The sequence below is a fragment of the Streptomyces sp. MZ04 genome (assembly GCF_004684775.1).
GTDB lineage: Bacteria > Actinomycetota > Actinomycetes > Streptomycetales > Streptomycetaceae > Streptomyces.
Genome location: NZ_SRIC01000013.1, coordinates 1 through 57483 on the forward strand (window position 1 = coordinate 1; position 57483 = coordinate 57483).

The window sequence follows — 57483 nt, forward strand, 5'->3', positions numbered from 1 at the left end:
CCCTCACCCTCTCCCTCCCCCTCAGTCCGCTCGGCTCTGCCGACCGGACCCACGTGCCCTTGCGCCGCCCTCGCCCGCCCCTGCACGGTTTCCGTGCGTGCGGCTCGGCACTCCAGGTGTCACACAGGGGAAGGGCAGTACGTCACGACACCTGGCGGATCACGGAGTAACGCGAGGAGCCACCCCGGCGAGGTGCCGGGTGTCAGCGGTGGCAGGTCACGCAGCCTACGGAGCGGCACCGGGAAGCTGAGCCGGTATGACGGTCTTGCGGTCGCCTGATCGTGCGGGTTTGGACGGTTCGGGCCGGTCTGGCTGCTTGGCCCTGTTGGGCTGTCTGGGTGAGTGACCGCAATCCTTACAAGAGCGACCTGTCCGATGAGCGGTGGGCGCTGATCGAGCCGGTGATCTTGGCGTGGAAGGCCGACCACCCGTCCCCGACGGGGTATCAGGGTCGGTACGAGATGTGGGAGATGTCAACGCGAACCTGTACCAGGGCAGGACCGGCTGCCAGTGGGACTACCTCCCGCACGACCTGCCGCCGAAGTCGGCCGTCTACTATTACTTCGCGGCCTGGCGCGACGACGGCACGGAAGTGAAGATCAACGAACTGCTGCGCTGGCGTCCGCGAGAAGGTCGGGCGGTCGGAGGACCCGAGCCTGGTCGTGATCGACACGCAGAGCGTCCACGCGGCGGTGAACGTGCCCGCCACCACGACCGGGAAGGACGCGGCCAAGAAGGTGCCGGGCCGCAAGCGCGGGCTGGCGGTGGACGTCCTCGGCCTGGTCATCGCCGTGACGGTGCCGGCCGCCGGCGCCCACGACAACGCGTTCGGCATCGCACTCCTCGGCCAGGTCGCCCCCATCGGCACTATCAAGAAAGGGCTGGTGGACCAGGGCTTAAAGGCGACGCGCTCGCCAAGACGACCGTCGTCGAGCACGGCACCACGGTTGGCATCGACGTCGAGATCGTCGAACGCAACCCAACCGACGGGGACATCGGCTTCGTCCCGCAGGCCAAGAGGTAGCCGCTGGCCAATGATCGACGTGATAGCGCGCCGCCTCACTGGCCAGACCACGCCCACCTGGCGCGGGTGACCGCATGGATGACCAGGTCACGCCGCTTCTGGAGCGGATCGACGCACGCGAACGCGAGCTCGTCGGCGATGCAGCGCAGACCCATGCGCAGATGGACGAGCTCACCGCGCGCCTGCGTGAACTCGACGAGGAGATCGAGGGCCTGGCGGTGACCCGTAAGACGCTCCTCGCTCTCCCGCCGGCGACCCCGGAGCCAACCGAGGAGCCGACTGTCCTGCCGGCCTGCCCGGCCTGCCCGGCCTGCCCCGCCTACCCGCAGATCCTCGACGTCTTCGCCGACGCTGCTGGACCGATGCGTGCCCGCGACCTGCGCCAGGCCCTGGACCTCCCGCTCAAGCCGAAGAACATCGAGAGTACCCGGCACAAGCTCAAGCGCCTGGTCAGCCTGGGCGTCCTCGCCGAGACCGAACCGGGCGGAAGCCGCACGAGAACCTCCGACATGAAAAGGCGTTCGCCTTGCGACAGTCAGAGCTCGGGGGCGGTGTGGCGTCCCCACGCCAGGTCTGTGTCTCCGGGTCCCAGGACAGCGCTCCCCCGCGGATGCCATCGGCGGTCAAGTCCAGGTCGATGAGGGCGAGTTCGGCTTCGTCGGTGAGCTCGCCCTCAGGTAGCACGATCACGGTGGCAGCTTGGTCGACCGTGATCGTCAGAGTGCTGGACCGGCCCCGTCGGCGAAGCCACATGCGTCTGAGGCACTCGCGCTCGACTCGCCCAGCAGCTCGCCGAGCAGGGCGACCGTGACGGTGGCGCCAGGAGCATCCCAAGGCAGCCATGCCGTATCGCGGCCGCGGAGGTCGATCCGCAGTTGCTCGGGGTGGCTTCTTCCGCCCCTCGCCTCAACTCTGCTGGTGGTGCTGCTCGGCCCGGCCTCGGAGTCGGTGGCCGCGCTCATGTCCGGGCGCCTGGATCTGGCAGAGGAACTGGCCGTGCCATGGCGGAGGAGCGCGGGGGCGGGGCTGCGGCTGGAGGCCGTCCATCTGGGGCGCACCGGGACGGGTGCGGGATCGCTGCCGCTGGCCGCGCGGACCGTACCGCTCGGCGACCAGCTGCAGGTTCCGGTCGTGCTCAGCGCGGCGGCGACGCGATGGACCGGATCATCAACGGCCGGCGAAGGTGGCTCCCCGTTCGTGATGGCTGGAGCTCCGTACGCGCGTGGCCGATACGACACCACGCAGTGCCATGACGCGGCAAAAACGCGGCGTCGGGTATCTGGCATGTACACATTTATGGCCTGAGATGGCGAGGGGAACATGCCCCAGTTGTCGGAGGCAATGCGCCAACATGCTCTGTACCCGTGCTGCCTGAGGCCACTGCAAGTTAGCGTTGCGTCTGTTCTTCCATGCGTGCGGCACGAGTAAGCGGGGGGTGTTGCCGCCTTGGGCGGCGTTGTGCTGGAAGAAGCCATCCCTCCTTTCCCGTCCGCTGGACCTGCGACCGCACGGTCGCCTGCCAGAGACAAGGATGGAAAACGGTGCGAAACCTTCGGATGTCTATAGCCGCGACGGCTGCCTGTGCCCTTCTCGGTGCGGTGGGCCCGCAGGCGGTGGCCGACCCCGCCCCCAACTCCACGGAGGGCCAGTCGGTCACGCCGAACATCAAGGTGAGAGACGACGGCTGGATCGAGTACAAGCCGCTGCTCGACAAGGTGGGTGCGGAGGGGACGAAGTTCCGCGCCAAGGGGACTCGTAACGCCGGAGGCGACTGCAAGGTCTCCCGTACCTCCAGTGCGTCAGCCGGCGCCAAACAGGCCACGTACACAGAGGAAGTCGCCTACAACCCGGCGAAATGCGAGTTCGAGTTCCTGGCTGCGAAACTGACACCGGAGCAACTCTCCACCTTACGTTCACTCAAGAAGTCGGCCGGGGGAGACGAGTTCAAGTCGTCTTCCGACTCCAAGACCAAGTCCGCCGCCCTGGACGCCACCTATGCCCGCCACCTCAAGACCTCCTGGATCGATCCGATCAACATCACCATCTCGTCACAGGACGTCGGGCTTGAGTGGACGAATTCGGATTGGTCCCGGTGGGCCTACAAGCGTGACTCCTTCAAGGGGTGCATCGGCGGTGTCTGTCTCGACGAGACGTACATCGTGAGTGGATCGGACGGCCTGGAAACGCTGTCCGACGGCTGGCGGAAGACCGCCAATGTGCACTTCAGGAATGACTCCTTCGCTCTCTGGGTAGTCGCGATCGTGGGCCCCGCAGGGTGGGCGGCCTGCGGGTTCCCGACAGACAACACGGCCGACTTCCACCACCAGGACAAAGTGACCGGGTTCAAGTCGGGTGCTTCGGAATGGAGTTGGGATGATTCCAAGAGCGGCGCGTGCACGAATCTGGTCCACCACGGCGAGCAGACCGGCGCCTCCTACCCGTTCTGACGCCGCCGTGGCTTCGAACCACGGGTCGCGGTCTCGCATGCTGCGGGCGCTGGGCTTCGGGCTGTTGGTGGCGCTCCTGGCAGTCGGCGTGACGGCCTGTGGCGACAGCTCGAACGGCAACCCGAAGGGCAACGGGAACCCGAAGGGCAGCAGCCCTCCCGCTGGAGCCAAGCCGGGCCCCGTGGCTCTGAAATACATACGGGCCGTTTTTCGCGGTGACTACGATGCGGCGATACCGTTGGTCGCGCCAAATCAACGCGAAGTCCTCAAGGCGATAGCGCTTGGGGATGGCTCCGGTGTTCGCCCTAAGGCGACCGCTGACGTGTCACTCGGAAAAGAGACAGCATCGGGTAATACCGCCAAGGTGTCCATCCTTGGAAAGATGTGCCGAACCGAGAAGGGCCGGAAAGGGTCCACTCCGGCCACCAAGTGCGTCAAGAACGCCGACCCTGACACGAAGTCGCCACTCTTCCTCGTTCGCCTGACCCGGGAGGAAGAGGACGCCGGCTGGAAAGTGGTGTTCAACTTCGCTGCCCCGAACGGAAAGTAGGCAGGCAAGATGGGGGCTGAAAACGTCGCAAAACCCACCTCGGAGCCTCGTCCAGCTATCTGGAAGTATGCCTATTGGCTACTCATCGGGGCACTCGCAGGTCTGGGTATCGAATCACTGCTCACGATCGGGCTGTTGTTTCTGCTTGCGGCGGGCGGCCTCGCGCTGGTCGGTATCCGGGCGCCGTCGCTGCGCAATCGCGCGGCGACGGCGATTCCGGCGGGTGCCGGACTGGCGGTCCTCTACCTGGCCTGGGTGAACCGCGGCGGCCCAGGAAGGGTCTGCGAGACCACCGGCACGGAGACTTCGTGCCACGAAGCGTGGAGCCCGTGGCCATTCGTCGCTGTCGCCGTGATTTTCATCGCCGCCTCGGTATTCCTGGCGCTTCGCCGGCAGCGGCGACGTCACTGATCGTAGTGACGGGCAAGTTCGTTGGCGTATCTCAGGCCCAGGGAGTCGCCGTTCCCATGCAGCCACTCGCTCAGGGCGGTGGTGCCTGTCGCCGGGCCGTCGGTGTCGGCGAGACCGTCGGCCATGGCCCCGTATTCGTCGGCTGTCAACAACTTGTCGCGCAAGAGCAGGCCGAGCCCGGCGGAGAGGGGCGGGATAGCCCGGGCGGGGACGTGCAGGATGCGGGCCCTGCTGCCGACCGTATCGGCGATCGAACGCACCAGCTCGTCGAAGGTCGGGCGTTCAGGCCCGACCGCATCGAGGGTCGCATTCTCGGATCGGGTGGCTTCCTCGATGCACAGTCGTGCGAGGTCGTCGACGTGGATGCCGCGGATGCGGTAACCGCCGTCTCCGCCGATGGCGAAGACGGGCAGGCGCCTCAGGAGCCAGGCGATGTTGTTCAGCAGGACCCCCCGGCCGCCGAACAAGATGGCCGGACGCAGGATCGAATGGGGCAGACCGACTTCGGCCAGGGCCTGTTCGGTGCGTGCCTTCTCACGGAAGTACGGATAGGGCGAGTCCGCACTGGGATGGGTGATCGACAGGTGCACCACGCGCCTGACTCCGGCGTCGGCGGCGGCCCGGAAGAGGGTGCGGGAGCGGGCGGTTGCCGTTGCGTGGTCGAGTCCGCCGCGGCCGAAGCGCACCCAGTAGGTGTTGTAGAGGGTGTCGACGCCCTGCAGCGCGTCGGCGAGCCGCGCCGGATCCTCGAAGTCCAGGGGCCGCACTTCGATCTCGGTTCCCGCCGGTGCCAGGTGCGGATGGCCGGTCACTGTGCGCACACGCCGTCCGGCGTCCTGCAGGTGCCTCGCGATCGCGGCGCCGGAGTAGCCGAAGGCGCCGGTCACGGCATCGAGAGGGGTTCTCTGCGGGCTGCTTGTGGCGGGAGTTGGCAAGGGGCGTGTCACGGAACCTCCCTGTCCGATGGAGTCAGGCCGTGCGCTGCCGCATCACCCCCTTGATTACCACCATAGGTTAGGAGCGCTTTGCCTCCGAGGTCGACGGCGCGACGACGACCGTGGTCAAGGACGACGCAGTCCACCCGTACTTGGCCTTCCGGCGGGAGCAAGACTGGCGTGGCAGGTGAAATGAAGGTGTCGGTCCAGATCCCCATGAGATCGTTGCAACAACGACCCGCAGCCACGTCATCCTCAGCGGATCCAGACGCGGGACTCAGCCACAGGCGAGTCACCGTGCAGTGCTCGCACTCCCCGGGTCAGGTGATGGTGTACATGCTGCGGGCTACAAGAGGGGCAGGGCAGCAAGGCACCGTACGGGGGCGCCGAGTTGAGGTGACTACGGAGAGCCTGCGTGTGCTTCGAGTTCGGCTTGTCCGGCGGCATCCTGCGCTACGGCATCCAGATCAGCGAGATGCAGGAGAAGTCGCAGAGCTCACGCTGCTCGACAGCTTCACCGTCAAGCACCTCACCACAGCGGGCCACGGACGCCGCAGCACACGGCGAGGGCGGCGGACCAGAACGCCTCGCCCAAGCACGCCAGGAATTCGGCATATCCGCCTGGAGCGCCCGCCCGCTCATCGACAGGATCCGCACAGTCTGCTCGCTGCCCCTCGTCAATCCGGAACCCACCGCATCCCCAGGCCCAGGCCCAGCGCATGCAACCCTCACGGCGCGCGGGCCTGGCCGTGCTACGTGATCTGAGGCGGTGTAGTGGGGCCGTGTTGTCGACCCAGTGCCACGGAGCATCAGTGAAGTGCTTGAGCAGTTTGTACCGCTTGTCTTCCAGGTCCAGCCGTTGGGCGCGGACTCCGGTGGCCGTCCAGGCGAACAGCCCGTACCGGTTGAGGTGGTAGACGCGTCGAGCCGGGAGTCGTTCCAGTCCCGCTGTTGCGCGGTCAGCTCGAGCTGGGTGAGGTGCTCGGTCAGCGAGGGCCGCGGCCGGTGGTCCATGCCGACCGGTCTGCCGTCGAGCAGGAGGTCCGGCCGCAGGTCGGCCTCGGTGTGCTTGACGGGGTCTGCCTCCATGGAGGCCAAGGCCCGCAGTGTCGGTTTCGAGGTCGGAGTGAGGGGCTGGTCGGTGATCGCCACGATGTTCCCGATCAGGCTGCCGTAGTTGTAGACCCCGAACTCGCCGGTCGTGCACAGCAGGCGGCCTGCGGGAGTCGTGCTGATCCAGGTGGCGAACGGGGCGCGCGGGCCGTCGTCGTATGGGCCGCGGCGCACACCATGGTGGGCGGTCACCGCCGTGAGGTCTGCGGCGATCAGATGGGTCTGGTCTCCCGGTCCGGTGGCCGCGCGTGTCCCGTCGGGCAGGACGCATAGCCCCTTGGCCCCCCACAGGTCCCTGCCCAGCCCTGCCTCGGGGCCACCGAAGGCCGTGCCCTGGCGCACGAGGCCGTTCTGCCCGGAGACGCGGTGGCGAGCAGAGTGCCGTCCGGGGCGTGCCGGGACAGCAGCGAGTAGCCGAAGTTGGCCTTCGCCGGGTCGGCTTCGTCGTCAGCCACGCCGTAGGTGTACGGGGAAACGCTGTAGAGGGCGTAGATCGCGCCGGAGGGCGCGGTGGCGACGTCGTTGACGTTCATGCCCAAGGCTCCGGCGTTCTTGCGTTCCAAGTCGACAGCATGGTGATCGACGAGCGCGGACGGCAGCGGCACGGGTAGGGCGTGAGTCATCACGCCATTCTCACCGGGTGTCCGGCGCCGTTGTCGCCTTCGGCCAAGCAGAGTTCGCCCACGGCACCGTCGACTTCTCGACCGCGGAAGGCACCGTGCCGACCCACCTGTTACCGGCGCATGAGTGGGCGACGCCGACCCACACGATGTCGGTGCCGGCGGACGAAGGCGACGGTTCGGTTCGCCGGCGTGGGGCCGCGACCGGCCAGGGCGTGCCGCTCCGTCCGGCGACAGGCGGGCGGGGGCTCGTGCGGGGAGCGGCCGCCCTCACTGTGTCGCGTGCGTGCGTGGTCACGGGTGGCACGGGAGGGCGCGTGTCCTGTGGCCTGGTCGGCTACAGCCGCGCCGCATGCGACAGGATCCGTATATCGCTCCCCGCCGGCCGGCCCCAAAGACTGGACGGCCACCGAGCGCCAGGCCTATGCCAACGACCTCGGCGACGACCGGGCCTTGATCACCGTCACGGCTCCCCCGGGCCGTCCGGCAACTGCACGATCAGGGGGTTGACCGGGACGGCGCGCCTTCCTTCTGGAAGGACGTGCGCGTAGGTGCCCGGGCTTGCGCTCCCCGGCTCTCAGGGCTTGATCGTGACGCCCACCCCTGTCCCACGACTCCGTCATGGGACGCGGCATCCCAGCAGGTCAGCGCGTAGGACGTCCCGCGTTGCACCGCTTCGGGCGGCGACTGTGGCCCGCCGCGGACCCGACCGGGCAGTGTCGGTGACGCAACCACCGAGGGATACGGGGTGGGGCGCGACACCCACCCTCAGTCCTCACAAACGGGGAAGGAAGTCACATCATGATCGCAACGAAACGTCTGGCGCTCGGGGTCGCCTCGATCGCCCTCGGCGGCGGGGTCACCCTCGCCGGGGTGCCGGCGGCCACCGCCGCGCCCGCCGCACCGGCCCGGACCGCACAGAGCCAGACCGCGCAGGGCGATGTGTCCGCCCATGCGAAGTGCTCGAAGTGGCTCGACTACGCCTACGGTCGCGGCCGGGCCCACGCCAAGTGCCCTGGGTACTACGTGCAGGTCACGGTGAAGTGCGGCAACGGCAAGAAGTACAACAGCAAGCCGTACTGGCGGGACGGCTACAACAAGGCCGAGTGCCCGAAGGGTGTCGGTGCGATCGGCATGAGCGGCAAGCTCTACTGATCCCGGCCAACCGAAGCGGTGACCCGCTCTCCTCTCAAAGGAGGTGAGCGGGTCAGCTGCTGGTCGTCGTGAACCTGGTCGTGAACCTGGGAGGCCAGGCGCTGCACAGCGCTTCGACGCCGAAGGACGGCTCGCCCGGGTCGCTCAGTCCCTGAGCCAGATCGGCGGCGAGGGTTTCGCAATCGGCATGTCTGTCGAGGTCAGCGGGACAAATCGAGTGTCGGCCAGGCACCCGCCTGTGGGGTCCTGCCGACGAGGGACTCCATGTGGCACGTCCGCCAACGATCTGTGGCTGCTCAACATCGGCAACGCCTACGCCGCGCTCGCCTGCCTGTTCGGGGTACGCAACACCTACGGCGAAGTCGGGAGCAGGTGGCCGGCCATGCCTCGCATGGGGGCCCTGCCTGGAGCGTGATGCGCACGCTGAGCGGCCTGCACGGCGCGTCCAACGTACGGCTCGTCGTCTGGTTCCACTGAACACTGTGGCCCTCAACACCGGACCGAACGGGATCAGGCCGGGCTGCTCCCTGCCTTCTCAGGTGTCCATCAGGCCGATGAGCACGCTACGCCGGCGCTCTTGGCGCGGGCGGTCCAGTCGTAGCCTTGTGGCTCCTCTACGTGCAGGGTTCCCGCTGCTCGCATCGACCGGACGGCACCCAGGAAAAGGCAGGCGGACATGTCGACCACCCACCGCGTTGATCAGCGCGAGGCCGTGCAGCGAGAAGCCGTTGACGCGGTCCTGCGTGCCCTCGAACTGCCTGCGACATCACTTGTGCCCGAGCGAGGACTCCGCACCCAGGTGATCATGGCGACCGGGTCCGGGAAGACCCGGGTCGCGGTCCACAGCGCGAAGGAACTCCACGCGGGCCGTGTGCTGGTGCTCGTCCCCTCGCTGGACCTCCTGACACAGACCCAGGCCGCATGGCGCGCGGGAGGCCGCCGGGGCCCGGTGATCGGCGTCTCCTCCCTGCGGGGTGAGGAAGCGTCCTTCCCCAACACCACGGACGCCGACGAGCTGGTGGAGTGGACCCGGGGCCTGGACAAGGTCACCGTGTACGCCACATACGCCTCCCTCGGGCGCGGCACGCTCGAGCGGGCCCACGCCGCCGGCCTTGCGGCCTGGGACCTGATCGTGGTGGACGAGGCACACCGGACGTCCGGCCGGATCGGGAAACCCTGGGCAGTCGTGCACGACAACACCCGTATCCCCTCCCTGCGTCGGCTGTACATGACAGCCACTCCCCGAGTGTGGCAATTCGGGGACGAGGACCAGGAGCAGCAGGGTGCGCCGGGTGAGCTGGTGGCGAGCATGGAGGACGACCCGGAGGGCCCGTTTGGCAGCAGGGCGTTCACTTTGACGCTCTCGGAGGCCATCGACCGGGGCATTTGTGCCCCGTACCAGGTCGTATGCGTGGACGTCACCGACACGGCGCTCCAGGCCGCGCAGCTCCTGGGCGTCGAAAGCCGCTCCGAGCAAGTGCGCGGGGCGCGGCTCGCGGCCCTGCAGACGGCCCTGGTCAAGGCGTCGGCCGAGGAGGACTTCCGGCGCACGCTCGTCTTTCACCATGCCGTCAAGGAGGCCGAGGCGTTCGCGGCCGGCCTGCCGGACGTCGCGGGGCAGCTGCATGCCGGCGACCCCGAGCTGTATCCGGCCACGATCTGGGCCGGCTGGCTGTGCGGCGATCACAAACCGCTCCACCGGCGCCGCGTGCTCGGGGAATTCGCCGACGGGATCGCCACGGACGGCACTGTCGTGGAGAAGGGCTACCTCAGCTCGGCCAAGGTTCTCGGGGAGGGCGTGGACACCAAGAACTGCGACTCCGTCTACTGGGCAGACGTACGCGGCTCCATGCCCGATCTCGTCCAGGCTGTGGGGCGGGCGCTGCGGATGCAGCCCGGGGAGGGGAAAGTCGCCTCCCTGGTCGTGCCGGTCCTGCTCGGGCCCGGCGAGACGGCGGACAACATGCTCACCTCGCGGGCGTTCGGCGGGTTGGCCAAGCTCTTGGAAGCCCTCCGCGCCCATGACACCCGCGTCGTGGAACAGTTGGCGCAGCAGCAGGCCCCCAGCCGCTACAAACCCGTCGGCGAGGACGAGAGCGGCAAGAGCACGAGCGGGATCGACGACGGCATCAGGGGCGTCAGCGCCCCCGCCCAGGCCCTGCTGAAGTTCTCCGCACCCCGCGACCCAGCCGTCCTCGCCGCCTTCATCAACCTCCGCGTCCTCAACCCCGAACACCAGCACTGGCGACGCGGCATGGAAGCCGCCACCATCTACACCCGCGAACACGGTGACCTGAAAGTCCCCTTCACCTACCGCGTCCCCGAGAGCGAGGACCAGGAGGAGGCAGCCGAGGGCCGGCCGACCTCACTCGCCGCGTTCCCCCTGGGGCAGTGGATCGCCGACGCCAGGCGGTTCTACGCCCGCGGGGACATGGACGAGGACCGCGTGGCGCAGCTGGAGAAGCTCGGCATGGTCTGGTCCCACTTCGATGTCGCCTGGGAGGAAGGCCTCGCGGCAGCCCGCGGATGGGCCGCCGAAGCAGGCCACCTGCTGGCACCGTCGGACGCGACATTCCAGGGCTACCGGGTGGGGATCTGGTTGAAGAACGCGCGTGCCGCCGCCCGGCGGGCGCAGGAAAACGAGCAGCGGCATGCCCAGGGGCTGCCGGTTCAGTCGGCGGCCGGAGCCCTGACGCAGGAGCGGCGCGAGCAACTAGAGGACATCGACCCCTCGTGGTGCCCCACCTGGCCGGTGGAATGGCAACGCGCCTTCCATCTCACCCGACAACACCTCGAAGAGACCGACGGGGAACTGCCGACCCAGCCAGGCGACGTTGTGCACCAGGGTGAAGACCTCGGGCGATGGGTCCGCACGCAGCGCCTCGGCTGGGACAAACTCACCGGCGTCCAACAATGGATGTGCGAAAACATTCTCGGAATCACACCCACAACCGAAGACGAGAAGCCAAAACCACGTCGTACGCAGGCCGACAAATGGGCGATGAACCTGGCTGCCGCCACCCAGTACTACACCCGTGAAGGACACCTCCAGGTACCGAGGAAACACGTTGAGCGAATCCTCGGAGAAGACCAAGAAGAGCACGAGCTCCATCTGGGGGCCTGGATCAGTAACCAACGCAGCCGAGCCACCGCACTCACACCGGAACGCATCAATCAACTCACTGCCATCGGCATGCGCTGGACCCGATAAAACACCACCACCTGACCTTTCCGATCTCATCCTCGTCTGGCTCTTTCTGGATGATCCAGGTCCGGATCGCGGTGTGGGCGCGCGGCCGAGCGTCCGAGCGTCCGACGAACATCGAGGCACGAGGCGCACTCCGGCAGCCTGACAGCGCCGCCATGCCGTCTCTCCACCAAGCCTTAAGCGTGGCATGACACCTTCAAGAAAAATAGCCGGAGATTTGATCCATACGAGGAGTCAAGATCCATGCGTATCTACGGACAGGTCGCTCGATTCCTCGAGGGTATCGGTGCCGCATTCGGGGTCGCGGCACTTCGGATCTCCATAGGAATCATCTTCCTGTGGTTCGGAGTGCCCAAATTTATCCCGGGGACAAGCCCGGCTGAATCGCTGGCAGCGGAAACCGTAGAGAGACTGACATTAGGGGTCATCGAGGGGACGACTGCTTCCGTTCTGACTGGCGCGCTGGAAACCCTAATCGGGATACTCTTGATCAGCGAGAAAGCGGTTCGCCTGACGATCATGATACTCCTCGGACATATGGCTGGAACGTTCATCCCGCTCTTTATATTCCCGAAAGAGACCTGGAAATCTTTCTTTATTGGAACCCTTGAAGGGCAGTACATTCTCAAGAACCTGGTGATCGTGGCGGCTGCCCTTGTGATTGTTGGCCACTCGAAGGCACGCAATCGGCCTGCACCTTCCGAGAACCCCGCCCGCGTACGTCAAGCGGCAGACTGGCCTTCCTGAAGGGCTCCACCACCAGTGAGCCCCGGACACATGGCGTGCCGGGGCTCACTGCGGGCGAGAGGGGGGGTGGGGTCTAGTACGGGCCGTTCACGTTGTCGATCGAGCCGTACCGGTCGGCCGCGTAGTTGCAGGCGGCGGTGATGTTGGCGACCGGGTCGAAGCTGTCCGTCGACGTGCCGGGCACGTGGTAGGCGTCGAACGTGGGGGCGATGACCTGCAGGAGCCCCTTGGACGGGGTTCCTGCGACAGCGTTGGAGTCCCAGTTGTTGGTGGCCAGCGGGTTGCCGGAGGACTCGCGCAGGATGTTGCGGTGGATGCCCTCGTAGGAGCCGGGGATGCCGTGCTGGGCCATGATGTCGAGCGATTCCTTGATCCAGCCGTCGAGGTCGTTGGTGTACGACTTCTTCGCCGGGGCAGCGGCGGGTTCGGCTGCGAGCGTGTCCTTGCGCTCGGATCGGTTCGCCCGCTCGGTGGACGCCTTCTCGCCGAGGGTGAGCTTGAGACCGGGGTGGATCAGCCTCGGGTCGTCGCCGAGGGCGCTGCGGTTGTCCTGGTACAGCTTCTTCCAGCCGCCGCTCAGGGAGTGCTCTCGGGCGATCTTGGAGAGGGAGTCGCCCGCGACGACGACGTAGGCCTTCGGGGCCGCGGCGGGCTTGGCGGCCGTGTCGGCCTGTGCCGCGCCGGCGGTGGTCGCGCCGAGCACCGGGAGAACGAGCACGGCCCCGCCCGTGCCTGCGGCGGCGATGCCCCGGGTGAGCGAGTTGGACTTGGGACGGCGGTGCTTTCCCTTTGCAGGCATGACGAATTCCTCTCCGTCGCCTACGAGGTGAGCTGTCGGGTTCGGACGGGAGATGTCCGGTCGCACTGCGCATGCGACTTCACCCCGAGCCGTTCCGGAATCCGGATCGGCGGCTTACCTGGGTCCCCCGCTCCTGCCGTGCGTAAGTGAGTAGATGGGTGGAGGGTTTCCGGACAGCGGCAGGATTCGGCGTTCCATCCGGATTGCGGGCACGCTAAGCGAGAAAGCCCGGACGGAACAAGACCAGAATTGGAATAGGGAATGCGCGAGGCCCGCCCTTGGCGGCCAGGCCCTCTCGCCCTCTTTGATCGAAAAGCCCAACTTGCTTTGCACAGAACGGAAGTGCCGCTCAGCGGCGCCGGGAGCCACGGTCGTCAGTGTGACCCATTTCACCGAATTGGATGCGGGCCGGAATGCGACTCGCCGACGTTCCGGAATGTGTCATTCCGCATGAGTGCCACGCAATGCAGTCAGCGGTTTATATACACTACCAATGGTTTGAACAAGTAGTTTTTGCCCGCAAAAACGGACATCTCGCCATACTTGAGTCGTTAGGCGTCAGAGGAGTTCCGTCTGGTCGGCCGACTGGCGGGTGATCAGTTCAAGGCCTGCAATGGCCTGCCTGGCCAGGTCCAGGGCCTCCTCCGCCGTGGCGGCGTGAGCTCGCGCGCGGGCCAGTCGGGAGAAGCTGTTCTGGAGGCCGCTCAGCTGGGTGCCGGGCTTGCCGAGGACTTCCAGCGTTACGCCTTGCGGGCGCTCGGCGTCGGCGCCGGTCACTTCGATCAAGGTGCCGGACGAGGGGGCGCCTGCGAACCAGATCGCCTCGCAGCGCGTCACGCGGTCCGTGTCCGAGAGGGTGGCGTGCACGCCGGGCAGCACGGTCTCGCCGAGTATCTGTCGCAGCTGGCATTCGATCATGTCTACACCGGTGGCGTCGGTGACCAAATTCCAGAGCTCGTCTCCCCCTGTGCGCAGATGGGTCTCGATGACCCGGGGGCCGGAGGGAGTCAGGATGATCTCGGTGTGGGTCGGGCCGAATTCCACCTCGAGTGCGTTCAGCGTCGCCACTACGTGACGTTCGATCGCCGATTGCTGGGCCGGGTTCAGCGGGGCCGGCAGCACATGTCCCAGTTCCACCAGTGAGCCGGGATCGGAGTACTTGCGCGTGATGGCGATGATCACGTGCTCGCCCTTCTCCGAAATACCCTCAACGCTGTACTGGTTGCCGGTCAGGAATTCCTCGACCGCGACTTGAGAGCCCGTACCGATTCCGTTCGCCCGCTGGAAGGCCGACTCGGCGCCGTCCGGTGCCTCGAGCACGGAGACCCCCTTGCTTGCCGCGCCGTCGACCGGCTTCACCACGCAGGGATAGCCGTGTTCGGCGGCGAACTCCTTCAGCGCCTCTACGCTGTGGACGATCGCGGAAGCGGTCTCCTCGACGCCGGTCTCGGCGAGCCGTCGGCGCATCGCGTGCTTGTTCTGGATGAGCTCGACGATCTCCGGACTGTGCGCCGTCAGGCCCAAGTCCCGTGCGACCAAGGCAGCTTGGGGGCGGCAGTCGTCGTAGAAGGAGCCGATCCGGGTCACGGGGTGCGCCGCGTGGAGAGCGCGGGCCAGTGTCAGCCACTCGCTGTCAGGTGCGTCGGGGCGCAGCACGATGATGCGGGCGTGCTTCTCCGTGTCCTCTATCTTGTCGAGCTGCTCCGGCTGGCACATCACCGAAGTGACCACCTCGTCGCCCGACTCCTCGCCGAACGCCCGCATGCGTTCCGGGATGTCGTATCCGACACCGAAGACGAGGACGTGCTCAGCCACGATGGACTCCTCCTTGGAGACGCGGGTGCGAGGGCGGGGGGACGAAATGGGTGGGGTGCTCAGAAAGGCAGCGTGCTCTTGCGCGTTTGTTGAGATGTCTCACCTGGTTCACACGCTTCGTGAAACCGCGACCAGGATTTGTGTCTGCGCTGCCGAAACGCCGTACGGTCCAACGGGGTTGGGTAGCGCCGCGCCTGTATCGGCATTGCTGAGATCTTGGCCAGCTACGAGCGGCGCTGTCAAGAAAACGCCTAGCCGACGACGCAGGGGAGCACATACGCTGGCGCTCGGCCAGAGGATCTTGGGACGCATGCCGGACCGCCACCTCTGGGCGTCGGGGGGCGGGGCTTGGATGGCTCCATGGCGAGCGGGTTCTGCTGCTCCCCCGCCGAGTGGCGATCGCACCACGTACCTGCCATCCCCCACTTCTCAACCGATCCCATATCCCGTTTCTACCGGGGCTCGAGACGTCGTGACCGAGCGAGCGCCGAGGAACGACCCTTCCGCGGTGTCGTGACGACGGTCCGCGGAGGCCCGTAAGGAGCACAGTGATCAAAGACCTGATTCCGCCGCCCGGTCCGCCTCGTGGCCTCGCGCTCGCTCAGCTGGTCTGCCGGACCGGCGACGGCGCGTACTACATATGTGCCGCGCTGTTCTTCACGCGGATCGTCGGAATCTCGCCGGTGCAGATGGGGCTCGGGCTGACCGTCGCCTGGTCGGTGGCGCTGGCGCTGAGTGTGCCGCTGGGGCATCTCGCGGACCGCACGGGGCCGCGCGGCGCCGCGGTCGTCCTGTTCATCTGTGCGGGCCTGGGCGTTGCCTCCTATCTTTTCGTGTCCTCGTTCACCATGTTCCTCGTCGGGGCCTGTGTGTACGCGGTCGCCCAACGCGGCGGATCGGCAGCCCAGCAGGCGGTGTTGGCCGGACTGGTCTCCGGCGAGGAGGTCACCAAAGTACGGGCCTACGTGCAGTCCAGTTACAACGCCGGACTCGCGGTGGGGGCTGGGCTCGGCGGACTCGCGCTGTTGGTGGACCGGCGCGAGGCCTACTACGCGGTCTTCGCGCTCAACGCCCTGGCCTTCTTCGCGGCATCGCTGGTGCTCAGCCGGCTGCCCGTCGTGCCGCCCGTCCCGAAGCAGCAGGCCGCCGAGGGCGGCGCGGGGAAGTCCGTGTTCAAGGACCGCCCCTATGTCGTGGTGAGTCTCCTGAACGCGCTGTTGTTGCTGCACATTCCGCTGGTGGACATCGCCCTGCCGCTGTGGATCAGCCAGCACACGGCGGCACCCATCTGGTTGTTGTCCGTGATGTTCATGCTCAACACCGTTGCCGTGGTGCTCTTCCAGGTCCGCGTCTCGCGCGCGGTGACCGGGCTGCACAGCGCGACGCGCCACATCTTCCTGGGGAGCGTCCTGCTGGGTGTGGGGTGTTTCGTCTTCGCGCTGACGAGTGCGGGCGATTCCGCATGGCTGGCCGGCGGATTCCTGCTCGTCGCCGTGGCCGTCCAGGCGCTGGGCGAGATGATGCAGGCCGCGGGTGCGTGGGAAGTGAGCTTCGGTCTGGCGCCTGCCGGGAAGCACGGCCAGTACCAGGCGTTCTTCGGAAACGGCACGACAGTTGCCGAGATGGCGGGCCCTTTGGTGCTCACCGGCCTGATCGTCTACTGGGGCGTGCCGGGCTGGATCCTGCTCGGTGTCCTGTTCGTCGTCGTGGCTGCGTTGATGGGGCCCGCGGTGCGGTGGGGAGAGCGCGTCCGTGCCGCCGCCAGTCCGGTCCCGCCGGACTCGACCGACAACATCGGTGAAACCGTGGCCAGTTGAGGATCCCTCAAGCACGGCTCACCGCGACGTTGGTCACGGTGACGCAACGTGCATGGAACACGCCCCAGGTCTGCGGGAGTGTCCGAAATTGGACGTCACTCCGCGTCAGAGGAACGTAAGAACCAGCCACGTGGCGCGATATCGCGCCTAACGTCCCTTCACCTCACGACCGCGGGTGTGCCAGTATCCGATCACTGGCAGGGCTTATTGGCCGACCGGAGGTTGGTCGTCATCTTCGGTCCATGCACCGTTCACCCATAACAAAGTCTGTCGCCCGCAGCTGAATTCGAGGGGGAAGGCAAAATGAGGACGATCGAGTATCAGGTCGTTGTCAATCAGGAAGACCAGTACTCCATCTGGCCCGTCAGCACGGAAGCGCCGGAAGGCTGGAGCTCCACCGACTTCGAGGGAACTCGCCAAGAATGCCTGGCGCAGATCGATCGGGTGTGGACGGACATGCGACCGCTTTCGGTCCGCAATGCGATGAACTCCGCCTGATCGAGACCTGACGTAGCGCCAACATTCTGGAGTGACAGACAATGAACGCTGGTGCGGTACGGCACCTCATATCCACGCACGACCTCTCCGACGCCGAGCTGACAGCGCTCGTGGAACGAGGGGCCGAGTTCTCGGCCGGGTCCCTGAGCAAGGGCGACCAACTTTCCGGCCTGGTGGCGGGGATCTACTTCTTGAAGACCTCGACCCGCACCCGTACGTCGTTCTCGACGGCGGCGCTGCGGCTGGGGGCGCAGATCCTGTCCTTCGGGCCGGACGATCTGCAGACGAATACGGGCGAGACCCTGGAGGACACGGGCGAGGTCCTGTCCAGGATGCTGGACCTCCTTGTGGTGCGAACCTCCGGAGACCCCGCCGACCTGCGGGCTCTGGCCCGTCAGCGGCGGATGGCCGTGGTCAACGCGATGACGGCCGACGAGCACCCGACCCAGGCCGTCGCGGATCTGGTCACCCTGCTGCGCCAATTCGGGCGCATCGAGGGGCTGAGCGTGTGCTACGTGGGCGAGGGCAACAACTCCGCGGCCGCGCTCGCGCTGACGCTGAGCAGGTTCAAAGGCGTTCGCCTGGAACTGCGCACCCCTCCCGGCTACGGCCTCGATCCCGCGGTGCTGCGGCACGCGGTCGACAACGCCTCGCGAAGCGAGGCGACCGTCACCGAAGTCCATTCGATGGACGGCGCCACCGGCGGTTTCGACGCCATCTATACGACCCGGTGGCAGACGACGGGAACGAGTAAGCCGGACCCCCATTGGCGCGATGTCTTCGCGCCCTTCCAGGTCACGTCCGCGCTCTGGGACAAGAGCCCGAATGCCGTCTTCCTGCACGACCTTCCCGCCCATCGGGGCGATGACGTGACCGCGGAAGTCCTGGACGGACCGCACAGTCTGGCCTTTGATCAGGCCGGCAACAAGATGTACGCCGCGATGGCCGTTCTGGAGTGGTGCGCCGGACGGCGCTGACCCTCCTCGAAGGTTCTCCTTTCCTTGAGTCGGCAGGACATCGTGAACCTGCCGACAGCTTTCCTCTGCATCACAGAGTTCGGGCGGAAACCCATGAGCTCCGCAGTGCGGCACATCACTGCGGAGCCCGTGAGGTGCGGAAAAATACACGGGGGAATTCCAGGTGACATTGCAGTCTGCCGCCGTTCGCGACGGCATATCGCACGACGGGAACGACACGGCCCGCGACGGCCTTGCGTTGACGCTTCCTCGGATGTTCGAGGCGCAGGCCTTGCGTACTCCGGACGCCACCGCGGTCGTATACGACACGACGGCGTTCACCTACCGAGAACTCAACGAGCGCTCCAATCAGTTGGCGCGCCTGCTCATCGCACGCGGCGCGGGGCCCGAGGAGCGGGTGGCGCTCGTTCTGCCACGGTCGGCCGAGACGCTCATCGCGATCCTGGGGGTCTCCAAGGCGGGAGCCGCCTGGGTTCCGGTCGATCCGGGGTACCCAGAGGTCCGCATCGCCGGCCTCCTGGACTCCTCGCGGCCGCTGCTGGCCCTCGCCACCCGGGACACCGCCGCCGCTCTGCCGGCCGGAACGGACGTCGTCGTGCTCGACGGCGACGAGACCTCCCGGGCACTGGCCGGGCAGGCCGCCGACGACGTGGCCGACACGGAGCGCAGGGCACCCCTGATTCCGGATCACGCCGCGTACATCATCCACACCTCGGGATCGACGGGGGCGCCCAAGGGCGTCGTCGTGTCGCACCGCGGTCTGGCCAGCCTTGCCGTCGACCACATCGAGCGGTTCGGGATCGTCGCCGGTGACGGTGTCCTGCAGTTCGCCTCGTTCAACTTCGACTGCTCGGTCGGCGACATGGTCATGGCCTTCGCCTCCGGGGCGTCCCTGATCGTGCGGCCCGAAGAGTGCCTGTCCGGGCACCAGTTGGGGGACCTCATCGAGCGGACGGGCGCCACCCACGTGACGATTCCGCCCCAGGTCCTCGCCGCGCTGCCACCCGCCGCGTACCCGACCCTGAAGTCGATCGCCACCGCGGGCGACGTGCTCACCGCGGAACTCGTCTCCCTATGGGCCCCTGGGCGCCGCATGTTCAACGCCTACGGTCCCACCGAGGCCACCGTCGACGCCCTGGCCACGGAGGTGACCGCCGGGCCGTCCGTCCCGCCGATCGGCCGACCGACCGTGAACAACCGTGCGTACGTCCTCGATGACGAGCTGCGGCCGGTGCCGGACGGCGAGTCGGGCGAGCTGTTCATCGCCGGGGCCGGCCTTGCGCGCGGCTACCGGGGACAGCCGGGGCTGACCGCCGAGCGGTTCCTGCCCTGCCCCTTCGGCGGACCGGGCGAGCGCATGTACCGCACGGGCGACGTCGTACGCCGCCGCCCGGACGGCAACCTCGAGTTCCTCGGACGGGTGGACGAGCAGGTCAAGATCCGTGGCTTCCGCATCGAGCCGGGTGAGATCGAGACCGTGCTCAGCAGGCATGCCGCCGTCTCCGCGAGCGTGGTGGTGGCCCGGGATGACGGGCCGGGCGGCAAACGCCTGGTCGCCTACGCCGTCGCGGCACCGGGCGCGGCCCCCGACCACGCGGAACTCCGCGGCCATCTGGCCGCGGAGCTCCCCGACTATCTGGTGCCCTCCGCCGTGGTCGTGCTCGACGCGTTCCCCTTGAACACCAACGGGAAGCTCGACCGCCGGGCCCTGCCGAGCCCCGAGCTGTCCGCGCGAACGTCCGGCCGAGCTCCGTCGACGCCTCGGGAGGAACTGCTCTGCTCGCTGTTCACCCAGGTGCTTGGCCTTGACCGCGTCGGCATCGACGACCGGTTCTTCGATCTGGGCGGGGACAGCATCCTGGCCATCCAGCTCTCCGCCAGGGCCCGTCAGGCGGGCTGGGTCCTGGAGCCCGCGGATGTCTTCGCCCACCAGAGCGTGGTGGATCTGGCGCCGCTCGTGGAACCCGTCGCCCGGCCGGCGAGCTCGGGCGCCGAGGAGCCCGAGGACGCACTGGGGCCGGTGCCCGTGACGCCACCCGTGATCAGGGCAGGCACCTTCGCCAACCGGCCCGCTCTCTCCTGGCAGTCCGCGGTCATCGACCTGCCCGCCGATCGGGACCCTCGCTGGTTCGCCCCCGCCTTGCGGGCGGTGATCGACCATCACGGCGCGCTGCGACTGCAATGGGACGACGACGCGCGGCAGTTGGACGCGCGGGTGCTGCCGCCCGGCGCGGTCGACGTCGAAGCCGCGGTTCAAGAGGCCTGGATCAGCGCAGCGGACGCGGACGCGGCGGTGACAGAGAAGGCGATCCTGAGCGCCGCGGCCGCGCTGGATCCCGCACGGGCCAGGGTGCTGTGCGCCGTACAGCTCCATGCCGAGGAAGTGCCGCCCCGGCTCCCCCGCCTCGCACTCGTCGCGCACCGCCTCGTCGTGGACCGCACGTCATGGGACGTACTCCTGACTGATCTGGAGACGGCTTGGGCGGCCCTGCAAGCAGGCGAACCGGTCGTGCTCGCACCGGCCGGAACCTCGTACCGGCGCTGGGCACGGCACGCGGCGGAAGAAGCCACCGGTACGGACGTCGAGGCGCGGGCCGTGGCTGCGCGGATGCTGCCGGACTCGGCGCCAGGGACGGACGGCCCCGGCACCGAGCGCGGCGCGCCGCGAGGAGAGCTCACCGTCCGCCTTACGGCGGAGACAAGCGGCCCGCTGCTGACCTCTGTGCCCGAAGCCTTCCGGGCCGAGCCGCAGGACATGCTGCTGACCGGGCTCGCCCTCGCCGTCGCCGAATGGCACAGGCGCACCGGGTGGTCGGACAGCGGCAACGTACTCCTCGACCTGGAGGACGACGGCCGCGCCGCGTTCGCCCCGGGCGTCGACCTGAGACGGACCGTCGGGCTGCTCGCCGACGCCCGCCCCGTGGCGTTCGACATGGCGCTCGGCACGGGGCTTCCTGCCTGGGACGAGGTCCGTTCCGGCGGCGTCCGGGTCGGTGAGGCCATCAAGTGCGTGAAGGAGCAGGTGCGTTCGCACGCGGCCCCTGAACCGTCCGGCGGCGGCGCCCCGTGGATCGGCTTTCGCCATCGAGGCGGCGGAACCGAGACAGCGGGGGGGCAACTGCCCGTGCCACAGGCGGAGTTCGGCGGGGAGCTGATGATCCCGGGCCACGCGCTCGAGGTCACCACGGTCGTGCGCGGCCCCTCCGGCGCGCCCCTGCTCGACGCCACCTGGACTTGGCTGCCCGGGGACGCCCCGGACGACGCGGCCACCGAACTGGCCGCCCTGTGGGTGGAGGCCGTGGAGGGCATCGCCCTCCACGGCTCACGCCCCGACGCGGGCGGACACACACCCTCTGACCTGCCCCTGGTCTCGCTGAGCCAGGACGAAATCGACGACCTTGTGAGTGAGTGGGAATGAGTGAGACCGCGGGCCTGACCGACATCCTGCCGCTGTCGCCACTGCAGGAGGGGATGCTCTTCCACTCCCTGTACGACGGCGACGGCATCGATGTGTACATGCCGCAGATGGTGATCGAGCTGGCAGGGCACGTCGACCCCGGCACCCTGCGCCGCGCCATCGCGGCCCTGTTCGCGCGCCATGACAACTTGCGGGCCTGTTTCCGCACCCGCACCCGACGGGGCGTCCCGGTCCAGCTGATTCCGGCCCATGTGGACGTACTGCTCAGGGAGTTCGACCTGGCGTCGCTCCCCGACGCCGGGCGTTCAGCCGAGATGTCGCGGCTGATGAGCGAGGACCAGGAGGATCGGTTCGACCTGGCGCGGCCGCCGCTGCTGCGCTTCATGCTGATCCGCCATGCCGAGCGGAACTGGCGTCTGGTGATGACCCATCACCACATCCTTCTCGACGGCTGGTCGATTCCCGTCCTCATCGATGAACTGCTCACGCTGTACCGGCAGGGCGGTGACGGCACCGGCCTGCCTCCGGCGGCCCCCTACAAGAACTACCTGGCGTGGCTGGCCGGGCAGGACTGGGACGCGGCCCGCCGGGCCTGGCGGCAGTCACTGGCCGACCTGGACGAGCCCACGCTCGTGGCACCGGCGGACGCGGGCCGGGCCCCGACACTGCCGGACACGCTCGAGGCGCGCCTGGACGAGGCGTCGACCCGAGCGCTGACCGCGCAGATCCGCCGGCACGGCCTCACCCTGAACACCGTCGTACAGGGTGCCTGGGCGATGGCTCTGTCCCGCCTCACCGGGCGGGACGACGTGGTCTTCGGCGTCACCGTCTCCGGCCGGCCCGCCGAGGTCCAGGACGTCGAGCGGATGATCGGCCTTCTGATCAACACCGTACCGGCGCGGCTGAAGGCGAGCCCCGAGGCGCCTCTGGTGGAGCTGCTGGGTCAACTCCAGCAGAGTCAGGGGCAGTTGCTGCCGCATCAGAATCTCGGCCTGACCGAGATCCAGCAGCAGGCCGGCATCGGCGCGCTGTTCGACACGTTGATGGTGTTCCAGAACTACCCGACCGCCCCCGCCGCGGAGCAGTCGACGGCCGACGAGATACGGCTCGTCGACGCGTACAGCGTCGACGCCACGCACTACCCCCTCGGCCTGACGGTCTTCCCGGGGGACGAGCTGCGGCTGTGCCTCGACCACCAGCCCGAGACCGTCGACCGGGACACGGCACAGCGGCTTCTGGGCTGGCTGGTGCGGCTGATCGAAGCGGTCGCCGCTGATCCGACACAGCCGCTGTCCGCGGTCGACGTGCTGGATCCGCGCGAGCGGGCACAGGTCCTCGTGGAGTGGAACGAGTCCTCCCACGACGTGCCCGACAGCACACTGGTGGACATCTTCGAGGCACAGGCCGCGAGCACCCCGGACGCGGTGGCCGTGGTCGCGGCGGGTGAGCGCCTCACCTTCGCGCAGCTCAACGCCGAGGCGAACCGGGTCGCCCGAGTCCTTGTCGAGCACGGCGCGGGACCCGAGCGCCTGGTCGGCCTTGCCCTGCCCCGCTCGACCGGCCTCGTGACCACCGTCCTGGCGATCCTCAAGTCGGGTGCCGCCTATGTGCCGATCGACACCGACTACCCTGCGGCGAGGATCGCGCAGCTCGTCTCCGACGCCGATCCGGCCCTGGTCGTCACGACCGGCACGCTGCGCTCCGTGCTGCCCGACGACCTCGCCGTGCTGACGCTGGACGCTCCGGACACCGCCGAGTCGCTGTCACGGCAGAGCGCCACCAATCTCGACGACGACGCGCGCTCCGCCCCGCTCACCGCGGCCAACGCCGCCTACGTCATCTACACCTCCGGGTCGACGGGTGTGCCCAAGGGCGTGGTGGTTCCCCACCGCAATGTGGTCAACCTCTTCCACGACCACCGTGCCGAGCTGTACCGCAGGGAGAGGGCCGCTTCCGGGGTCGGCGGCTTCCGGGTGGCGCTGGCCGCGTCCATCTCCTTCGACGCCTCGGTGGCCGGTCTGCTGTGGATGTTCGACGGCCATGAACTGCACGTCATCGACGACGAACGGCGTTACGACCCCGTCGCGTTCGTGGACTACGTGGCGGCCGCCCGCATCGACGTCGTGGACGTCACCCCGTCCTTCGCCGAACAGCTGGTCGGGGCGGGGATGCTCACCGGACACCGTCCCGCGGTGCTCCTGGTGGGCGGAGAACCGATGTCGGCGTCGCTGCTGGACGAGCTGACGGCGGCGCAGGACACCGTCACGTACAACTACTACGGGCCGACCGAGTACACCGTCGACGCGACGTCGCACCGGCTCGACGGTCCCCGCGGCCAGGTCATCGGCCGCCCGGTGTGGAACACCCGCGCGTACGTCCTGGACGCGAGCCTCTCCCCCGTGCCGGTGGGCACGGTCGGTGAACTCTTCCTGGCGGGCGCCGGGACGGCCCGCGGCTATCTCGGCAAGGCGGGGCTGACGGCGGACCGCTTCCTGCCCTGCCCCTTCGGCGAGCCGGGCGAGCGCATGTACCGCACCGGTGACCTCGTGCGCTGGCTGCCCGACGGCAACCTCCAGTACGTGGGCCGCGCCGACGACCAGGTCAAGGTGCGGGGCTTCCGGGTGGAACTCGGTGAGATCGAATCCGTGGTGCAACGGCATCCCGCGGTGGACCAGGGTGCCGTCGTCACCCGGGAGGACACGCTCGGCAATCAGCAGCTCGTCGCGTACGTGGTGCCGACCACGCACCCGGACGGTCAGGAAGGCCGAGCCGACGACGTGGCGGAACAGCAGCTCGACGAATGGCTCGAGGTGCACGAGGCCATCGACACCGATGACACCGCTCCGCCCCCGTTCGGCGAGGACTTCGGCGGCTGGGACTCGAGCTACACCGGCGACCCGATCCCGCTGTCCGAGATGCGGCAGTGGCGCGGCGAGGTGATCCGGCGCATCGCGGAACAGGACCCCGTGCGCGTGCTGGAGATCGGCGTCGGCTCCGGCCTGATCCTGGCCGAGCTGGTCGACCGGGTCGAGGAGTACTGGGGCATCGACCTGTCTCCGACAGCCATCGAGCTGCTCGAGGCGCACGTCCGGGAGCAGGGGCTCGGTGACAAGGTACGGCTGCGCAGTCAGCCGGCCCACGTCACGGACGGGCTGCCGACCGGATACTTCGACACCGTCGTCATCAACTCCGTCGTGCAGTATTTCCCCAACGGCGCCTACCTCCAGCAGGTCATCGAGCAGGCCCTCGAACTGCTGGCTCCTGGCGGCCGCATCTTCATCGGGGACGTACGCAGGGCGCAGACCCTGCGCGCCTTCCACACGGCGATCCAGGCGGGCGGCGCTCCGGCGGGGCAGGACTCGGGCCGTCTGGCCACCGTGGTGGAGCGCGCCATGCTCCTGGAGCGGGAACTCGTCATCGAGCCGCGGTTCTTCACCGAACTCGCGGAGCGGTCGGGCGGCAGGATCTCCGGCGTCGACATCCGCCTCAAGCGCGGCAGGCCGCACAACGAACTCACCCGGCACCGCTACGAAGTGGTGCTGCACAAGGCGTCCGTGGCCGCCACCTCCTGCGCCGGGCTGCCCGAGCTGGTCTGGGGCCAGGACGTCCACAGCCTCGACGGGCTCGCCACGCGGGCAGCTCCGCACGACGGGCCGGTCCGCGTCACGGGTATCCCCAACGCGCGGCTCGTCGCCGAGGTCGCCGCGGCCGAAGCTCTGGCCGAAGGGGCCCCGCTGTCCCGGGTCCGGGACCTGCTGGCGCGGACACCGGCCGACGCCGTCGACCCCGAAGCGGTGCACGACTGGGGACATCTGCACGACCGCGGCGTCTACACCACCTGGTCGTCGGCGACGGCACACGCCTTCGACGCCGTCGTCCTGCCCACCCGGGAGGAATCCAGCACGCTGACCGATGTATACGCGGTGCCCACGGATGCCGGGCCGTGGCAGTCCGCGGTCAACGACCCCGCAGGTGCCCGGCGTACCGGCGAACTGGCCGTCTCCGTACGCAGCCATGTCGGCCGGACCCTGCCCGACTACATGGTGCCGAGCGCCGTCGTGGTCATGGACAAGCTGCCGTTGACCCCCAACGGAAAGCTGGACCGCAAGGCACTTCCCGCGCCCGATCTGACGGCGGCCGCGTCGAACCGCCGGCCCCGCAACGAGCGGGAAGAGACCCTGTGCCGGCTCTTCGCCGAAGTCCTCGGCGTCGAACGGGCCGGGATCGACGACAGCTTCTTCGACCTGGGCGGCAACTCGCTCCTGGCCATCCGGCTCGCGTCCCGGGTCCGGGCGGCGCTCCAGGTGGACCTGCCCGTCCGTGTGCTGTTCGAGGCGCCCACCGTCCAGGCCCTGGCCGCCCGGCTCGGAGTCGAGGACCGCGAGGCCGGACTCGGCGTCCTGCTTCCGCTGCGCCCCCGAGGCAGTCGTCCTCCGCTGTTCTGCATCCACCCGGCGGGCGGCCTCGCCTGGCCGTACGCACGGCTGGTGGGGCTGCTCGACTCCGAAGTGCCCATCTACGGCATCCAGGCGCTCGGCATCAGCCGCCCCGACCTGGCACCGCGCACCATCCAGCAGATGGCGGAGCACTACATCGAGCGCATCCGCACGGTGCAGCCCGCGGGGCCGTACCACCTCCTGGGCTGGTCCTGGGGCGGCCGGATCGCTCATGAGGTCGCGGTGCGGCTGCGGGAGCTCGGCCACGAGGTGGATCTGCTCGCCATGCTCGACGCCCGGCCATCGGCGGAGGACAGCGCCTCTCCCGGTGAGGAGGAGTTCGTCTCGTACATCCTCTACGAACTGGGCCTGGACCACAGCGCACTTGGTACGGACGCCCCTCTCACGGTGGAGCGGCTGCGTGCGGTGCTCGCCGCCGACGGCTCGCCTCTGGCGGATCAACTGGCCGAATCCGGTTCGTCGTTGGCGGGCCTCGACGATGCGGTGCTCGAGGCGATCTTCGGCGTCTATCGCAACGAGGCCGGTGTCGGCACGGAGCCGCCGCGGGCGCCCTTCGACGGCGACCTGCTGTTCTTCACCGCCGGACGTGAGCCCGGAGCGGACTCGCTCGCCGGGCTGTGGATGCCCTACGTCAAGGGCCGGGTGGACAACCACGACATCGACTGCGAGCACCTGGCCATGGCCGCCCCCGCGCCCCTGTCCGAGATCGCGCTCGTCGTCGAGAAGAGCCTCGGAAGGGCCCACCGCAATGATCTTTGAGAGCGCCTCCGACGTGGTCGTCGACGACGTCTTCCTGCGCCTGCCCGACTTTGTTCCCGGTGTGGGCGTGCTCCTGAAGCTGGAGGGACTGAACCCGGCCGGGTCGGTCAAGTTGAAGACCGCCGCCGCCTTGGTGGAAGCGGCGGAGACCGAAGGCAGGCTGGGCCCCGGCACCCGCCTGATCGAGTCGTCCTCCGGCAATCTCGGCATCGCCCTTGCCGTGGTGTGCGCCGCGCGCGGCTACTCGCTGACCGTGGTCACCGACCCCAACGCGGCCAGACAGGCCATCCGCGTCATGGAGAGCCTGGGTGCCGACGTCGTCGAGGTCACCCGCCGGGACACGCACGGCGGCTATCTGCGGACCCGCCTGGACTACCTCCGCCGACGGCTCGCCGACGAGCCGCGACTGGTGTGGCTCAACCAGTACGCCAACCCCGCCAACGTCCGCGCCCACCGGGAGCGCACCGCGCAGGCCGTGCACAAGGAACTGGGCGACATCGACGCGCTCTTCGTCGGGGCGGGCACCACGGGCACCTTGATGGGGTGTGTGGAGTACTTCGCCGAACACAGCCCCCGCACCAGGATCATCGCGGTGGACACCGTGGGCTCGGTCACCTTCGGCACCGCGGCGGCACCACGATTCATCCCCGGCCTCGGCACCAGCAGGCGGCCCGAGATCTTCGTCGACAGCGACGCCTTCGAGAAGGTGCAGATCGAGGAGGTCGACACCGTCGCCATGTGCCGGCTGCTCGCCACGCGGTACGGAGTGCTCGTAGGGGGCTCTACCGGGACCGTACTCGCCGCCGTGCGCGAGCTCGCCCCGACGCTCACCCCCGGCGACCGGGTCGCCGCCATCTCTCCCGACATGGGCGACAAGTATCTGGACACCGTCTACTCCGACAGCTGGGTCACCGAGCGCTACGCCCCGACTCCCCAGCTGGCCGGTCTCGGCCACGCCACCGCCGGCTGACACTTCACCAGCGCTGACACTTCACCAGCACAGAAAGAGAGAACCACCCGTGACGACCTTCTCCGTGATCCCCGGCTCGGCGGTGTCCGGCATCCTCGCCGACTCCCACAAGGACGTGCTGCGCATCGTCACGCAGACCTACATGGCCCATGAGCAGGGTAATTCGGTGAACCCGGACAGCTACTTCCTGCGCTTCCCCGAGAAGCCCAACTCCCGTGTCATCGCGCTGCCTTGCTATCTCGGAGGCGAGGTCGACACCATCGGAATGAAGTGGATCGCGAGCTTCCCCGACAACATCGAGCAGGGCCTGCCGAGGGCGTCCGCCACACTCCTCCTGAACGACTACGCCACGGGGTATCCCCTCGCCTGTCTGGAGGCGGCCGGCATCAGCGCGGCCCGCACCGCGGCCTCGGCGGCCGTCGCGGCCCGGGAACTGGCATCGGGAGAGGGGGAGGTCAGTGTCGCGGTCGTCGGAGCGGGCGTCATCGCCCGGACGATTCTCGACTACCTCAAGGCGAACGGCGTCGCCGTCTCCGACGTGCTCGTGCACGACCTCGACGCAACCAGCGCCGGCCATCTCACCCGGCACGCCGCCGACCAGTTCGGGGCCCCGGCCACCACGGGAACGCTGGCCGAGGCCCTGACCCGCGATCTCGTCGTCTTCGCCACCACGGCGGCCACGCCCTACGTACCCGCCGACACGCCGCTGCGCCCGGGGCAGGTACTGTTGAACATCTCTCTGCGGGACCTCAGCCCCGAGCTCCTGCTGGGCTGCAACAACATCGTCGACGACGTCGACCACTGCCTGAAGGCCCAGACGTCACCGCACCTGGCCGAACAGCTCACCGGCTCCCGCGACTTCATCACCGGCACGCTGGGGGCGCTGCTCGAGGGCAAGGCGGTCCTCGACCCCGCCAAGCCCACCGTCTTCTCCCCCTTCGGCCTCGGGATCCTCGACCTGGCCGTGGGGCACTATGTGCTGCACGCCGCGAAGACGCGGGGTGGTGCGGTGGAGATCCCCGACTTCATCGGTGAGACCACGCGGTGGTGACCGACGCAGGAACGGGCCTGCCGAGAGGTCGATTCCGGCGCGCTGCGGGTGGTCCCCTCGCGATACGAGGTTCGTGCTGCTGGTCGCGGTCCTGAACATCCCTGACGGGGAAGGGCACTTGGCGACTGTTTAACACCGCCGCCCTGACGGCTCCTCTCCGGGCGTACGTCCCTGATGACGAGGCCCCGCGCCGGCGGACAGTCCATCGGCCGCGGGCAGGGACGTGACGGGGTCCATCGGTCGGTCACGGTGAACCTGCGAGGAGGCTTTCCGGCGCAAGCCGTTCGCTCGTTCGAGGTCAAGCGAACGCCTACGCGCTTTCGGGTGCCGCGGAGAAGGTCATGATCACGGCGGATTCCCGCGAACGGCGGGATCTTTCGCCTGCTCAGGAGGTATCCGTGGTCCTCGTCATCGTCGTAGCCGCAGTGGCTCTGCTCGCAGGGCTGGCGGCGAACCGGTTCCTGCGGCCACGGCTGATGGCCGACGACGACGCCGGCATGGCCGTCAAGGACCTCGTCGGCCCGTTGCTCACACTGACCGTCCTCCTGCTGGCTTTCGTGCTGGTCACCGCCAACGGCTCCTACGGCAAGGCCGAGGTCGCCTCGCGCGGTGAGGCCCGCGCACTCGACCAGCTCGCCGAGATCGCCGAGTACGCGCCTGCGGCAGAGCAGAAACGGATCCAGGCGGACGCCGTCTGCTACGCACGTGCCGTACGCACCCAGGAATGGCCCGCCATGGCCGACGACGGCAGCGGGTCGGCCGCGCCCAGCGTCTGGTCGACCGACCTGCGCCATTCCTTCCGTGATCTGGAAGGCAAGCCCGTCTTCGGCATGCTGATCGCCGCCGACAACAAGCGGTCCGACGAACGCGAGGAACGCCTCACGCAGGCCACCGCCAGCGTCCCCAGCGCCATCTTCTGGTTCCTGCTCGCCACCCTCACCATCACCGTCGTGGCTCTCGGCGTCTGCCTGCCCCGCAGGAACAACCGCGGTCAGCTCATTACCCTCACTGTGATCACCGCGCTCCTGACGACGACGCTGTGCATCATCCGTGACGTCGACCGGCCCTTCGGCGGCGCCATCAACGTCGACCCCACCGCGATCGCAGAGGTTGAACGGCAAGCCACCCGCGACTTCCTCACCCACCACAAACTCGCGGACCTGCCCTGCGACGACAAGGGCATCCGGCGTTCCGTGTAACCCGTCAAGGGGCTTGACCGGCGCCCGGACCAGCCGCGGATGGTCGCAGCAGGGCGATGAGTCTCGCTCTGGTTTCCAGTCTGTATCCCCGACACGCGACCAACCGCACTCGAGGAGGGCATCATGACCGCCACCTACACATTCGACGTCTTCTCCAGCCTCGACGGCTTCGGCGGCGCCGGCGGCAACTGGACCGGCTACTGGGGCAAGCAAGGCCCCGAGCTCCTGGACCATCGCCTCGCCCTGTACGGCGAGGAGCAGCGGATGGTCTTCGGGGCCAACACGTACCGCCTGTTCGCACGGATGCTGGCCTCGAGCACCGAGGAGTCCGAGGTGCGTGATCCCTGGGTCACCCGGATGAGGAGCCTGCCGGCGACGGTGGTGTCGACCACGCTGGAAGGCCCCCTCGACTGGCCGGATGCGAACATCGAGAGCGGCGACGCCGTCGACGTCGTCGCTCGGCTCAAGGAGGAGTCCGAGGTCCCATTGCGCTCGCACGGCAGCCTGTCGATGAACCGGGCGCTGATGGCCGCCGGTCTGGTCGACCGCGTCCAGGTGACGCTGTTCCCTGTGATCACCGGTCAGACCGGGCTCGACCCGATCTTCCAGGGCGCGGCCGACTTCGACCTCGAGCTGATCGAGCACCGAACGCTCGACGGCCACATCCAAGAGCTCGTCTACCGGCCCACCTTGCATGCCTGAGTCCAGCGCCCCCGTCCAGTTACGGCAGTACGTTGTGCCGATGACCGAATCCCTGCCGCAGGCGCGGGGCTCACTGAGCCCGCTGCCACGCGGAGAGGTCCTTGCGGCGTACGGAGCGGAGTCCGGCGATGTCCGTGTCGTAGAGCTCGCCGGTCCAGTTCTTCTTCACCGAGTTGTCCGAGCTGCCGCCGAAGTTCTCCCGCAGCCAGTACCAGGGCTGCAGCGGCAGCCAGCACAGGCCGGCGAGCCAGCGGTTCAGGGCACGGATCGGGCCGGGGCGGCCCGCGTCGGCGGCGCGCATCACACGGATACCGAAGAGCAGTTTCCCGATGCTGCCGCGGAACAGCACCGTCAGGACGCACTGGTTGGTGAAGGACACCACCGGTATCAGGGCGAGCAGGGTCCACCACGGCCTGGTCTCCGGGACCAGGTCGGCGATCGCCACCGCGCCGTACAGAGCGACTACCAGGTCGACGGCCACTGCGAGGTATCGGCGTGCCTCCCCGGCGAGGGCTGGCAGCTGGCTCGGTGGGGTCTGCTGCCCTGAAGCGGGTGTCCAGGCCGGGGAGTTCGGCGATCCGTACGAGGTCGGTGCCCCGTAGGGCGCGGGTTGCCCGTAGGCCTCGGGTTGCCCGTAGGGCGCGGGTTGCCCGTAGGGCGCGGGTTGCCCGTAGGGCGCTTGGTTCGCGTAGGGATGCGGTGCTGGTGGTGCCTGCCCGCCGTACGGTGCCTGCTGCTGAGCATGATTCTGGTACTGCCCCCGATGATCATTCATGCCGGCATCATGCCTCACCCCAGGGGCTTCAGGTCCAAGCAGGCAGTGGCAGGCAATTGCCTGACACCGATGAGTTCTACGACCGGGCGAGGTCTACACACGTACACCGCAAAAGTTTCACCCAGGATCAGTGAGGGGACCATGAGCGCCAACGCACTACCGCCCGTCGTCGACGCCGACACCTGGCAGCAGCAGCTCGACGCCTTGCGCACCCGCGAGAAGGCCGCGACCCGCGAACTCGACGCGATCGCTGCCCAGCGCCGCCGCCTGCCGATGGTCAAGATGCCCGACTACACACTCGAGGGCGAGGGCGGACCGGTTCGGCTGGCGGACGTCTTCGAAGGCAAGCAGCAGCTGATCGTCTACAACCACATGTGGTTTCCCGGAGAGACATGGCAGTGCCCGGGCTGCACGGGGTACACCTCGCAGTTCACGCGGTTGGAATTCCTGGACAATTACGATGCCCGGTACGTCATCGTCACCCAGGGTCCGATCGACGAGGCGCTCGCCTACAAACGGCGGGTCGGGAACAGAATGACCTGGTATTCCACCGCGAACAGCCCCTTCGGTACCGATGTCGGCGCACCGCCCGGTGGAGAATTCGCCGTCAACGTGTTTCTGCGCGACGGCGACACCGTCTACCGCACCTGGCACACCACCGGCCGTGGCGTCGAGCAGCTCGGTCACACCTTCGCGCTGATCGACCTGTTGCCGTACGGGCGCCAGGAGGAGTGGCAGGACTCGCCCGACGGTTGGCCACAGGAGCCGACGTACAGCCGGTGGGCCTCCGCCAAAGACGTCGCCGCGCACTACGGTACGGACGCCGTCTGAGCCGTCTACTGCGGCTGCGTCGCGATCTGGATCAGGTTGCCGCAGGTGTCGTCGAAGACCGCGGTGGTGACGGGGCCCATCTCCAGGGGCTCCTGGGTGAAGCGGACACCGAGGCCGTCCAGACGCTCGTACTCCGCCTGCACATCGTCGACGGCGAACTGGGCGAGCGGGATGCCGTCCTGGACGAGCGCGTCGCGGTACGTCTTGGCGGCCGGGTGGCCGGCGGGCTCGAGGAGGAGTTCCGTGCCGCCGGGCTCCTCGGGCGAGACGACGGTCAGCCACCGGTCCTGCTCGCCCACCGGGACGTCGTGCTTCTTCACGAAGCCGAGGATCTCGGTGTAGAAGTGCAGGGCCTTGGCCTGGTCGTCGACGAAGATGCTGGTCAGGTGGATCTTCATGGGGTGCTCTCCTGCGGTCCTGAGGTGTCGGGGACGGGCCATCGCTCGGCGATCTGCCGCAGCGGGGCCGTGTTCAGGTCGTGGAACTTGTAGCGGCCCTCCCGCCTGGTCTCGACGAGCCCGGCGGTCTCCAGCACGGCAAGATGCTGGGAGACCCCCTGGCGCGAGATGCCCAGCTGATGCTTCATGGTCAGCCGAGAGCAGATCTCGAACAGTGTCTGTCCGGACTTCTCCGTGAGCTCGTCGAGGATGATGCGGCGGGTGGGGTCGGCCAAGGCTTTGAAGAGGTCGTCGGCCACGACCACAGGATAGGCAAATGCTCACTTGCCTATCAAGTCGAGGGCTGTCGCCGTCGTGACCGCAGGCGGGTAGCTGCGCGGATTGGTGGCAGTTAACGTAACCGCGTGGACAAAAGTGAACGGTTACTTCACAGCTCATCGTTCGGTGCAGCTGCGGCCGCATACGCCGAGCACCGCCCGGACTACGCGCAAGCCGCGGTGCGTTGGGCGGTTGAGCCCGCGCCGGGAGCGCGCGTGCTCGACCTCGGCGCAGGAACCGGCAAGCTGACCGCCACGCTGGTCGAGCTGGGTGCCGACGTCGTCGCGGTCGAGCCCGACCCGGCGATGCTGACCGAGCTGCGTCGAGCGCTGCCGACTGTCCGTGCCCTGCCGGGCAGCGCCGAGGCGATACCGCTGCCGGACGCGTCCGTCGATGTCGTGCTGGCCGGCAACGCCATGCACTGGTTCGACATGGCCGTCGCGGGGCCCGAAATCGCCAGGGTCCTCGCACCCGGCGGCATCCTGGCCGGCCTGTGGAACGTCATGGACGACCAGGTCGACTGGGTCGCCGGGCTCGCACGGGTCAGCGGGAGCGCAGCCATCGGCCCGCGTGACACGCCCGCCGACTGGCGCGCCGAGACGGCAGAGATGCACCTCCCGAAGACCGGCGTGGCCGCCCGGTTCGGCTCGCCGGAGCAAGCCGAGTTCCCGCACGGGCAGCTCCGCACCGCCGACTCCCTCGGTGCGACTCTCGCGACGCGTGCGGGGATGCTGGTCATGCCGGAACAGGAACGTGCGGCCACGCTCGGCCGGATCCGCGCGTTCCTCGCGAGCAGGCCGGAGACCGCCGACGGCGAGTTCACCCTCCCGATGCTGACCGCCGTACTGCGCGTGCGGCGGCTGTGAGAGCTGTCTCGTACCGTCGAGCCGGACGCACACCGATCCGGCAGCACGGAGGAACGCCATGGAACTGACCCTGCTCGCCGTGCCGGGCTGCCCGAACGTCGCCCTGTTGAAGAGCCGCCTGGAGCAGATCGAGAGCGGACTCGGCAGTCAGATCCCCGTGTGTGAGGTCCACGGCGAGGCGGAAGCCGCCGCCCTCGGCATGCACGGCTCCCCCACGTTGCTCGTCGACGGCGCCGATCCCTTCGCCCCGCCCGGTACCGCGACCGGTACCGCGACCGGCTACGCGTGCCGTATCTACCGCGACGAACACGGCCGGCCCGACGGTGCCCCGAGCCTCGCTCAGCTTCAGCGGGTGCTGCGGCGGACGTGACGAGGGCGGCCGTCGCGCGAGGGATGGGTTCGGTCAGTGGCTGCCGGTGAGTTCGCCGGTGAGCTTTTCGTGGATCTGTGCGCTCGGGCTGTTCAGGCCGATGATCTCGACCTGCTTGCCGCGCTGGGCGTACTTCGTCTCGATGGCGTCCAGCGCGGCCACCGATGAGGCGTCCCAGATGTGGGCGGCGGTCAGGTCGATGACGACCTTGTCGGGGTCGGTGGCGTAGTTGAACCGGCCGACGAGGTCGTTGGACGAGGCGAAGAAGAGCTCGCCGGTGACGGAGTAGACCACGCTGCCGCCGTCGGGGTCCGTGACCGAGGTGACGTTGGCGAGGTGGGCCACGCGCTTGGCGAAGATGACCATGGCGGTGAGGGAGCCGACGACGACGCCGATGGCGAGATTGCCGGTGGTGACCACGCAGGCGACCGTGATGACCATGACGGCGATCTCCCCCGCGGGCATCCGCTTGAGGGTCTTGGGGGCGATGGAGTGCCAGTCGAAGGTCGCGAAGGACACCATGACCATCACGGCGACGAGGGCGGCCATGGGAATGTCGGAGACGACCGGGCCGAAGACGATGCACAGCACCATCAGGAACGCCCCGGCCAGGAAGGTGGACAGACGGGTGCGGGCGCCGGACACCTTCACGTTGATCATCGTCTGGCCGATCATGGCGCAGCCGCCCATGCCGCCGAGGAAGCCGGTGACGATGTTGGCGATGCCCTGGCCGATGGACTCGCGGGTCTTCGAGGAGTGGGTGTCGGTGATCTCGTCGACCAGCTTGGCCGTCATCAGCGACTCCATCAGACCGACCAGCGCCATGGCGAGGGCGTACGGCGCGACGGTGGTCAGGGTGTCCATGGTGAAGGGCACGTCGGGCAGGCCCGGCACCGGGAGGGACGAGGGCAGCTCGCCCTTGTCGCCGACCGTGGGCACCGCGATGCCCGCGGCGACCGTGATCACGGTGAGGACGACGATGGAGACGAGCGGCGCCGGGATCGCCTTGGTGACCTTCGGAAAGAACACCATGAGCCCGAGGCCGCCGGCGAGGAGCGGGTAGACGGGCCACGGCACGTCGTGCATCTCCGGGACCTGGGCCACGAAGACGAGGATGGCGAGGGAGTTGACGAAACCGACCATCACCGAGCGGGGTACGAACCGCATCAGCCTGGCGACGCCGAGCGCTCCGAGGACGATCTGGAAGACACCGGCCAGGATGACAGCGGCGACCAGGTAGCCCAGGCCGTGTTCGCGGTTGAGCGGGGCGATGACCAGGGCGACGGCGCCGGTGGCGGCGGAGATCATCGCGCGGCGGCCGCCGACGACGGAAAGGGTGACGGCCATGGTGAACGAGGCGAACAGGCCGATGGCGGGGTCGACTCCGGCGATGATGGAGAACGAGATCGCCTCGGGGATCAGCGCGAGACCGACGACGAGGCCGGCCAGGATCTCGGTGCGCCACACCTTCGGGTTGTTCAGCCAGTCGGGGCGCAGGCCGCGCAGGCGGGCGGCCGGGGACAGTGCGGACGTGGACAAGACGGGTACCTGTCGTGCTCGGGCACACCCGGCCGTCGTCGGGGGCGTGCGGAAGGCGCCGGATGGCCGGGGCGGCCACCCGCGAAGCCCACGTACGGGTGCGGGCCGAAGTCAGAAGGCAGCAGCGGCGCGAGCGGGGTGTGCGCGGCTGCGTCAGGGGCGAAGGATCACGGCGGGCAGGCGGCGGCGCTGGGCGTCTGGGGCATGCGCACGCTCTCTCTCCTGCTCCCCTGCTCTCCTGCCGGCATCGGTCTTCGCCGGGGGCGTCGTCGGCCCCGACACGGCTGATGGCGAGGGAGACGCACTCTACCCGGGTGTCCACGTGAGCAGCGAGCACCAGCAGATCGGTGGGGTCGCCGCGCGGACCGAGCTGTCGCTGCGCACCATCCGGCATGACGAGGAGACCGGCCTGGTCATCCCCTCCGCCCGATCCCAAGGCGCAGCACCGGGCAGTGAGGTGTTCGCCTCGCGGTACCTCCACCGGGCCCGAAGTGACAGTGCCCGCCTGACCGCTGCGGTCTACCGCACGTCGCTGGGCATCCACGCCCCCACCGCTCCGGCGGTACGCCGCCAGGTGCTCGCGCTCGATGCCGCACGCGCCGACGCCTCCGCCTTGCGGGAGGAGTTGACCTGCCGCATTCCGGAAGGTGACTGGACTCCGGTCTGGGCCACGGGCAGCGGCTTCACGCCGGCTCTGCGCGACACCCTGACCGGCCATGCCGACGCCGTGACGGCGGTGGCATGCACCGATTCGGACGGTGGCCCGGTCGCCGTCACAGGCGACGCCGAGGGTGCGGTGCGGGTGTGGGACCTGCGGACGGGCACGGTCGGCGGCGGGCCCCGGGTCGGTCACACCGGTGTCGTCTCGGCGCTGACGTGCACGGATGTGGGCGGTACTCCCGTTATGGTCACCTGCGGCGGCGCGGCATGGGTGTGGGATCTGCGGACCGGCACCGCCATGGGCGAGCCGCTGGCCGGACATCCTGACGGCGTGTTGGCGGTGGGCTGCGTGGAGGTGGACGGGTTTCCCGTCGCCGTCACCTGTGGGCGCGACGGTGCGCTGCGGGTCTGGGATCTGCGGACCGGCGCCATGATCGGCCGAAAGCGGTTCGGCCACAGCGAGGGGGTGTCCGCGGTGACCTGCCGCGTCGTGGACGGCGTTCCCGTCGCCGTCACGGGCGGTGGCCGTCTGGACGGCAGGGGTGCGGGTGTGGGATCTGCGGACCGGGACGGCCATCGGCGCGCCGCTGATCGGTCATACGGGTGGCGTCTCGGCCGTGGACTGCACGCTCGTGGACGGCATCCCGGTTGCCGTGACGGGCGGACGTCTGGCCGGTGGGGTCCGGGTGTGGGATCTGCGCACCGGCCAGGCCCGCGGGGAGCCGCTGCCGGGCCCCACCGGAGGTGTGTCGGCGCTCGCGTGCACGTCCGTGGACGGCACCCCCGTCGCTGTCACCGGCAGCAACGACGGCGGTCTGCGGATGTGGGACCTGCGGACCGGGACGGGCGTCGGTGAACCTCTGGCCGGCCACACCCGTGGCGTGTCCGCGGTCGCCTGCTCCGTTGCCGACGGCACCCCCATGGCCGCCACCTGCGGACGTCGTGACAACACGGTGGGCGTCTGGAATCTGCGCACGGGCGAGCGCGTAAGCCTCATACGGGTACCCAGCCCCCGCGCTGTCTCCTTCGCCTCGGACGGTGGCCTTGTCGTAGGCATGAACAACGACGTGGCGGTCCTCAGCCGACGTTCTCTGCGCCCGAGGCGGTGAGCGGCCTTTCGCCGCCGGCTACTCGGCGGGATCCTCCTCCGCCCGGCGGACGGCCAGCCGCACCGCCTTCTCGACCTCGGAGCTGTCCTGTTCGGTCGCCGTCGCATGATGCGTGATGGCCGCCTGGGCCAACCCCGATGCCTCACGCCACCGGCGCTTCTGCACCTCGTACTCCTCACCCTCGAGGCCCGCGAGCTGCGCGCGCTCCTCCTCGGCCCGGTGTGCCAGCCTGATCAATTCATCCGAAATGTCTGCCACACCCGGATCCTAGGACGGTCCCGGGCGTCCACGCATCGGCCGGTGGCACCGGTCGTGCCTCGATGAGGCCTCACACCGCGATCACCTTCACGCCCGCGTCCGTGAGGCGCGCGGCGGTTTCCGGGGAGATGTTGACGTCGGTCACCAGGGTGTCCACGCGGGCGAGGTCGCAGATTCTGGCGAAGGCGCGCTTGCCCAGTTTGGACGAGTCGGTCACCACGATGACGCGGTTGGCCCGCTCGGTGAAGAGTCTGCTGACGCCGGCCTCGTCCTCGTGGTGCGCCATGATGCCGAGGTGCGGGTCGACGCCGTCGACGCCGAGAACGGCGGCGTCGAGCACGACCTCCTTCAGTACGCCGCCGGTCAGCGGTCCGACGAGTTCGTAGCTCTGCGGGCGGGCGACCCCGCCGGTGGACACGATCTTGACCTGGGGGCGGACGGCGAGTTCAGCGGCGATGTTGAGGGCGTTGGTGACGACGGTCAGCGCGGGCGCGGAGGGTACGGGAGCTCCCGCGTCGGCGCCGTCCCGCCGGCTGCCGCCGACCCGTAGCGCGAGCACCCGGGCGACCTCGGTCGTGGTCGTGCCGCCGTTGAGGCCCACCACCTCGCCGTCGCCGATGAGGTCGGCGGCCGCCGCGGCGATGCGCTGCTTCTCGGGCGCGCGCCGGGACGTCTTGTAGCGCAGCGGCAGTTCGTAGGAGACGCCGTGGGCGACCGCGCCGCCGCGTGTGCGGACCAGCATCTGCTGCTCGGCCAGTTCGTCGAGGTCCCTGCGGATGGTGGCGCTGGAGACGTCGAGGGCGCTCGCGGCCTCCTCGACGTCCAACCGGCCCTCGGCGGCCAGCAGTTCAAGCAGCGCGCTCCAGCGGTCGCGTTTGGACATTGTTCTCGGACTCCTGCCCGCTCGGTCCGGTCCACCGGCTCAGCCACTGATCGTAGCCCCGCACAGCACTCCACCATGAACAGTGCACACACCCACTATGCTTGATTCTGCAATTTTTGGCGCCCTATCGAGCAACTCTTGACATTGCGTATGTCGATGCGACAGCGTGCTCGGCGCAGGAGACGTCCCGTCGTCGTCCGTTTGTCCCCTCATCTAGGAGCACCCGTCATGGCCGCCCCGCACACCTGCCGCACCTCCGTGGAGATCGCTTCCCAGCCGGACACCTGGCGTCAGGCCGCCGCTTCCGCCGACTCGCTCTCCGCGGCCCTGCCCCGGCGCGGTGAGCGCGTCGCCGTCGTGGGCTGTGGCACCTCGTGGTTCATGGCCCTCGCGTACGCGCAGCTGCGGGAGACCGGCGGGCACGGCGAGACGGACGCCTTCGCCGCGTCCGAGTTCCCGACCGGGCGTGGCTACGACCGGGTGCTTGCCATCACGCGGTCCGGGACCACGACGGAGGTCCTGGACCTGCTCGCCCGCCTCAAGGGCACCGTGGCGACCTCGGCGATCACCGCCGATCCCGCCACCGCCGTCATGGACCTGGCCGACACCGTCGCCGTCCTGGACTTCGCCGACGAGGAGTCGGTGGTCCAGACGCGCTTCGCCACCACGGTCCTCGCCCTGCTCCGCGCGCATCTGGAGGCGGAGGGCGCCCTGCCGGAGGGGGTACGCCCCATAGCCGGTGCGATCGAGGACGCGCAGCGCGCCGTCGACGCCCCGATCGGCGACGACCTGCGCGGTGCCGAGCAGTTCACCTTCCTCGGCACCGGCTGGTCCTACGGGCTCGCGCTGGAGGCCGGGCTCAAGATGCGCGAGGCGGCGGGCGCCTGGACCGAGGCGTATCCGGCGATGGAGTACCGGCACGGGCCGATCAGCATCACCGGGCCGAACCGGGTGGCGTGGCTGTTCGGGACCGCTCCGCAGGGCCTGGCCGACGACGTCGCGAAGGTCGGCGGCGTCTTCGTCGCCGGTTCCGAGGCCGCGGGCGGCCTCGATCCGCTGGCCGACCTGATCCTCGTACAGCGTCTGGCGGTCCTCATCGCGCAGGACCGCGGATACGACCCGGACCGCCCGCGCAACCTGACCCGCTCCGTGATCCTCGACGACGGCCAGGCCTGAACCGACCGGGTGGTGGCGGTCCCGCGTTCGTGGTGAGACGTCGGGCCGTGTGCACGCGCCCGGCCCGACGTCTCACCCGCCCTTCCCGGCCAAGTCCCCGACGCCCCGCACCCGTTCAGCCGTCATTCCTCTGGAGAAGCCCCATGCCCCTCTCCCCCACCGGCACCATCACCCACGCCGCCCGCCAACAGCGCTCGGGCGTCGGTGCTTTCAACGTCGTCCAGATCGAGCACGCCGAAGCCATCGTCGCCGGTGCGGAACACGCGCAACGGCCCGTCATCCTCCAGATCAGCGAGAACACCGCCCGCTACCACGGCGCCCTGGCCCCGCTCGCCCTTGCCACGCTCGCCATCGCCCGCGCCGCGGACGTCCCCGTCGCCGTCCACCTCGACCATGCCGAATCGGCCGACCTGGTCCGTGAAGCCGTCGAACTCGGCTTCACCTCCGTGATGTTCGACGCCTCCAAGCTCCCGTACGAGGAGAACGTCGCCGCCACCCGCTCCATCACGGAGTACTGCCACGTCGCAGACGTCTGGGTCGAGGCGGAGCTCGGCGAGATCGGCGGCAAGGACGGCGCCCACGCGCCCGGCGTCCGCACCGACCCCGACGAGGCCCGTGCGTTCGCCGATGCCACCGCCGTCGACGCGCTCGCCGTGGCCGTCGGCAGTTCGCACGCCATGCACACCCGCGACGCCGCCCTCGACTTCGACCTCATCCAGCGGCTCCACACCGCCCTCGCCGTCCCCCTCGTCCTGCACGGCTCATCCGGCGTCAGCGACACCGACCTGGGCAAGGCCATCGCGGCCGGTATGACGAAGGTGAACATAGCCACCCACCTCAACAAGCTCTTCACCAGTACGGTGCGCACACACCTCGCCGCTGCGCCGGACCTCTCCGACCCCCGTAAATACCTCGGCCCCGCCCGCGAAGCCGTCGCCACGGAAGTCACCCGGCTGCTGGGGATCCTCAGCCACCCCTGACCGTCTCTGTTCGGCTGACCTCCTGGGTGTCGGTGAACACGCCGTCCGCCACCACCCCGCCCACCACCTCGGCGTACTTGTCTACTGGGTCAGCAACCACGCCTACCGGAAAGGGAAATGGAACCTCGAGGACCTCGCCGAAACCCTCACCCAGGGCATCGCCGACCGCACCCGGTCCCACGGCTGAGCATCCCGTCACTGCGGGAACGCCCGCCGGGCGACGAGCCGGGAGCGGGTCAACTCCAGCAGGCGGCCCACCCAGTTGCGGCCGCGGCCGTCACCGGCGTCCCGCCAGAAGGGGGAGTCCGACAGGCCGGTGTAGCTGATCACGCTGTCCCCGGTGGCCAGGAGGATCTCGGCGAGCTCGGGGTGCTGCGTGAACTTCGCGTCCAGCAGACCGTCCATGACCGCCGGTCGCGCAGCGGGCCAATCCGCTCTCCGCTCCACCCGGGCGCCCGTCTCGCGCGCCTCCCGAACGCTCGGCGCATCCCGTATCCGGTCGTGGTCGCGAGGGTCGGCCGCCGACAGAGCCCAGTAGGCGTGGAGCACGGAGGGGTAGGTTTCGCCGGCGAACACCACCGGTACCGGGTACTCGTTGCGCAGCACGAACGGGCCGAGCACCTCCGGCCAGCCCTGCGGGTAGACGGTTTCCAGCGAGGAGAAGGCGGCTTGGCCCGCCTCGGTGGGATCGTCGGCGTACCGCTCCTCGCGCTGCTCCTGCGCCCGTGCGACCGCCTGTTCCAACCGATGGAAGTAGTCCAGGGCCTGCTGGTGCATGTCCGGCGTCGCCACCGGGCCGTCCCCGTCGACGGCTTCTCCCACCTCGGTCAGCAGAATCCGCAGCGGGCGGTCCTGGTGGTCCATGTCGCCGAGGACAAAGACACGCAGGTGCGGTGGCACCGCGAGGTAGGCCTCTCGCAGCATGGTGCGGTTGGGCTCGCCCGGGTCCTGCCGGAAGCGCCGGATCGCCTCCTGGCAGCGCTGCGCGGCCGTGGGCCGCCCGCTGAGTTCTTCGACCTTGTCGGCGGCCTCGAGGAGGAATCCCTGCGGGGTCAGTGGTTCGCCGTATCGGGCGGCCCACTTCGACGGCGGGGCGGGAACCTCTGCCGCTCCCGGCTGCGTGACCGCGATGCCGCCCGATGCGAGCAGCTTCTCCAGGCCGGGCAGATCGGTCCACTCCTCGCACTTGACCGCGCCGTCCGCGAAGACGATCAGATCCTCGAGGAAGTAGCGGTCGTCCCACGGGCCACGCCGCCAGACGTGACACCAGGCCCCGTCGATCGTCTCCCCGTCCACGGTCCGATGCGTTGGTTCTCGCCAGGTCATCGGAGCACGCTATCGCCCGGATGCGGACGGCTTTCGGGCCGGTCCGGCCACCGGCCACCTCACTTGACCGCGCCCGCCGTCATGCCCGCGCGCCAGAACCGTTGCAGCGCCACGAACGCCACGATCAGCGGGACCACCGACACCAGCGAGCCCACCACGACCAACGACGCGGGAACCGCCACTCCATGAGACGCGTTCCAGCCCACAAGACCCACGGTCACCGGCTGCAGCCGGTCGTCCCCCAACACCATCGCGGGCAGCAGGTAGTTGTTCCAGATCTCCACGAACTGGAACAGGAAGATCGTCACCAGCGCCGGCAGCATCATCGGCAGCGCGATCGTGCGGAAGATGCGGAACTCCCCCGCGCCGTCGAGGCGTCCGGCCTCGATCACCTCGCCCGGCACCGCCTGCGCGGCGAAGACCCGTGCCAGATACACGCCGAACGGGCTGACGATGCTGGGCAGCAGCACGGCGAGCGGATTGTTGATCAGGCCGATCTCGGAGAACATCAGGTACAGCGGCAGCGTGAAGAGGATCTTCGGGACCAGTACGGCCGCCAGGACCGCCCCGAACAGCGCGCCCTTGCCCCGGAATTCGTACGTGGCAAGGAGGTAGCCGGCCATCGCCGACAGCAGGGTGGCGCCGAGCGCGCCGATGCCGCAGTACAGGACGCTGTTGAGCATCCAGCGCCAGAAGATGCCGTCGCTCTGCGCGGTCAGCCGGCTGAGGTTGTCGAAGAGGCCGAAGCCGTCGAACCAGAGGCCGCTGCCGCTGAATTGGCGGCCGAACGGCTTGGTCACCGAGACCAGCAGCCACCACAGCGGGAAGAGGAAGTACGCGGTCGAGATCAGCAGCAGGGTCAGGACGACGCCGCGGCCGGCGGCCGTGGTCTCCCGGCGTGCCGCGGTCTTGGCGGTGCGGCGCGCCCCGGATGGTCCTGCGGATCGCGTCACGGCGGTGCTCATGCCTTGTCACCCCGGTTGGTCAGCTTGAAGAAGACGAAGGACAGCACGCCGACGGCGACGGCGAGGATCACCGACTGGGCGGCGGCGTAGTGGTAGTTGCCGGCCGCCACCGCCGACTGCGCGGACATGATCGGCGTGAACGTCGAGGAGACGGAGCCGCCGGAGATGGGCTGGAGCACCGTCGGTTCGTTGTAGAGCTGCGCGGAGCCGATGATCGAGAAGACCGCGGTGAGCACCAGTGAGCTGCGTACGGCCGGGATCTTGATGTTCCAGGCGATCCGCAGGGCGGACGCGCCGTCCATCTTCGCGGCCTCGAGCACCTCGCCGGGGATCAGCTGCAGCGCGCTGTAGATAATGATCATGTTGTAGCCGGTCCAGCTCCACGTGACGATGTTCGCCACCGACCACAGGACCGAGCCGCTGGAGAAGAACGGGATCTGGATGCCGAGCGGCTCGAGGAGATGGTTGATCGGGCTGGACTCGGAGGAGTACATGAACGACCACACCAGGGCCGCGCTGACGCCCGGGATCGCATAGGGCAGGAACGACGCGAGACGGAAAAGCCCTTTGCCGCGCGCCGACTTGGCGTCGATGAGCAGGGCGAGGCCGAGGGCGAGGCCCAGCATGAGGGGCACCTGGACGACGGCGAACAGGCCCACGCGTCCCAGCGCGGCGAGGAAGTCGTGGTCGCCGAAGGCCTGCGCGAAGTTGTGCAGGGGGTCGAACTCTTTGGTCGGCGCGGTCAGTCCCAGGCCCGAGCGCTTGACGACGTACAGGCTGCTCACCGTCGCGTAGACGATGGGCGCGATGTACATCGCCGCGAACAGGGCCACGAACGGCCCGCCGAACAGCAGCAGGGTGCGCTTGGTGAGCGCCGTCTCCCGGCGGCGGCGCCGGGGCGGCCGGGCGTCCTGCCGCGGCGGTGCGGCGGGTTCGGCCGTGCTGAGTGTTGTGGTCACGAGCTCTCTTCCGGTTCTGCGCCTGGCAGGTTCTGCGCCCGGCAGGTTCCGCGCCTGGCAGGTTCCGCGCCTGGCAGGGGCGGCCGGTCCCAGCGGCCGGCCGCCCCGGGTGGATCGGGAGCAACGGGTGGATCGGGAGCGACGGGGCGTCCGCCCTACTCCGTCACCTTCAGGCCCTGGTTCTTCAGTTCGCCGACCGTCTTGTCCTGAGTGGTGCGCAGGGCGTCCTTGAAGGTGCCCTTGCCGGCCCAGGCCTTGCCCAGCGCGTCGTCCAGATCCGCGGAGGTCTTGGTCATGACCGGGCCCCATGTCCAGTCGGAGTTGACCTTGGGTGCCGCGTCCGCGAAGACGTCGTAGATCTTCTGGCCGCCGAAGTAGGGGTCCTTGGCCTTGAGCTGGGGCAGGTCGAGGAGGGCGGGTGCGGCCGGGTAGAGGGATGCCTTGTCGACCAGGCCGCCGTACGCCTTGCGGTCGGTGCTCAGCCAGTGGGCGAAGGTCCACGCGGCCTTGGTGGACTCGCAGCCCTTGAGGACCGCGGTCGCCGAGCCGCCCGCGTTGCCGACCGCGCTGTCGCCCGCCTGCCATTGCGGCATCGGCGCCACGGCCCAGTCGCCGGAGCCGTCCTTGGCGCCGCCCTTGATGACGCCGGCCTGCCAGACGGCGCCCACGACGGAGGCGATGTTACCGTTGCCAATTCCGGTGTACCAGGACTGGTCGTACATGGGGGCCTTGCTGATCAGGCCGTCGTCGGCCAGGCCCTGCCAGTAGCCGGCGACCTTCTCGTTGGCCTTCGAGGCGAGGCCCACCTTCCAGGCGTCGCCGTCGATGCCGAACCAGCTGGCGCCCGCCTGCCAGGACAGGCCCGCGTAGTCGTAGTTCAGATAGGGCGAGGAGATGTAGCGCTCGGAGTCCGAGGCGTGGATCTTCTTGGCCTGGGTCTTGTACTCGGCCCAGGTCTTCGGGGGCTTCAGGTCCAGCTCGTCGTAGACCTTCTTGTTGTAGAAGAGGGCCATCGGGCCGGTGTCGACGGGCGCCCCGTACACGGCGTCCCCCAGGGAGACCGAGCGCCAGGCCGCCTGCTGGAAGTCGCCCTTGTCGCCGTTCGCGTACTTCGCTACGTCGCTCAGGGCGCCCTGCGCGGCGAAGCTCGGCAGGGTCTCGTAGCCGACCTGGGCCAGGCAGGGCGCGTTGCCCGCCTGTACCGCGTTGAGCATCTTCTGGTAGCCGCCCTTGGCGCCGGGCTGCACTTCCTGGTACTCGACCTTGATGTCCGGGTGCGACTTGTTGAACGCCTTGACCGCGTCGGCGTAACCGGGGGACCAGCCCCAGAACTTCAGCGTCCCGGTCCCGTCACCGCCTCCGCCGGCGGAATCCGAACCGGACGACGAGCATCCGCCGAGCACCAGCGTGAGAGTGACGGCTGCGGCGATTCCCGCCGCGCGCATACGGGTCCTCTGCACGGCCCCTCCTTGTGTTCGTGGGCAGGGTTCAGACCCGGACACCGAGGGCGGGGCCTGCTGTGGGATCGATGCACCATGGGCCACATGGGGCCACATGGGGCCTCATCCGACGCACCGATGGCCGGAACTATGGCAGAGAATGTTATCGATGCCAATAGGTCATTCCCATCGCGCTCCCGGACCGGTGAGAAGGCGATGAGGCCGGTATCATCCGGCGCACGGAACGAAGTGAGGACGCGTGGACAGTGGACGTATGGATGCAGTGAACGGCGGCGAGGGCGGCGGACGGCCACCCGGCATGGCGGATGTGGCCCGGGTCGCGGGAGTCTCCGCGCAGACGGTCTCGCGCGCCCTCTCCGACCATCCCAACGTCCGGGAGGAGACGCGGGCCAAGGTGCTGGCCGCCGTGGAACGCCTTGGGTACCGCAAGAACAGCGCGGCCCGCATCCTGTCCTCCGGGCGCAGCCGGACGATCGGCGTGGTCACGCTGCAGACCACGTTCTACTCCCGGCTCACGCTGACCTTCGGCATCGAGAGCGCCGCGTACGAGGCCGGCTACTCGGTCTCCACCGCCTCCACCGCCTCGCTGGACACCTCGGCCGTCGAGGCGGCGCTCTCCCGGCTCGCGGACCAGCGCGTCGAGGGGATCATCCTCGCGATCCCGCTGATCCATGTGAGCCCCCGCATCGAGCAGTTGACGGACTCCCTGCCCACGGTGACCGTCGACGGCTCGCGCACGGCGGCCTCCGAGGTCGTCGCGGTGGACCAGGTCCAGGCAGCGCGCCTCGCCACGCGCCATCTGCTCGACCTCGGGCACGAGACGGTCTGGCATGTCGCGGGTCCGGGCGAATGGCTCGACGCGGCGAGCCGCCTGCAGGGCTGGCGGGAGACGCTGGAGGCGGAGGGCCGCACCGCCCCGCCCGTCCTTGAGGGCGACTGGTCCCCCTCGTCCGGCTACCGCAACGGCCTCATCCTGGGCCGGATCCCCGACGTGACGGCGGTGTTCGCCGCCAGCGACGAGATGGCCTTCGGCGTGATCCGCGCCCTGCACGAACTGGGCCGACGCGTTCCGCAGGACATCTCCGTGGTCGGCGTCGACAACATCGACCTCGCCGAGTACTGCTCGCCGTCCCTGACCACCGTCGCCCAACCCTTCGCCGAGATGGGTGCGTTGGCCTTCGGCCATCTGCTGCGCCTGATCGAGAACCCCGAGGCCGCGCACGAACCGGCGTCCGTCGAACCGAAGTTGATCGTGCGGACGAGTACGGCGCCGGCCGACCGCGGGGAGGTGTGAGGGAGGGTGGCGATACCGCATGGGCGTTGATGCGCCTCAAGTGGGCCTGACATCAAGGCGGTTCGGTTCGCTTCGGTTCGGCGAGTCGGCGTGAGGTCCGCGATCTTCATCACTGTTCCTCTCCCCGCCTCGCCTGTCGCGCGGTGGTGTGGTGGGGTGGTCCACCATGACAGCGAGCCGGATTCTGAGCGTCCCCACCCATGCGACGGGCTACCCGGGCGTGGCCTTCGGCGGCTATGTCGCGGGGCTGCTTGCCGCCCGCGCGGAGGCCAAGACGGTACGCGTCGACTTCCGTGGCGCGGTGCGTCCCGACACCCCGCTGCGGGTGTCGCAGACCCCGGACGGCGGCTGCCGGCTCGGCGATGACGAGAACGGCGCCTTGGTGGCGTGCGCGCCCGCCGAGCTGCTGCTCGATCCGCCGGCGATGCCGACCTGGGAGCAGGCGCAGGCGGCCACCGAGGACTATCTCGGGCACATCCGCAAGTCGCCGCAGCCGATTCCCGACTGTTTCGGCTGCGGCGCGGTGCCGGCGGGGCGGGGCGTACGGGTCTTTCCGTCCCGTGTCCCCGGGCGCGAGCTGCTCGCCGCGGCCTGGGTCCCGGACGCCGAACTCGCGCTGGATGACGGGACGTTGCCACCTGAGATGGTGTGGTCGACCCTCGACTGCCCCGGCGGCTGGGTGGGCATCAGGTTCGGGCTGACGAAGCCGGGCGCGGTGACGGCCGCACTGACCGGGACACAGCTGCGGCCGGTGCGGGCGGGCGAGCGCCATGTGTCCTACGCCTGGCCGATCGCCGCCGATGGCCGGAAGGTCACCGTGGGGGTGGCGCTCGCGACGGCCGGCGGCGAGCTGTGCGCGCTGGGCGAGGCGCTGTGGATCAGTCCTCGGGAGCGGAGGGAGGCCGCTCCGGGGTCGGGGGCGTGACGCCCGCCGCGCAAATCGACAGCGAGAGAAGCCGGGCCGACGCCCGGCATCTCCTCGACGACGACACGCTGCCGACCCCGGACCACGTCGCGGGACGCTCCTGCCTTTCAGTCGAGACAGAACTCGTTGCCCTCGATGTCCTGCATCGCGAGGCACGACTCGTCGACTCCATCGGCAAGCAGTAGCTGCACGCGTGCCGCGCCGAGCGCGATCAGCCGTGCGCACTCGGCCTCGAGTGCGGCCACGCGCTCTTCACCCACGAGCCCGGTGCCGACCCGCACGTCAAGATGCACCCGGTTCTTGACGACCTTGCCTTCGGGAACACGCTGGAAGAACAGTCGCGGGCCAACACCTGAGGGATCAACGCATGCGAACGCCGAACCCTGGCGCTCGGGCGGCAGTGCGCGATCGAAATCGTCCCAAGTAGCAAACCCCGCCGGGGGCGGCGGTACGACGTACCCCAACACCTCGCACCAGAAACGAGCGACGCGCTCGGGTTCTGCGCAGTCGAAGGTGATTTGGAACTGCTTGATCGACACCATCGGTCCATCGTAAAGGCGGGTCTTTCGTCACGCGCACAGGCCCGGCTACTCGGTGCGCAGCGCCGTGGCCGTACGGGCCTTGGCCGCCCAGCCCGCCGGGATCAGCGCGCCCAGCATCGCGAGCATGACCCCGCCCACTCCCAGCAGGAGCAGCTGAACAGGCTCGTACACATCGAGGATCGGCGACGGCAGGCTGGTGCCTGCGGCGCGCCCCATCACCGGCATGACGAGGCCGTGCAGCGCGTACCCCGCCGGTACGCCGATCAGCCCGCCGATCATGCCGATCACGGCCACCGAGGCCGGCACGAGGCTCATGGTCTGGCGCGGCGACATGCCGATCGCCTTGCAGACACCCAGGTCGTGAATGCGTTCCCGGGTGTCAAGGACCACGGAGTTGAGTACGCCGAGGCCGGCCACGGAGACCAGCATGAGGGTGAGCAGCACCGCCATCGCGGACATGACGAGGATGACGCCCTCCTGCCCTGAGGGGGCGTTGGTCGTGGCGTCGCCGCCCAGCGGCCGTACGACCGCGGCGAGCTTATGGGCGTACTCGTCGGCGGAGACGCCGGACTTCACCTCGACGAGGAAGGAACTGGGCTCGGCCGACGCGAAGTTGGCCATGTCCGCGTGGATCTCCAGCTCGCTGCCCGAGGTGTCGAAGGACTCGCCCACGATCCGCAGGTCCGCGGTCTCCCTCTCGAGGGTCACCCGCACCTTGTCACCGATCTTGGTGCTGGTCCTTTCCAGGAAGCGGGTGGGCACCACGACCTGCCCCGTGCCCGTCAGCCAGTGCCCGGAGATCATCTCGTAGCGGCCTGAGCGCGCATCGCCCTCGTAGAGGCTGATCTGGACCGAGCCGGAGATCCCGGCCACGGCGGCCTCGGTCTGGGATGTGCCGTAGTACGACCCCGTGCCCGCCTGCGACTTGATGGCGGACCGCACCTTCGCCGGGTCGGCGACGGCGACCTTGGGGCTGGACGGTTTGGATGGTTTGGATGGTTCGGGCGTGCTTGCCGCGCTGCCGCCCACAGGAGGAGGCGGAGGAGGAGCGAGAGTGGTCGGCTTGGTTGTCGTGACCGTGACCGCCGCACGGTTCTCGGGGTCCTGCGAGGTGCCGATCGCCGTCAGGGACGAGGTCAGCCCCACCGCGAAGGTCGCCGCGACCGTGCCGAACGCCACCGCGAGCAGCATCGCGAGAGTGCGGACCGGATGCGTGAAGGGGATGGCGAGACCGTAGGTCACCGGTCGCGGCAGCGGCAGCCGCCCCATCGCCCGGTGCGCCCACTGGCCGCGCCCCGTGCGCGGCGACCGGCCGACCGCGATGGCCTCGACCGTACGCAGCCTTCCGGCCCGCAACGCGGGGATCAGCGCCGCGAGCCCCACGAGGGCCAGGGCGGCGGCCGGCACGGTGACGTCCACCCACCAGGCCACCGAAAGGGAGACGGTGCCGTACACCTCCTCCGTGTCAGACAGCAGTGGCACTGCCAGGAGGTTTCCCAGGACGGCCCCTGCGGCGATGCCAGCACCGGCCGGGATCAACGCCTGTGCCATGTAGGCGCGTACGACCTCGCGCGGTGTGAAGCCGATGGCCTTGAGGATGCCGATTCTGCGCAGGCTGGTGCCGACCGCACCACTGATCACACTGCTGACGATGATCACCGACATCACGATGCCGAGCACGCCGAAGGCCATCACGAACGGGACGGTCGCCGCCGCACCCTGATCCGCGGCGCGCTTGGTGTCCAGCCAGGACTGGGTGCCAAGGAGCGCCCCGGACCCCACGGAGGCGGCGAGCTTCTTCCGGTCGGCGAGGATCTGCTCCTTTGTGCTCGCGGAGTCGAAGCGGTAGAGCATCTGGCTCGTTGCCGGACTGCCCTCCGACGCCAGCGCGTCGGCCTGCGCGGGGGTCGCCCAGGCGTCGGCGCTCTTGCTCGCCGACACGGCGAAGCCGACGATCGAAAGGGGCGGGGCCTTCGCACTGTGCGAAGACCTCAGGGTGGCGCCGATCCCGATGGCGGGTCCCTCGAACGACGCGGCGAGCACGATCTCGCCCGGCTTCCGCGCCCACCGGCCGGACTTCAGATCCACGCGGTCCACGTCGCCGTCCGGGCCGGACCGACCGACCAGGGTCAGCGTCGGCAGTTGGAACCCGGACTGATCCACCGGGCGGAACGCCGTGGACGGGTACGGCCCCGCGCTCGCGGTGACGTCGGCCAGCTTCCCGGTCTCTGCCAGCCGCTCCGCACTCGCCTTGGCCGGATCGAACTGTGCGGTGATGTGCGCACCCTGCTGCTTCCCGAAGGCATGGTCGAAGGGCGCGGCCGCGGCGACCATCAGCGACCCGGCGACCACGGCCGAGGCCACCGCCATCATCGTGGCCACGGCGATCACCACGGTCTGCACCCGCCGCCGGCCGACCCCGGAGCGTACGACCCGGCCCATCGCTCCGGTACCGAACAGGCTCATCGGACGGCCCGCGCGTACGAGTCGAGGGCTACGCGACCGTCGACCAGGTGAAGCGTGCGGCTCGCGCATGCCTCGGCCAGCGTCAGGTCATGCGTCACCAGCACGATCGTCTGGCCACCACGGTGCAGATCCGTCAGCAGAGCGCGGACGTCGTGGCCCGATGCGGTGTCCAGCGCACCGGTGGGCTCGTCGGCGAGCAGCAACGCGGGGCGGTTGACCAACGCCCGGGCGACCGCGACCCGTTGGCGTTCGCCTCCGGACAGGCGGCCCGGGTAGGCGCGGGCGTGTTTCTGGATGCCCAGCATCTCCATGAGCTCACCCGCGCGGGCCGCGGCCTTGCGCCGACCGGTCCCGGTCAGCTGGGCCGGGAGCTGGATGTTGTCGGTGACGGTGAGGTCGTCGAGGAGATTGAAGAACTGGAAGGCCATGCCGATGTGCTCGCGACGGAACGTGGCGAGGGCGTGCTCGCTCAACCGGTCGATCCGTCGCCCGGCCACGATCACGGCGCCGTCGGTCGGCCTGTCCAGGCCGGCGACGAGGTTCAGGAGTGTGGACTTGCCGCTGCCGGAAGGGCCCGTCACGGCAAGGGCCTCACCCTCGGCGACGCTGAGCGTGAGCGGTCCGAGCACCGGCGCACCGGCGCTGTCGTAGCGCTTCGCCACACCCTCCAGTTCGATCACTTGACGCATGCGAGTTGTCCGTCCTTATGGTCACGAGAGGCACATGCCGTTGCCGGCTGCCGTTGTCGGCCCCGCGAACCTAGAAGCCGCCGCGTGTGGGGCGCATCGGCAGCGGAACCAGCATCGGGCCCTCCCCGCGGAGGAATCGGCCGCGGAGTCATACCTGCGGAGGAGGACCTCCGGAGCAGCGCACTGGTCGAACAGGTGGACGCGGGCCGGGCGGGGAGCGCAGCACAATGTGCGGATGGAGACGGAAGACCGGCGCAGCCGACGTCAGCAGCTCATCGACGCGCTACGTCCGGAGGCGAAGGCCGCCCCGCTGTCCCGGCGGGCGGTGCGCGCCGATGTGGTGCTTGCGGTCGTGCTGACCGTCATCGCCCTGTTCGTGGCGGTGCGCTGTCCCGGCGACGGGCCGGTGGACATCAACCCCCCGACGGCCGACGTCGGGACCGGGATCCCGGCTCCGCCCCCGCCGCCCGGCCCTGGTGAGGCGCCCGTGAAGGAGGAGCCCGCCTCCGTGCCCTGGGCCCTGGTCATCCTGTCGACGCTGCCGCTGGCAGGGCGGCGCCGGTATCCCCTGACCTTGTTCGTGGCGGTGCTTGGCGCGGCACTGGCCATCGGCAGCTCCGCCTCCTGGATCACCGTCCTGGCCTGTGTGATCGGTGCCTACAGTGCCGTCGTGCACAGCCGTTACCGGATAGCGGCGATTGCCGTCCTGGTCATCGCCGCCGCGCTGTCCGGTGTCGCTTTCCGCAACGCGGACCCCGTGCTCCCGGGATGGTCCAGCCCGGGATTCGTGCTCCTTGTGGCCGGGATGCTGGCCAGCCTCGTCCGCTTCCTGCAACTGCGGCTTGCGTCCAGCCGGGACCGGGTCACAGAACTGCAGGAGGCTCAGGAGGAGGCCACGCGCCGGGCCGTCGAGGAGGAGCGGGCCCGCATCGCCGCCGAACTGCACGACGTGGTGACCCACAATGTCAGCGTGATGGTGATCCAGGCGGGCGCGGCCCGCAAAGTGATGGACGTGGTGCCCGAGCAGTCGAAGGAGGCGCTGCTGGCCGTCGAGGCGGGTGGTCGGGCCGCCATGGCCGAACTGCGCCACGTGATGGGCCTGTTGGCCGCCCCGGACCACGAGAGGCCCGACGGCCTGGAGCCCCAGCCCGGGCTCACGCAGCTCGGCGCGCTGGCCGCACGGGTACGCGCCGCCGGGACGCCCGTGAGCGTCGAGGTGTCGCTGCCGCCGGATCCGCTGCCACCGGGGGTGGACCTCGCGGCGTATCGCGTCGTACAGGAGGCGCTGACCAACACGATCAAACATGCGCGCGGCGCGGAGGCGTCCGTCGCCATCGGTTGCACGGACGACTGCCTGGAGATCGAGGTCACGGACACCGGCGGCGCCGAGGACTCCCCGCCGGTGGAGAGCAACGGCCGTGGCCACATGGGGCTGCGTGAGCGGTTGGCCGTCTACGAGGGCGAGTTGACGGCGGGGCCGACGAACGCCGGCGGCTACCGGGTCACGGCCCGCATCCCGCGGAGCAGCGTATGAATGCGGAGCACCGTATGACTACGGAGCAGCCGCCGCTGCGCGCCGTCATCGCCGACGACCAGGCCCTCGTACGCACCGGTTTCAAGATGATCCTGGCAGCGGACGGCATCGACGTGACGGCCGAAGCTGCCGACGGGGCCGAGGCTGTCGCGGCGGTGCGCCGCACACGCCCCGACGTCGTCCTCATGGACATCCGGATGCCGGAGATGGACGGCATCGAGGCCACCAGGCGCATCGTCGGCGACGCAGGACCGGACGGAACGCGGGTCATCATCCTGACCACGTACGACCTCGACCACTACGTCTACGCCGCGCTCACGGCCGGCGCCAGCGGCTTCCTGCTCAAGGACGTCACCCCCGAACATCTGGTCTACGCCCTACGCCTGGTGCGGACCGGCGACGCTCTTCTCGCACCCACGATCACTCGTCGGCTGATCGAGCGCTTCGCCCATCACGAGGAACCGCAGACCCTCGCCCCGCACCGCGATCTGTCCGGCCTGACCCCGCGCGAGCTGGAGGTGCTCCGCCTGCTCGCGACGGGCCTCAGCAATGCCGAACTCGCCTCCCGGCTGTTCCTCAGCCCGACCACGGTCAAGAGCCACGTCGGCCGCATCCTGTCGAAGCTGGACCTGCGCGACCGCGTCCAGGCCGTCGTCTTCGCCTACGAGACGGGGCTGATCGCCCCGGGCGGGGGCGCCTAGCCGGGGAACTCCTCGATGCGCTCGCGGTTGAGGAGGTACTTGGGCAGGTACGGCTGCTCCAGGGAGACGGGGAAGCCGTAGTCGTGGGCCAGGCTCGCCATCGCGAGGGGTCCGAGCGCCACCTGGGCTCGGGGCGCCGCCGAGTCGCCCCAGTACGCGCCGTGGTGCGCGACGGCCTCGGCGAGGGTCTCGGTGAAGGCGTCGTGGTCGCGTGCGATCAGGCGGTGGAAGAGAGCGACGGGCTGGTAGTCGATCTGGTTCACGAAGTCCATGGGTGCGTGGGTCACCGTCTCGGGCATGGACGTTTCCATGGTGGACAGCAGTTTCTGTACGACGTCGTCCATGGGGCGCTGGGACCAGTAGGTCTGCAGCGTGTCGATCCAGTTCAGGACGTACGCGTCTACGGAGTCGTCCTGCCGCAGCACCTCTAGCGGCACCTGGCTCAGCCTGTCGGCCCGGTCCTGCTGACGGCACGCGACGGCGAGGTAGAAGGCGTCGAGCCAGGCGCGGGCGTCCGCGGGTGGTTCGGCGGGGAAAGCGGGCAGCAGCGGTTCGATGTCCTCGGCCAGTCGGCATTTCTGTGCCTGCGCGCCGGTGAACAGCGCGGAGCCGAGCTGCACCGCGGTCGCCCAGGCATCCCAGGTGTCGATGTCCGCCACTCTGGGGTCGGCGGCGCAGTGGCTGTGGCCGAGTACGAGTGCCGAGGCGAAGGCGTCGCCGAGTCCGGCCGGGTCCTGGGCGAGACGGGCTGTCGACTCGGCCGTGGTGTGGGTGAGTTCGGCCAGGTCGGGCGTCTTGGCGGGGGTGCGCGTGGCGAGCCGTCCGGCGCCGTCGAGGCGGACCAGGCCCTTCATCAGGCCGAGCAGTTCCGGCGGTGGCCGCAGGGAGAAGGTGAGGGTGTCGTGGTCGATGACCGTGAGCGACGTCAGGGAGCCCTGGTGCCACCAATAGACCCGTGGGGACAGTGAGCCGGGTCCGTCCTCGTGGGCGCCCAGGGCGTACGAGGCAAGGCCGTTGAGGGCATCGACGACGGACCCGTCGGCGATCGGGTGGTACGCCAGCAGATGCCGGGTCGGCATGACGACGAGGGCCCCGGCGTCCGGCAGAGCCGCGCCGGTGACCTGCCGGGCCGCTTCCGACAGGAACAGCGCCTTGCTCGCGACGAACGGGGAGTCGCCGTACACGGAGTGCAGCAACGCCCGTCCGCCGACCGACACTTCGTCGTGCTCGACGGGCACGCCCATCAGGTTCGCGTACGCCGCCTGGCCAAGCTCCTCGAGACCGGCACGCTCCACGTCGGCGTCGGTCAGGATCCGCACACTGGTCGGCATGTCCAGGGCATAGGCGAAGACGAGCCCTTCGGCCACCACGCGTGCGTAGCGCATCGCACCGGCAAACTCCGGGCCGATCGAATCCGCGGGCAGCAGCCTCGCGTGCACACCGCGCAGCAGCTCCGCGGCGCTCTCGCCACCCTGGCTCCCCTCGCGCAAGGCGGTGAAGTGCGCCTCCACCAAGGCCGGCCAGCGGTCCTCCGGCGCATGACGGCACTGCTGCGCCAGGTTGTGCAGGGAATAGGTGCGGCCGTCCTGGCCGTACGCGGCAGCCAGTGCCCGCAGGCGTTCGGCTTGCGCGACGGTCAGCATCGGCAACTCGGGGTCGAGGGACACTGGTGCGGCGAGGGAGTCGTCGTGATTCATCCCTGCGACCCTACGAGTTGGGAGAACGGCGGCCGACGCCGGGTCGTCCCTCGGTGGGGCCCTTCGCCCACACGAAGACCTCGGTGCTCGGCTGCCGCTCGGAGAAGCGGCCGGACGGGGAGATGCCAAGGAGCAGGCGGCGCAGGTCCGTCTCGAAGGCGTCGCGGTCCACGCCGAACAGGTGCGGAGACGAGAACGACATCGAGAACACCCCCGCGACCGCGTCGTCGACCGTGCGCACCAACTCCTGCCCGCCGGGCACGACGTGACGCCGAGGCCCGGTGAACCCCGCGCGGGCGAACACCAGCGCCTCACCGCCGGGTGTCCCCTGGGGCAGCACTCCCCGGCCGGCCCGTCGGACCGGCCCCAGGTAGCGTCTGACCAGCTCGTCCATCCCCGCATAGGGCACCGCCGGATACCGCAGGCCCTCGGTGGTGCGGCGCTCCGTCTTGTCGTCCGAGATGTGTACGAGGACTCCGCCGGACTCGAGCATGTCTTTGATGGTCGTCGCCACCAGGTCGCGGTCCATCCAGTGGAAGGACTGGGCGAAGGTCGCGACGGTGAACGTGCCGAGCCCCGCGGGCAGTTCCTCGGCACGGGCCCGCACCCATCGCGCCTTCCCGGCCACTCCGCGCTCGGCGGCCGCGCGCCCGGCCTCGGCGATCATCTCGCGGTCCGGGTCGACGCCGACGACCTCGGCGAACAGGTGCGCCAGAGTCAGGGCGACGGTTCCCGGTCCGCAGCCCACGTCGATGAGGCGTCCGCGCCCGTCGAGGTGCAGCACATCGGCGAGTCCGTCCGCCAGGCCGGGGGCGTAGGGAAGCCGCCCGCGCCGATAGTGGGCGGCCGTGCCCGAGAACAGCGTCTCGTCCCACTCCCAACCTGCCGTCATGCCCCGAACCACCCTCACCCGTCGACCAGTCGTCCAGCCATCCGTCCTTGCCGGACGGACGATGATTCCACGGCGCGACCGTCAGCCACGGCATCCTGCCGGGGCGAGGTGGAGCGCCGTGTCGGCCGTACCGACGGTTCGATAGCCTCGGCCTTCTTGTTGTGGCAGTGGGCGTGCACGCGCCTCGACCTGGGGGCTTGGGATGGCGGAGCAGACGGAGAGTACGGCGGGCCGGGCCGCCGTCGAAGAGCGCTTCCTGCGCGAGTGGGGGTTCGAACTCCCTGAGTCGGTCTTCCGGTTCTGGGCGTTCCTGGGCTCGCTCGGCCCCGTGGAGAAGCGGGCTCTGGGGGAACTGGACGTGAGCCCCGTCGGCATCATGGACCTGTTCGCCGACCCTGGCCTGCGGCCGCGCGACGGCATCGACGTACGCGTACACGGTCGCTATTACCGCGACCCGCCCGAGTTCCTGACCTTCCTGCACGGCGGCTCCGACGGCCTCCACCACGGCCTGTGGTTCGACGACGGCCGCACCTGCAGTGGCGTCGCGTCGTACTACAACAACGACGGCGGCGGCATCAACACGCATGCGGGCACCCCACTTGAGGCGGTGCGCGCGATCCTCGAACTCGTCTGGCGCGACCTCGACGACGACGTACAGGACGAGGAGGTGACCGCACGGCGCTCCCGCCTGGCCCTGCTGCGCGACGCCCTGACCGGCTTCGAGACCGGCGACAGGACCGAGGCCGGCCTCGCCTACTCCAGGGCGTACGACTGGGTCATCCAGCCCGAGGAGCCCGACCGGGTCACGACGCTGGACGGCGCGGGCGCACTCGCCGCGGGGGAATCCGATCTTGACCGCCCTGCCAACAACGGCGCCGACGCGTACAAGTTCGCGACGTACATGTACGCCCTCTTCGACGACGCCGATGCGCTGCGGGCGAACCTGGAGGAGGCCCGCCGCCGTTGCTCGGCGGGCGATCCGACGGAGGCCCTCGTGCTGGGCCGCGACCTGCACTGGGCGTCGGGCGGCGACCCGGACCGCGAGGCGCTCGCGAACGAACTGCTCGTGCTGGCCTATCGCGCGCTGGACCGCCCCTCACTGGCGGGGATCGCCCAGGCGCATCACCGGCACCGTTCCTTGCCGAAGGTGGACGTGCTGCGACATCAATAGCCGATGGTGAAGCGGCGCTGGACGAAG

General features: G+C 69.2%; 49 protein-coding genes, 3 pseudogenes and 1 riboswitch (1 of these 53 only partly in view). Of the genes and pseudogenes, 30 read left to right on the plus strand and 22 right to left on the minus strand.

Going from position 1 to position 57483, the window contains the following annotated elements; translation table 11 throughout:
* Positions 1-338 precede the first annotated feature (338 nt).
* Both E2651_RS05095 and E2651_RS44580 read left to right on the plus strand, forming a co-directional pair.
* Positions 339-1094: pseudogene (locus E2651_RS05095) on the plus strand (transposase).
* 4 nt (positions 1095-1098) lie between these two features.
* Entirely contained in the window at positions 1099-1665 is a 567-nt protein-coding gene (locus tag E2651_RS44580; RefSeq protein ID WP_209446072.1) for a hypothetical protein, read from the plus strand.
* 75 nt (positions 1666-1740) lie between these two features.
* On the opposite strand, the gene E2651_RS43695 is transcribed toward E2651_RS44580, so the two are convergent.
* Positions 1741-1986 (minus strand): hypothetical protein, encoded by a 246-nt coding sequence (locus E2651_RS43695; protein WP_167828698.1) that lies wholly within the window; start codon positions 1984-1986, stop codon positions 1741-1743.
* Between E2651_RS43695 and E2651_RS45080 the strand changes: the two are divergent.
* From E2651_RS45080 to E2651_RS05120, 4 genes and pseudogenes are all read left to right on the plus strand, one after another.
* A pseudogene (locus E2651_RS45080) lies at positions 1940-2170 on the plus strand (hypothetical protein); the annotation flags it as partial. The gene E2651_RS43695 and the pseudogene E2651_RS45080 sit on opposite strands and share 47 nt — an antisense overlap.
* 410 nt (positions 2171-2580) lie before the next feature.
* Positions 2581-3471 carry a hypothetical protein gene (locus E2651_RS05110; protein WP_135329775.1) on the plus strand — a complete coding sequence of 297 codons (891 nt, stop codon included), beginning with the start codon at positions 2581-2583 and terminating at the stop codon, positions 3469-3471.
* Positions 3472-3508: 37 nt separating this feature from the next.
* Complete coding sequence (locus tag E2651_RS05115) at positions 3509-4021, plus strand: hypothetical protein (protein WP_135329776.1); 513 nt, start codon at positions 3509-3511, stop codon at positions 4019-4021.
* 9 nt (positions 4022-4030) lie between these two features.
* On the plus strand, positions 4031-4432 hold the full coding sequence (locus tag E2651_RS05120; RefSeq protein WP_135329777.1) for a hypothetical protein: 402 nt from the start codon (positions 4031-4033) through the stop codon (positions 4430-4432).
* On the opposite strand, the gene E2651_RS05125 is transcribed toward E2651_RS05120, so the two are convergent.
* Together E2651_RS05125 and E2651_RS05130 are read right to left on the minus strand one after the other, a co-directional pair.
* A complete protein-coding gene (locus E2651_RS05125; protein ID WP_209446073.1) occupies positions 4426-5319 on the minus strand; it encodes an NAD(P)H-binding protein in 894 nt (297 codons plus the stop codon). The two genes, E2651_RS05120 and E2651_RS05125, sit on opposite strands and share 7 nt — an antisense overlap.
* Before the next feature lie 1373 nt (positions 5320-6692).
* Positions 6693-7103, minus strand: a complete 411-nt coding sequence (locus E2651_RS05130) for a hypothetical protein (RefSeq protein ID WP_135329778.1) — start codon at positions 7101-7103, stop codon at positions 6693-6695.
* A gap of 798 nt (positions 7104-7901) precedes the next feature.
* Here E2651_RS05130 and E2651_RS05140 point away from each other — a divergent pair.
* From E2651_RS05140 to E2651_RS05155, 3 genes are all read left to right on the plus strand, one after another.
* Complete coding sequence (locus E2651_RS05140) at positions 7902-8255, plus strand: hypothetical protein (protein WP_135329779.1); 354 nt, start codon at positions 7902-7904, stop codon at positions 8253-8255.
* A gap of 676 nt (positions 8256-8931) precedes the next feature.
* The gene (locus tag E2651_RS05150) at positions 8932-11466 is read left to right on the plus strand and encodes a DEAD/DEAH box helicase (protein WP_135329780.1); all 2535 of its coding nucleotides are present in this window, start codon (positions 8932-8934) and stop codon (positions 11464-11466) included.
* Positions 11467-11706: 240 nt separating this feature from the next.
* Positions 11707-12210, plus strand: coding sequence for a YkgB family protein (locus E2651_RS05155; RefSeq protein WP_245238583.1), 504 nt, complete (start codon positions 11707-11709; stop codon positions 12208-12210).
* Between the two features lie 73 nt (positions 12211-12283).
* Here E2651_RS05155 and E2651_RS05160 read toward each other — a convergent pair whose 3' ends face one another.
* Positions 12284-13009, minus strand: coding sequence for a LysM peptidoglycan-binding domain-containing protein (locus tag E2651_RS05160; protein WP_135329781.1), 726 nt, complete (start codon positions 13007-13009; stop codon positions 12284-12286).
* Positions 13010-13013: 4 nt separating this feature from the next.
* Positions 13014-13168, minus strand: a riboswitch (cyclic di-AMP (ydaO/yuaA leader).
* A 399-nt stretch (positions 13169-13567) separates the two neighbouring features.
* Positions 13568-14824, minus strand: a complete 1257-nt coding sequence (locus E2651_RS05165) for an ATP-grasp domain-containing protein (RefSeq protein ID WP_135329782.1) — start codon at positions 14822-14824, stop codon at positions 13568-13570.
* A gap of 548 nt (positions 14825-15372) precedes the next feature.
* On the opposite strand from E2651_RS05165, the gene E2651_RS05170 reads away from it, so the two are divergent.
* The 9 genes from E2651_RS05170 (at position 15373) to E2651_RS05210 (ending at position 30672) form a co-directional block, all read left to right on the plus strand.
* Positions 15373-16641, plus strand: coding sequence for an MFS transporter (locus E2651_RS05170; protein WP_135329783.1), 1269 nt, complete (start codon positions 15373-15375; stop codon positions 16639-16641).
* A gap of 303 nt (positions 16642-16944) precedes the next feature.
* Positions 16945-17139: an MbtH family NRPS accessory protein gene (locus tag E2651_RS05175; protein WP_135329784.1), complete on the plus strand. Its 195-nt coding sequence runs from the start codon at positions 16945-16947 to the stop codon at positions 17137-17139.
* Between the two features lie 41 nt (positions 17140-17180).
* Positions 17181-18116 carry an ornithine carbamoyltransferase gene (locus tag E2651_RS05180; RefSeq protein WP_135329785.1) on the plus strand — a complete coding sequence of 312 codons (936 nt, stop codon included), beginning with the start codon at positions 17181-17183 and terminating at the stop codon, positions 18114-18116.
* Between the two features lie 253 nt (positions 18117-18369).
* Positions 18370-21534, plus strand: a complete 3165-nt coding sequence (locus E2651_RS05185; RefSeq protein ID WP_135329786.1) for a non-ribosomal peptide synthetase — start codon at positions 18370-18372, stop codon at positions 21532-21534.
* Positions 21531-26750, plus strand: a complete 5220-nt coding sequence (locus tag E2651_RS05190) for a non-ribosomal peptide synthetase (RefSeq protein ID WP_135329787.1) — start codon at positions 21531-21533, stop codon at positions 26748-26750. The genes E2651_RS05185 and E2651_RS05190 overlap by 4 nt, the downstream gene beginning before the upstream one ends.
* The gene (sbnA, locus tag E2651_RS05195) at positions 26740-27720 is read left to right on the plus strand and encodes a 2,3-diaminopropionate biosynthesis protein SbnA (protein ID WP_135329788.1); all 981 of its coding nucleotides are present in this window, start codon (positions 26740-26742) and stop codon (positions 27718-27720) included. The genes E2651_RS05190 and sbnA overlap by 11 nt, the downstream gene beginning before the upstream one ends.
* Positions 27721-27769: 49 nt before the next feature.
* Positions 27770-28771: a 2,3-diaminopropionate biosynthesis protein SbnB gene (sbnB, locus tag E2651_RS05200; RefSeq protein ID WP_135329789.1), complete on the plus strand. Its 1002-nt coding sequence runs from the start codon at positions 27770-27772 to the stop codon at positions 28769-28771.
* Between the two features lie 341 nt (positions 28772-29112).
* A complete protein-coding gene (locus E2651_RS05205; protein ID WP_245238584.1) occupies positions 29113-29970 on the plus strand; it encodes a hypothetical protein in 858 nt (285 codons plus the stop codon).
* Between the two features lie 123 nt (positions 29971-30093).
* Positions 30094-30672, plus strand: coding sequence for a dihydrofolate reductase family protein (locus E2651_RS05210; RefSeq protein WP_135329790.1), 579 nt, complete (start codon positions 30094-30096; stop codon positions 30670-30672).
* Between the two features lie 70 nt (positions 30673-30742).
* On the opposite strand, the gene E2651_RS45910 is transcribed toward E2651_RS05210, so the two are convergent.
* Positions 30743-31447 (minus strand): RDD family protein, encoded by a 705-nt coding sequence (locus tag E2651_RS45910; protein ID WP_135329791.1) that lies wholly within the window; start codon positions 31445-31447, stop codon positions 30743-30745.
* A 141-nt stretch (positions 31448-31588) separates the two neighbouring features.
* Here E2651_RS45910 and E2651_RS05220 point away from each other — a divergent pair, with 141 nt between their 5' ends.
* On the plus strand, positions 31589-32278 hold the full coding sequence (locus tag E2651_RS05220) for a DUF899 family protein (protein WP_135329792.1): 690 nt from the start codon (positions 31589-31591) through the stop codon (positions 32276-32278).
* A 5-nt stretch (positions 32279-32283) separates the two neighbouring features.
* Here the strand turns inward: E2651_RS05220 and E2651_RS05225 are convergent, their stop codons facing one another.
* A complete protein-coding gene (locus E2651_RS05225) occupies positions 32284-32676 on the minus strand; it encodes a VOC family protein (protein ID WP_135329793.1) in 393 nt (130 codons plus the stop codon).
* The gene (locus E2651_RS05230; protein WP_135329794.1) at positions 32673-32975 is read right to left on the minus strand and encodes a metalloregulator ArsR/SmtB family transcription factor; all 303 of its coding nucleotides are present in this window, start codon (positions 32973-32975) and stop codon (positions 32673-32675) included. Before E2651_RS05230 ends, E2651_RS05225 begins: the two co-directional genes overlap by 4 nt.
* A gap of 105 nt (positions 32976-33080) precedes the next feature.
* Between E2651_RS05230 and E2651_RS05235 the strand changes: the two genes are divergently transcribed.
* Together E2651_RS05235 and E2651_RS05240 are read left to right on the plus strand one after the other, a co-directional pair.
* The gene (locus E2651_RS05235; protein WP_135329795.1) at positions 33081-33860 is read left to right on the plus strand and encodes a class I SAM-dependent methyltransferase; all 780 of its coding nucleotides are present in this window, start codon (positions 33081-33083) and stop codon (positions 33858-33860) included.
* Between the two features lie 58 nt (positions 33861-33918).
* Positions 33919-34230 (plus strand): hypothetical protein, encoded by a 312-nt coding sequence (locus E2651_RS05240; protein ID WP_135329796.1) that lies wholly within the window; start codon positions 33919-33921, stop codon positions 34228-34230.
* A 33-nt stretch (positions 34231-34263) separates the two neighbouring features.
* On the opposite strand, the gene E2651_RS05245 is transcribed toward E2651_RS05240, so the two are convergent.
* Positions 34264-35769, minus strand: a complete 1506-nt coding sequence (locus E2651_RS05245) for a SulP family inorganic anion transporter (protein WP_135329797.1) — start codon at positions 35767-35769, stop codon at positions 34264-34266.
* Positions 35770-36091: 322 nt separating this feature from the next.
* Between E2651_RS05245 and E2651_RS45085 the strand changes: the two are divergent.
* Positions 36092-36208: pseudogene (locus E2651_RS45085) on the plus strand (MerR family transcriptional regulator); the annotation flags it as partial.
* 80 nt (positions 36209-36288) lie between these two features.
* Here E2651_RS45085 and E2651_RS45090 read toward each other — a convergent pair.
* The gene (locus E2651_RS45090; RefSeq protein WP_167828696.1) at positions 36289-36516 is read right to left on the minus strand and encodes a hypothetical protein; all 228 of its coding nucleotides are present in this window, start codon (positions 36514-36516) and stop codon (positions 36289-36291) included.
* 434 nt (positions 36517-36950) lie between these two features.
* Between E2651_RS45090 and E2651_RS45095 the strand changes: the two genes are divergently transcribed.
* Complete coding sequence (locus E2651_RS45095; RefSeq protein ID WP_167828697.1) at positions 36951-37538, plus strand: hypothetical protein; 588 nt, start codon at positions 36951-36953, stop codon at positions 37536-37538.
* A gap of 18 nt (positions 37539-37556) precedes the next feature.
* Here the strand turns inward: E2651_RS45095 and E2651_RS05255 are convergent, their stop codons facing one another.
* Together E2651_RS05255 and E2651_RS05260 are read right to left on the minus strand one after the other, a co-directional pair.
* Positions 37557-37796, minus strand: coding sequence for a hypothetical protein (locus tag E2651_RS05255; RefSeq protein ID WP_135329799.1), 240 nt, complete (start codon positions 37794-37796; stop codon positions 37557-37559).
* A 70-nt stretch (positions 37797-37866) separates the two neighbouring features.
* On the minus strand, positions 37867-38679 hold the full coding sequence (locus tag E2651_RS05260; protein WP_135329800.1) for a DeoR/GlpR family DNA-binding transcription regulator: 813 nt from the start codon (positions 38677-38679) through the stop codon (positions 37867-37869).
* A gap of 228 nt (positions 38680-38907) precedes the next feature.
* Here E2651_RS05260 and E2651_RS05265 point away from each other — a divergent pair, with 228 nt between their 5' ends.
* Both E2651_RS05265 and E2651_RS05270 read left to right on the plus strand, forming a co-directional pair.
* The gene (locus E2651_RS05265) at positions 38908-39855 is read left to right on the plus strand and encodes a sugar isomerase (protein ID WP_135329801.1); all 948 of its coding nucleotides are present in this window, start codon (positions 38908-38910) and stop codon (positions 39853-39855) included.
* Between the two features lie 143 nt (positions 39856-39998).
* Positions 39999-40835, plus strand: coding sequence for a class II fructose-bisphosphate aldolase (locus E2651_RS05270; protein WP_135329802.1), 837 nt, complete (start codon positions 39999-40001; stop codon positions 40833-40835).
* 195 nt (positions 40836-41030) lie between these two features.
* Here the strand turns inward: E2651_RS05270 and E2651_RS05275 are convergent, their stop codons facing one another.
* The 4 genes from E2651_RS05275 to E2651_RS05290 all read right to left on the minus strand — a co-directional run bounded on the left by E2651_RS05275 (position 41031) and on the right by E2651_RS05290 (position 45545).
* Positions 41031-42161 (minus strand): NADAR family protein, encoded by a 1131-nt coding sequence (locus E2651_RS05275; RefSeq protein ID WP_135329803.1) that lies wholly within the window; start codon positions 42159-42161, stop codon positions 41031-41033.
* Positions 42162-42220: 59 nt separating this feature from the next.
* Positions 42221-43126, minus strand: coding sequence for a carbohydrate ABC transporter permease (locus E2651_RS05280; RefSeq protein ID WP_135329804.1), 906 nt, complete (start codon positions 43124-43126; stop codon positions 42221-42223).
* A complete protein-coding gene (locus tag E2651_RS05285; protein ID WP_135329805.1) occupies positions 43123-44085 on the minus strand; it encodes a sugar ABC transporter permease in 963 nt (320 codons plus the stop codon). The genes E2651_RS05280 and E2651_RS05285 overlap by 4 nt, the downstream gene beginning before the upstream one ends.
* A gap of 155 nt (positions 44086-44240) precedes the next feature.
* Positions 44241-45545: a sugar ABC transporter substrate-binding protein gene (locus E2651_RS05290; protein ID WP_135329806.1), complete on the minus strand. Its 1305-nt coding sequence runs from the start codon at positions 45543-45545 to the stop codon at positions 44241-44243.
* A gap of 253 nt (positions 45546-45798) precedes the next feature.
* Between E2651_RS05290 and E2651_RS05295 the strand changes: the two genes are divergently transcribed.
* Both E2651_RS05295 and E2651_RS05300 read left to right on the plus strand, forming a co-directional pair.
* The gene (locus E2651_RS05295) at positions 45799-46839 is read left to right on the plus strand and encodes a LacI family DNA-binding transcriptional regulator (protein WP_135329807.1); all 1041 of its coding nucleotides are present in this window, start codon (positions 45799-45801) and stop codon (positions 46837-46839) included.
* A 166-nt stretch (positions 46840-47005) separates the two neighbouring features.
* Complete coding sequence (locus E2651_RS05300; RefSeq protein ID WP_135329808.1) at positions 47006-47764, plus strand: hotdog fold domain-containing protein; 759 nt, start codon at positions 47006-47008, stop codon at positions 47762-47764.
* A 107-nt stretch (positions 47765-47871) separates the two neighbouring features.
* On the opposite strand, the gene E2651_RS05305 is transcribed toward E2651_RS05300, so the two are convergent.
* From E2651_RS05305 to E2651_RS05315, 3 genes are read right to left on the minus strand one after another with little or no spacing between them, the layout of a single operon-like run.
* On the minus strand, positions 47872-48306 hold the full coding sequence (locus E2651_RS05305) for a VOC family protein (protein ID WP_135329809.1): 435 nt from the start codon (positions 48304-48306) through the stop codon (positions 47872-47874).
* A 45-nt stretch (positions 48307-48351) separates the two neighbouring features.
* Positions 48352-50772, minus strand: coding sequence for an FtsX-like permease family protein (locus tag E2651_RS05310; RefSeq protein ID WP_135329810.1), 2421 nt, complete (start codon positions 50770-50772; stop codon positions 48352-48354).
* Entirely contained in the window at positions 50769-51461 is a 693-nt protein-coding gene (locus tag E2651_RS05315; protein ID WP_135329811.1) for an ABC transporter ATP-binding protein, read from the minus strand. The genes E2651_RS05310 and E2651_RS05315 overlap by 4 nt, the downstream gene beginning before the upstream one ends.
* Before the next feature lie 235 nt (positions 51462-51696).
* Between E2651_RS05315 and E2651_RS05320 the strand changes: the two genes are divergently transcribed.
* Positions 51697-52995 (plus strand): histidine kinase, encoded by a 1299-nt coding sequence (locus E2651_RS05320; protein ID WP_135329812.1) that lies wholly within the window; start codon positions 51697-51699, stop codon positions 52993-52995.
* Between the two features lie 14 nt (positions 52996-53009).
* Positions 53010-53696, plus strand: a complete 687-nt coding sequence (locus tag E2651_RS05325) for a response regulator transcription factor (protein WP_135329813.1) — start codon at positions 53010-53012, stop codon at positions 53694-53696.
* Here E2651_RS05325 and E2651_RS05330 read toward each other — a convergent pair.
* Together E2651_RS05330 and E2651_RS05335 are read right to left on the minus strand one after the other, a co-directional pair.
* Entirely contained in the window at positions 53693-55393 is a 1701-nt protein-coding gene (locus E2651_RS05330) for an immunity 49 family protein (protein ID WP_167828700.1), read from the minus strand. The two genes, E2651_RS05325 and E2651_RS05330, sit on opposite strands and share 4 nt — an antisense overlap.
* A gap of 10 nt (positions 55394-55403) precedes the next feature.
* Positions 55404-56285 carry a class I SAM-dependent methyltransferase gene (locus tag E2651_RS05335; RefSeq protein WP_135329814.1) on the minus strand — a complete coding sequence of 294 codons (882 nt, stop codon included), beginning with the start codon at positions 56283-56285 and terminating at the stop codon, positions 55404-55406.
* Between the two features lie 202 nt (positions 56286-56487).
* Here E2651_RS05335 and E2651_RS05340 point away from each other — a divergent pair, with 202 nt between their 5' ends.
* Complete coding sequence (locus E2651_RS05340; RefSeq protein ID WP_135329815.1) at positions 56488-57456, plus strand: ADP-ribosylation family protein; 969 nt, start codon at positions 56488-56490, stop codon at positions 57454-57456.
* Here the strand turns inward: E2651_RS05340 and E2651_RS05345 are convergent.
* Positions 57450-57483, minus strand: partial view of an NAD(P)H-binding protein gene (locus E2651_RS05345; protein ID WP_135329816.1) — the end only. The gene runs 674 nt beyond the window's last position; the window shows 34 of its 708 coding nt (coding positions 675-708); its start codon lies beyond the right edge, outside the window; the stop codon is at positions 57450-57452. The two genes, E2651_RS05340 and E2651_RS05345, sit on opposite strands and share 7 nt — an antisense overlap.

Excerpts from the sequence above, each read along its gene's own strand:
- E2651_RS05240 (WP_135329796.1), top strand. The coding sequence starts at position 33,919 with ATGGAACTGACCCTGCTCGCCGTGCCGGGCTGCCCGAACGTCGCCCTG.
- E2651_RS05315 (WP_135329811.1), bottom strand. The coding sequence starts at position 51,461 with ATGCGTCAAGTGATCGAACTGGAGGGTGTGGCGAAGCGCTACGACAGC.
- E2651_RS43695 (WP_167828698.1), bottom strand. The coding sequence starts at position 1,986 with ATGAGCGCGGCCACCGACTCCGAGGCCGGGCCGAGCAGCACCACCAGC.
- E2651_RS05155 (WP_245238583.1), top strand. The coding sequence starts at position 11,707 with ATGCGTATCTACGGACAGGTCGCTCGATTCCTCGAGGGTATCGGTGCC.
- sbnA (WP_135329788.1), top strand. The coding sequence starts at position 26,740 with ATGATCTTTGAGAGCGCCTCCGACGTGGTCGTCGACGACGTCTTCCTG.
- E2651_RS05205 (WP_245238584.1), top strand. The coding sequence starts at position 29,113 with ATGATCACGGCGGATTCCCGCGAACGGCGGGATCTTTCGCCTGCTCAG.
- E2651_RS05295 (WP_135329807.1), top strand. The coding sequence starts at position 45,799 with ATGGATGCAGTGAACGGCGGCGAGGGCGGCGGACGGCCACCCGGCATG.
- E2651_RS05130 (WP_135329778.1), bottom strand. The coding sequence starts at position 7,103 with ATGACTCACGCCCTACCCGTGCCGCTGCCGTCCGCGCTCGTCGATCAC.
- E2651_RS05210 (WP_135329790.1), top strand. The coding sequence starts at position 30,094 with ATGACCGCCACCTACACATTCGACGTCTTCTCCAGCCTCGACGGCTTC.
- E2651_RS05265 (WP_135329801.1), top strand. The coding sequence starts at position 38,908 with ATGGCCGCCCCGCACACCTGCCGCACCTCCGTGGAGATCGCTTCCCAG.
- E2651_RS05150 (WP_135329780.1), top strand. The coding sequence starts at position 8,932 with ATGTCGACCACCCACCGCGTTGATCAGCGCGAGGCCGTGCAGCGAGAA.
- E2651_RS05180 (WP_135329785.1), top strand. The coding sequence starts at position 17,181 with ATGAACGCTGGTGCGGTACGGCACCTCATATCCACGCACGACCTCTCC.
- E2651_RS05320 (WP_135329812.1), top strand. The coding sequence starts at position 51,697 with ATGGAGACGGAAGACCGGCGCAGCCGACGTCAGCAGCTCATCGACGCG.
- E2651_RS05310 (WP_135329810.1), bottom strand. The coding sequence starts at position 50,772 with ATGAGCCTGTTCGGTACCGGAGCGATGGGCCGGGTCGTACGCTCCGGG.
- E2651_RS05280 (WP_135329804.1), bottom strand. The coding sequence starts at position 43,126 with ATGAGCACCGCCGTGACGCGATCCGCAGGACCATCCGGGGCGCGCCGC.
- E2651_RS05220 (WP_135329792.1), top strand. The coding sequence starts at position 31,589 with ATGAGCGCCAACGCACTACCGCCCGTCGTCGACGCCGACACCTGGCAG.
- E2651_RS05340 (WP_135329815.1), top strand. The coding sequence starts at position 56,488 with ATGGCGGAGCAGACGGAGAGTACGGCGGGCCGGGCCGCCGTCGAAGAG.
- E2651_RS05335 (WP_135329814.1), bottom strand. The coding sequence starts at position 56,285 with ATGACGGCAGGTTGGGAGTGGGACGAGACGCTGTTCTCGGGCACGGCC.
- E2651_RS05120 (WP_135329777.1), top strand. The coding sequence starts at position 4,031 with ATGGGGGCTGAAAACGTCGCAAAACCCACCTCGGAGCCTCGTCCAGCT.
- E2651_RS05190 (WP_135329787.1), top strand. The coding sequence starts at position 21,531 with ATGAGTGAGACCGCGGGCCTGACCGACATCCTGCCGCTGTCGCCACTG.
- E2651_RS05115 (WP_135329776.1), top strand. The coding sequence starts at position 3,509 with ATGCTGCGGGCGCTGGGCTTCGGGCTGTTGGTGGCGCTCCTGGCAGTC.
- E2651_RS05175 (WP_135329784.1), top strand. The coding sequence starts at position 16,945 with ATGAGGACGATCGAGTATCAGGTCGTTGTCAATCAGGAAGACCAGTAC.
- E2651_RS05330 (WP_167828700.1), bottom strand. The coding sequence starts at position 55,393 with ATGAATCACGACGACTCCCTCGCCGCACCAGTGTCCCTCGACCCCGAG.
- E2651_RS45910 (WP_135329791.1), bottom strand. The coding sequence starts at position 31,447 with ATGAATGATCATCGGGGGCAGTACCAGAATCATGCTCAGCAGCAGGCA.
- E2651_RS05305 (WP_135329809.1), bottom strand. The coding sequence starts at position 48,306 with ATGGTGTCGATCAAGCAGTTCCAAATCACCTTCGACTGCGCAGAACCC.
- E2651_RS05110 (WP_135329775.1), top strand. The coding sequence starts at position 2,581 with ATGTCTATAGCCGCGACGGCTGCCTGTGCCCTTCTCGGTGCGGTGGGC.
- E2651_RS05140 (WP_135329779.1), top strand. The coding sequence starts at position 7,902 with ATGATCGCAACGAAACGTCTGGCGCTCGGGGTCGCCTCGATCGCCCTC.
- E2651_RS44580 (WP_209446072.1), top strand. The coding sequence starts at position 1,099 with ATGGATGACCAGGTCACGCCGCTTCTGGAGCGGATCGACGCACGCGAA.
- E2651_RS05160 (WP_135329781.1), bottom strand. The coding sequence starts at position 13,009 with ATGCCTGCAAAGGGAAAGCACCGCCGTCCCAAGTCCAACTCGCTCACC.
- E2651_RS05225 (WP_135329793.1), bottom strand. The coding sequence starts at position 32,676 with ATGAAGATCCACCTGACCAGCATCTTCGTCGACGACCAGGCCAAGGCC.
- E2651_RS05325 (WP_135329813.1), top strand. The coding sequence starts at position 53,010 with ATGACTACGGAGCAGCCGCCGCTGCGCGCCGTCATCGCCGACGACCAG.
- E2651_RS05185 (WP_135329786.1), top strand. The coding sequence starts at position 18,370 with ATGTTCGAGGCGCAGGCCTTGCGTACTCCGGACGCCACCGCGGTCGTA.
- E2651_RS05275 (WP_135329803.1), bottom strand. The coding sequence starts at position 42,161 with ATGACCTGGCGAGAACCAACGCATCGGACCGTGGACGGGGAGACGATC.
- E2651_RS05260 (WP_135329800.1), bottom strand. The coding sequence starts at position 38,679 with ATGTCCAAACGCGACCGCTGGAGCGCGCTGCTTGAACTGCTGGCCGCC.
- E2651_RS05300 (WP_135329808.1), top strand. The coding sequence starts at position 47,006 with ATGACAGCGAGCCGGATTCTGAGCGTCCCCACCCATGCGACGGGCTAC.
- E2651_RS05270 (WP_135329802.1), top strand. The coding sequence starts at position 39,999 with ATGCCCCTCTCCCCCACCGGCACCATCACCCACGCCGCCCGCCAACAG.